This is a genomic window from Tamlana crocina, from assembly GCA_040429635.1.
Lineage (GTDB): Bacteria > Bacteroidota > Bacteroidia > Flavobacteriales > Flavobacteriaceae > Flavisericum > Flavisericum crocinum.
Genome location: CP158972.1, coordinates 3,684,213 through 3,741,883, shown reverse-complemented (window position 1 = coordinate 3,741,883; position 57,671 = coordinate 3,684,213). Strand labels below are relative to the sequence as shown.

40 protein-coding genes and 1 pseudogene (2 of these 41 cut by a window edge) are annotated in these 57,671 nt (G+C 40.0%); 23 read left to right on the top strand and 18 right to left on the bottom strand.

Going from position 1 to position 57,671, the window contains the following annotated elements:
• The 8 genes from ABI125_16260 to ABI125_16225 form a co-directional block, all read right to left on the bottom strand.
• Nucleotides 1-1,424, bottom strand: partial view of a G-D-S-L family lipolytic protein gene (locus tag ABI125_16260; GenBank protein ID XCF06258.1) — the 5' portion only. The gene continues 100 nt to the left of window position 1, outside the view; only the first 1,424 of its 1,524 coding nucleotides appear in the window; the start codon lies at nt 1,422-1,424; its stop codon lies beyond the left edge, outside the window.
• A 20-nt stretch (nt 1,425-1,444) separates the two neighbouring features.
• The gene (locus tag ABI125_16255; GenBank protein XCF06257.1) at nt 1,445-2,170 is read right to left on the bottom strand and encodes a TonB-dependent receptor; all 726 of its coding nucleotides are present in this window, start codon (nt 2,168-2,170) and stop codon (nt 1,445-1,447) included.
• On the bottom strand, nt 2,070-3,617 hold the full coding sequence (locus ABI125_16250; GenBank protein ID XCF06256.1) for a TonB-dependent receptor: 1,548 nt from the start codon (nt 3,615-3,617) through the stop codon (nt 2,070-2,072). The genes ABI125_16255 and ABI125_16250 overlap by 101 nt, the downstream gene beginning before the upstream one ends.
• Entirely contained in the window at nt 3,569-4,288 is a 720-nt protein-coding gene (locus ABI125_16245) for a carboxypeptidase-like regulatory domain-containing protein (GenBank protein ID XCF06255.1), read from the bottom strand. The genes ABI125_16250 and ABI125_16245 overlap by 49 nt, the downstream gene beginning before the upstream one ends.
• 210 nt (nt 4,289-4,498) lie before the next feature.
• On the bottom strand, nt 4,499-6,352 hold the full coding sequence (glmS, locus tag ABI125_16240) for a glutamine--fructose-6-phosphate transaminase (isomerizing) (GenBank protein ID XCF06254.1): 1,854 nt from the start codon (nt 6,350-6,352) through the stop codon (nt 4,499-4,501).
• A gap of 165 nt (nt 6,353-6,517) precedes the next feature.
• On the bottom strand, nt 6,518-7,150 hold the full coding sequence (locus ABI125_16235) for a DUF4270 family protein (GenBank protein XCF06253.1): 633 nt from the start codon (nt 7,148-7,150) through the stop codon (nt 6,518-6,520).
• A complete protein-coding gene (locus ABI125_16230) occupies nt 7,084-8,187 on the bottom strand; it encodes a DUF4270 family protein (GenBank protein ID XCF06252.1) in 1,104 nt (367 codons plus the stop codon). The genes ABI125_16235 and ABI125_16230 overlap by 67 nt, the downstream gene beginning before the upstream one ends.
• 21 nt (nt 8,188-8,208) lie before the next feature.
• Nucleotides 8,209-9,018: a glycogen/starch synthase gene (locus ABI125_16225; protein XCF06251.1), complete on the bottom strand. Its 810-nt coding sequence runs from the start codon at nt 9,016-9,018 to the stop codon at nt 8,209-8,211.
• A 201-nt stretch (nt 9,019-9,219) separates the two neighbouring features.
• Here ABI125_16225 and panC point away from each other — a divergent pair.
• From panC to ABI125_16155, 14 genes and pseudogenes are all read left to right on the top strand, one after another.
• Nucleotides 9,220-10,070 (top strand): annotated as a pseudogene (panC, locus tag ABI125_16220) (pantoate--beta-alanine ligase).
• A gap of 13 nt (nt 10,071-10,083) precedes the next feature.
• Nucleotides 10,084-10,434 carry an aspartate 1-decarboxylase gene (gene panD, locus ABI125_16215; protein ID XCF06250.1) on the top strand — a complete coding sequence of 117 codons (351 nt, stop codon included), beginning with the start codon at nt 10,084-10,086 and terminating at the stop codon, nt 10,432-10,434.
• A gap of 52 nt (nt 10,435-10,486) precedes the next feature.
• Nucleotides 10,487-11,404 (top strand): lysylphosphatidylglycerol synthase transmembrane domain-containing protein, encoded by a 918-nt coding sequence (locus tag ABI125_16210; GenBank protein XCF07920.1) that lies wholly within the window; start codon nt 10,487-10,489, stop codon nt 11,402-11,404.
• A gap of 49 nt (nt 11,405-11,453) precedes the next feature.
• Nucleotides 11,454-12,605: an alpha/beta hydrolase-fold protein gene (locus ABI125_16205; GenBank protein ID XCF06249.1), complete on the top strand. Its 1,152-nt coding sequence runs from the start codon at nt 11,454-11,456 to the stop codon at nt 12,603-12,605.
• 29 nt (nt 12,606-12,634) lie between these two features.
• Nucleotides 12,635-13,993: a DNA repair protein RadA gene (gene radA / locus ABI125_16200; GenBank protein ID XCF06248.1), complete on the top strand. Its 1,359-nt coding sequence runs from the start codon at nt 12,635-12,637 to the stop codon at nt 13,991-13,993.
• A 278-nt stretch (nt 13,994-14,271) separates the two neighbouring features.
• The gene (locus tag ABI125_16195) at nt 14,272-19,206 is read left to right on the top strand and encodes a LamG-like jellyroll fold domain-containing protein (protein ID XCF06247.1); all 4,935 of its coding nucleotides are present in this window, start codon (nt 14,272-14,274) and stop codon (nt 19,204-19,206) included.
• A 120-nt stretch (nt 19,207-19,326) separates the two neighbouring features.
• The gene (locus tag ABI125_16190) at nt 19,327-23,523 is read left to right on the top strand and encodes a LamG-like jellyroll fold domain-containing protein (protein XCF06246.1); all 4,197 of its coding nucleotides are present in this window, start codon (nt 19,327-19,329) and stop codon (nt 23,521-23,523) included.
• 167 nt (nt 23,524-23,690) lie between these two features.
• Complete coding sequence (locus ABI125_16185; protein ID XCF06245.1) at nt 23,691-29,582, top strand: LamG domain-containing protein; 5,892 nt, start codon at nt 23,691-23,693, stop codon at nt 29,580-29,582.
• A gap of 121 nt (nt 29,583-29,703) precedes the next feature.
• Complete coding sequence (locus ABI125_16180) at nt 29,704-33,882, top strand: LamG-like jellyroll fold domain-containing protein (protein XCF06244.1); 4,179 nt, start codon at nt 29,704-29,706, stop codon at nt 33,880-33,882.
• 102 nt (nt 33,883-33,984) lie between these two features.
• Nucleotides 33,985-35,757: a DNA mismatch repair protein MutS gene (locus tag ABI125_16175; GenBank protein ID XCF06243.1), complete on the top strand. Its 1,773-nt coding sequence runs from the start codon at nt 33,985-33,987 to the stop codon at nt 35,755-35,757.
• A gap of 221 nt (nt 35,758-35,978) precedes the next feature.
• Complete coding sequence (locus ABI125_16170) at nt 35,979-36,245, top strand: hypothetical protein (protein XCF06242.1); 267 nt, start codon at nt 35,979-35,981, stop codon at nt 36,243-36,245.
• A 76-nt stretch (nt 36,246-36,321) separates the two neighbouring features.
• The gene (locus ABI125_16165) at nt 36,322-37,467 is read left to right on the top strand and encodes a methionine aminotransferase (GenBank protein XCF06241.1); all 1,146 of its coding nucleotides are present in this window, start codon (nt 36,322-36,324) and stop codon (nt 37,465-37,467) included.
• A 56-nt stretch (nt 37,468-37,523) separates the two neighbouring features.
• A complete protein-coding gene (locus ABI125_16160; GenBank protein XCF06240.1) occupies nt 37,524-38,012 on the top strand; it encodes a hypothetical protein in 489 nt (162 codons plus the stop codon).
• A gap of 10 nt (nt 38,013-38,022) precedes the next feature.
• Complete coding sequence (locus ABI125_16155; protein XCF06239.1) at nt 38,023-38,802, top strand: amidohydrolase; 780 nt, start codon at nt 38,023-38,025, stop codon at nt 38,800-38,802.
• Here the strand turns inward: ABI125_16155 and ABI125_16150 are convergent.
• Nucleotides 38,795-40,399: an Ig-like domain-containing protein gene (locus ABI125_16150; protein ID XCF06238.1), complete on the bottom strand. Its 1,605-nt coding sequence runs from the start codon at nt 40,397-40,399 to the stop codon at nt 38,795-38,797. The genes ABI125_16155 and ABI125_16150 overlap by 8 nt on opposite strands.
• 193 nt (nt 40,400-40,592) lie before the next feature.
• On the bottom strand, nt 40,593-41,270 hold the full coding sequence (locus tag ABI125_16145; GenBank protein ID XCF06237.1) for a phosphoribosyltransferase family protein: 678 nt from the start codon (nt 41,268-41,270) through the stop codon (nt 40,593-40,595).
• Between the two features lie 220 nt (nt 41,271-41,490).
• Here ABI125_16145 and ABI125_16140 point away from each other — a divergent pair, with 220 nt between their 5' ends.
• Nucleotides 41,491-43,035 carry a glycine--tRNA ligase gene (locus tag ABI125_16140; protein XCF06236.1) on the top strand — a complete coding sequence of 515 codons (1,545 nt, stop codon included), beginning with the start codon at nt 41,491-41,493 and terminating at the stop codon, nt 43,033-43,035.
• A 332-nt stretch (nt 43,036-43,367) separates the two neighbouring features.
• Here ABI125_16140 and ABI125_16135 read toward each other — a convergent pair whose 3' ends face one another.
• A complete protein-coding gene (locus ABI125_16135; GenBank protein XCF06235.1) occupies nt 43,368-43,838 on the bottom strand; it encodes an Lrp/AsnC ligand binding domain-containing protein in 471 nt (156 codons plus the stop codon).
• A 150-nt stretch (nt 43,839-43,988) separates the two neighbouring features.
• Nucleotides 43,989-45,353 carry a saccharopine dehydrogenase C-terminal domain-containing protein gene (locus ABI125_16130; protein XCF06234.1) on the bottom strand — a complete coding sequence of 455 codons (1,365 nt, stop codon included), beginning with the start codon at nt 45,351-45,353 and terminating at the stop codon, nt 43,989-43,991.
• 110 nt (nt 45,354-45,463) lie between these two features.
• Here ABI125_16130 and ABI125_16125 point away from each other — a divergent pair, with 110 nt between their 5' ends.
• Nucleotides 45,464-45,856: a DUF423 domain-containing protein gene (locus ABI125_16125; protein ID XCF06233.1), complete on the top strand. Its 393-nt coding sequence runs from the start codon at nt 45,464-45,466 to the stop codon at nt 45,854-45,856.
• A 53-nt stretch (nt 45,857-45,909) separates the two neighbouring features.
• Nucleotides 45,910-47,526, top strand: coding sequence for a phosphoenolpyruvate carboxykinase (ATP) (pckA, locus tag ABI125_16120; protein ID XCF06232.1), 1,617 nt, complete (start codon nt 45,910-45,912; stop codon nt 47,524-47,526).
• 101 nt (nt 47,527-47,627) lie between these two features.
• Here the strand turns inward: pckA and ABI125_16115 are convergent, their stop codons facing one another.
• Nucleotides 47,628-48,377: a uroporphyrinogen-III synthase gene (locus tag ABI125_16115; GenBank protein ID XCF06231.1), complete on the bottom strand. Its 750-nt coding sequence runs from the start codon at nt 48,375-48,377 to the stop codon at nt 47,628-47,630.
• 20 nt (nt 48,378-48,397) lie between these two features.
• A complete protein-coding gene (locus tag ABI125_16110; GenBank protein ID XCF06230.1) occupies nt 48,398-49,045 on the bottom strand; it encodes a DUF4271 domain-containing protein in 648 nt (215 codons plus the stop codon).
• Between the two features lie 121 nt (nt 49,046-49,166).
• On the opposite strand from ABI125_16110, the gene ABI125_16105 reads away from it, so the two are divergent.
• Genes ABI125_16105 through ABI125_16095 form a run of 3 tightly spaced genes read left to right on the top strand, consistent with a single transcriptional unit; the run spans nt 49,167 to nt 51,795 of the window.
• Nucleotides 49,167-49,889, top strand: a complete 723-nt coding sequence (locus ABI125_16105; GenBank protein XCF06229.1) for a polyprenol monophosphomannose synthase — start codon at nt 49,167-49,169, stop codon at nt 49,887-49,889.
• Nucleotides 49,890-49,900: 11 nt separating this feature from the next.
• Nucleotides 49,901-51,244 (top strand): dihydroorotase, encoded by a 1,344-nt coding sequence (locus tag ABI125_16100; GenBank protein XCF06228.1) that lies wholly within the window; start codon nt 49,901-49,903, stop codon nt 51,242-51,244.
• Nucleotides 51,241-51,795 (top strand): DUF4296 domain-containing protein, encoded by a 555-nt coding sequence (locus ABI125_16095; GenBank protein ID XCF06227.1) that lies wholly within the window; start codon nt 51,241-51,243, stop codon nt 51,793-51,795. The genes ABI125_16100 and ABI125_16095 overlap by 4 nt, the downstream gene beginning before the upstream one ends.
• Here ABI125_16095 and ABI125_16090 read toward each other — a convergent pair.
• Nucleotides 51,764-52,765, bottom strand: coding sequence for an NAD-dependent epimerase/dehydratase family protein (locus tag ABI125_16090; GenBank protein ID XCF06226.1), 1,002 nt, complete (start codon nt 52,763-52,765; stop codon nt 51,764-51,766). The two genes, ABI125_16095 and ABI125_16090, sit on opposite strands and share 32 nt — an antisense overlap.
• An 85-nt stretch (nt 52,766-52,850) precedes the next feature.
• On the opposite strand from ABI125_16090, the gene tyrS reads away from it, so the two are divergent.
• A complete protein-coding gene (tyrS, locus tag ABI125_16085; protein XCF06225.1) occupies nt 52,851-54,146 on the top strand; it encodes a tyrosine--tRNA ligase in 1,296 nt (431 codons plus the stop codon).
• Between the two features lie 130 nt (nt 54,147-54,276).
• Here tyrS and ABI125_16080 read toward each other — a convergent pair whose 3' ends face one another.
• From ABI125_16080 to ABI125_16070, 3 genes are all read right to left on the bottom strand, one after another.
• The gene (locus ABI125_16080; GenBank protein XCF06224.1) at nt 54,277-55,257 is read right to left on the bottom strand and encodes an acyl transferase; all 981 of its coding nucleotides are present in this window, start codon (nt 55,255-55,257) and stop codon (nt 54,277-54,279) included.
• Nucleotides 55,258-55,367: 110 nt separating this feature from the next.
• Nucleotides 55,368-56,144 (bottom strand): T9SS type A sorting domain-containing protein, encoded by a 777-nt coding sequence (locus ABI125_16075; GenBank protein ID XCF06223.1) that lies wholly within the window; start codon nt 56,142-56,144, stop codon nt 55,368-55,370.
• Between the two features lie 105 nt (nt 56,145-56,249).
• Nucleotides 56,250-56,594: a T9SS type A sorting domain-containing protein gene (locus ABI125_16070; GenBank protein XCF06222.1), complete on the bottom strand. Its 345-nt coding sequence runs from the start codon at nt 56,592-56,594 to the stop codon at nt 56,250-56,252.
• A 227-nt stretch (nt 56,595-56,821) separates the two neighbouring features.
• Here ABI125_16070 and ABI125_16065 point away from each other — a divergent pair, with 227 nt between their 5' ends.
• Together ABI125_16065 and ABI125_16060 are read left to right on the top strand one after the other, a co-directional pair.
• Complete coding sequence (locus tag ABI125_16065; protein ID XCF06221.1) at nt 56,822-57,502, top strand: response regulator transcription factor; 681 nt, start codon at nt 56,822-56,824, stop codon at nt 57,500-57,502.
• A gap of 5 nt (nt 57,503-57,507) precedes the next feature.
• Nucleotides 57,508-57,671 carry the 5' portion of an ATP-binding protein gene (locus ABI125_16060; GenBank protein XCF06220.1) on the top strand. Its footprint extends 880 nt past the window's final position, so only the first 164 of its 1,044 coding nucleotides appear in the window; it begins with the start codon at nt 57,508-57,510; its stop codon lies off the right edge, out of view.

Below are 57,671 nucleotides of genomic sequence, written 5' to 3'. Positions count from 1 at the left end.
ATAAATTCGTTGGCTATTAAAGCATTGCCTCTCGCAGTGGGGTGAATACCATCTAAAGAAAACGCGCCAAACACCAAACTGGAATTTAAAGTGAAACTATTACTGGAAATGCCTCCGTTTGCTAATTGGTTAAGCAAGGCATTGGCATCAACAAAGGCCAAACCTGCTTGTGTTGCTGTGGCTTTAATGGTGGCATTAAAAGCATCGATGGCTGTTTTGATTTCAGCTTGCTCGCTAGGAATCAATACCCATTTGTCGGCCAAAGGAACAGCAACACCATTAACGGTTAAAGAGTTTCCGGGAACGGCTTCCGTACCAATAAACGATGATGCGGTAAGCACCAATAAATCATCGGCCGTAGCTTGACGGATTTTTGGAAGCGCCGCAAAGGCAGGGTTAATAGCACCAAGATCGGTTAAGCTTTCATCTTCAATAACAACAGCGTTGCCCGCACCCGCTGAAAAATTAATCATTCTTAAATTGGCTTCTTCTTCGGTAAATAAACCGGTGCCTGCAAGAGCAGCTAGTGCCGCTTGGATACCACCGTTATATTCGGCGTAAGCTTGATTCACGGCGGTGGCCGTTGATGCATCTAGCGGAATGGGGTTGTGTGGGACGGTTGTAAAATGCGGGATATCGGTTACATAAGGTATGTTTGCCACAACACCTTGCGCGCCTTGCGAGATTAATGTGGTTACCAGCGCCCCGTAAGTTTGGCTGAATCCAACGCCTGGAGGACCATCTACGGGAGTGATGGGGTTTGAACCATCTCCACCAGAAGTTGCATAACCCAGTACATCGTTATTGCCAATCCAAAGGGTGAAGAAGGTTGGCGATTGGGCCATGGCATCTCCCAGAATAGTGGCATTGGGAGCCGAAGCCATTCTTACAAAATAAGGGTTTGCAGTGGCTGGTGTAGTTTGTAAGCCAGCAGGATTTCCGTAGCCATCAAATAACAAATGGAAACTTTTTGCGCCTGGCACGCCCATATTATTGAAAGGACCAGTTGGGTTTGAAGTGAGATCGGTGGTCACCGTTACTGGTCCAACTACACTTTCTAACGGAACGGGGCCGGCACCACCAAAAACCAGTCTCGGGTTAAAACCGGGTAATCTGTTACCGCCAAAGGCAATGCCACCAAAATTATCTTCCATTAGCGGTAATGAAAAATCACCTCCACCTGCTAAAGCAAATTTTTGTGACAGTATATTAGGAGTAGCGTTTTCTTGTGCAGCCTTAAAAAGGGCATTGTCTGTAAACCCTGCAGTTAAAGAGTTTCCTACGGCTACGTAAGTTGAGAAATCTGCCGATCCGGCGGTGAGTTCCGGAAGCGGTTCTTCCATAACGGTATTGCTGTCATCGTCCTCACAGGAATAAAAAGCAATAAATAAAGTAGAAAGGAATATATATTTTAACGTTTTCATGTTTTGCAATGTTTTAATTTTTACAGGTTGTTGATGGTCCAAGACAAGTAGTAAATCGATCCGATGTTTCCGGTACCGAAAGCCGTGGCGTATTCATTGTTCAACAAGTTTGAAGCACCAATTTTAAAAGAAGATTTGATGCTGGGCACTGTATAATTCAATTGGGCGTCAACTACGTGATAGGAGTCAATCTCGCCGTCCCCAAAAGACGATTGCCACAAGTAGTTATCGCTCCATCTCCAAGCTAGGTTAAATCCGAAGTTTTTAAATAGTTCTGTATTTCCAAAGGAAGCTTTTACCTTGTGTTCAGGTGTGTTGAAGCTGGGGCGGAAATTAGGGTTGGCCTTTTTATCGAAATCGAAATTAGCGTAGGTATAGTTAGCACCAAGATCGAAATTGCCAAATACTTTTGTGTTTACTGCAACGGCACCACCGTATGAGTTTACTTCAGTGCTTGAATTGGTGTAGGTTTGGTATCTTACAAAATCATCGTTTTGGAGGGCGGCAAGAATGAACTGAGTATCTTGGTTTAAACCCGCCACTGAAGCCGGGTTGGCAGGGTCGTAACCTGTTAAATCGAAGTTTGCAACATTACCGTAGTATGGAGCGGCCACGGTTTCGTTCGCTATAAAATCTTGATAAGTGTTATAATACGCACTTAAATCGATGGTAACATTTTTTAATTTTCCGCGGTAACCCACTTCGAAAGAGGTTACTTGCTCCGGTTTTACAGCTTGAGTTTCCAATATATTCACTTCCGTTGCTAGATGGGTTGTGTGTTGCCAAACCTGCTGCCACGGTCGAGGATAGAGAGTTATTGTAGGCCGCAGTACCCGATTGAGAAATGGAAGATGGTTGCCCCAAATTGTTTTGGGCAAATTGACTCACCTCATATGGCCGTACAAAACGGTCGCCATTATCATTGGCGCCACCAATCAATACGCCCAATCCGGTAACTAACCCGATGTACAAATCTTGGGTGTTTGGATTTCTAAAACCAGTTTGGACCGAAGCCCTAACGTTATGGTTTTCGTCTTCGCCTAAAGTATAGCCTGCCGATAAACGCGGCGAAAAGAATCCGTCGAACAGTTCCGATTTATCGTAGCGAATCGAGCCTGTTAACTTTAAGCGTTCCATAACTGTTTTTTGAATTTGGGTATAAACGCCAACTTCCGAATAGTTAATGGGACCTTGAGCGTCGGTATATATGGTTCCGAAGGAGTTTAACTTGTATCTTCTGTACGAACCGCCTACCTGTATTTCGGCCCAATCGATTAAGTGGCTGAAGTTATAGTTGGCATCCGAATGGTAAATTTTGGAATTATCCTGAAATTTTGAACCCGTTAAAAAGTTGGTGTCGCTTATAACGGCATCAAACGCATTTTGATATTCGGGAGTACCTGGAATAAAGCGTCCCGTTTCGGCGGTTTGGCGGGCAATGGCATGAGCCTCTTCGTTAGTGGCACCGCCCAAAGTCGATTGAATGTAAGCGCCTGTGTATTCACCAAACCAAACATCGTGGGGTTTCCATTTGGCTAATAAATTAGGGCCTGCTACGTCCAGTACATAAGAGTCTCCAGCTTTATCAGAAGTGATGTAGCCACGTAGGAAGAAATTATCATTTCTAACTTCCAATTTGTGCTGCTGCATGGAAAAGTTGTCAATCATATAACGTTGAGCACCTTGGTAAATGGTAGATCCTCGGCCAACTTTCCCCACATATTGAATTTCGAAATCGTTGGCCCATGGGCGGTAATAAAGTCCCCAATCAGCTTTTACACTTTCGGCTTTATAATCGGTCATATATTGTTCTTCGTACCCCGTTCTACTTACATCTACCGAGGGAACTAGGTTTTCGGATCCAGCTGGTGCTCTTCCCAGCTCGACCAACCTTAAAGCCACATCGTGTATGTTGATGGAAAAATCATCACCATAAACATTTACACCGTTGTAGTTTATGTTTGTCTCTCTGGTGCCTCCCGCTAAATTTTTATCGTCCAAATCATTGGCCATCCAATCGGTTCCTCTTAAATATCCAAAATTCACTTTAGCAGCAAACTTGTCACTGAATTTATATGCGGCACGCATGCCTACATCGGTGTACGGATTGGTGCCTGCTGCCTCTTGGGAGGTAACACCTCGCTTTATGGAAACGCTGATTCCCGGAAAATCGAAAGGGTTTTTACTTTGCATGAATAAAATACCGTTAAAGGCATTTGCCCCGTATATGCCGAAGCTGCACCCGGAAGCAGTTCTATGTTTTGTACGTCGGTGTCAATCATCCCCACTAAGTTTCCTAACGGAAAGTTCAGGGCTGGTGCCGAGTTATCCATACCATCAACCAATTGCATAAAACGGTTGTTCCCGAAGGCGGCAAAGCCGCGGGTGTTAATTGATTTAAAGGTTAGACTGTTGGTGTTGATGTCAACCCCTTTTAAATTTTCTAGCCCGCCATAAAAGTCTGGAGAAGCCGTAGTTTTTAATGCTTTTAGTCCGAATCTTTCAACCGTAACGGGCGATTCAAAAATACGTTCAGGTGTTCGTGAAGCCGAAATAACCACTTCATCTAGGGAGGTACCTTCTTTAAGGGTAAAGGTTAAGTTTTGATTGTTGGCAGTAACTTCTTTAGTATCTGTTTCAAAACCTACGCTACTGGCCTGTACTTTGAAGGGTGGGGCCTGGCTATAGGTTAAAGTAAAGTTGCCATCAAAATCGGTAACCGTTCCGGTGGTAGTTCCAACAACAATAACATTGGCACCGGGAATAGGCTGGCCGCTATCGTCTACCACAGAACCCGAAAAGGTTGTTTGTGAGTATAAAAAGCCGCCAAAAAGGAACAATAAAAAGGGGAGAATTGTTTTCATTTAGTGTAATTTAGGTTAAGGATTTTCGTATAAAAATAAAGATAATAATATTTTTGTGCTTTTAAAAATATAAAAAATTATGCATGCATAATATATTTTTAACAAAAATCAGCTATGATTTTTATTAATTTGATTAAATAGAAGTGCTTAAAATGAAAAAGGCGCAGTTTAATTAAACTGCGCCTTAGCTACTTTTTTGTATTTGGAAAATTATTCCACAGTTACCGATTTTGCTAAATTTCGGGGTTGGTCAACATTTTTACCCAGCATCACAGCAATATGGTATGATAGTAATTGTAACGGAATGGTTGTTAAAAGCGGAGAAAGTGATTCAAGACTTTCTGGCACTTCAATAACGTGGTCTGCCAATTGTCTTACCTGCACATCACCTTCGGTTACAATACCAATAATTTTACCTTTTCTGGATTTTATTTCCTGGATATTGCTTACTACTTTTTCGTAATGCCCTTTTTTGGTAGCGATTACAATAACGGGCATGTTTTCGTCAATTAAGGCGATGGGCCCGTGTTTCATTTCGGCTGCAGGGTAACCTTCAGCATGTATATACGAAATTTCTTTTAGTTTTAACGCGCCTTCCAAAGCTACAGGGAAATTAAATCCACGACCTAAATAAAGCATGTTTTTGGCATCTTTATAAATATTGGCTATGTTTTTTATTAAATCGTCCGACTTCAAAGCTTGTTCTACTTTTCCAGGAATCATTTCCAATTCCAATAAATGCTGACGGAAATCGGAACTGCTAATAGTACCTTTTGCTCTTGAAAGTCTTAAGGCGATTAAAGTTAACACTGTAATTTGGGTAGTGAATGCTTTGGTTGAAGCCACCCCAATTTCTGGTCCGGCGTGGGTGTATGCACCTGCATGCGACTCACGAGCGATAGATGATCCCACAACGTTACAAACGCCAAATACAAACGCCCCTTTAGATTTGGCCAATTTGATCGCAGCCAAGGTGTCGGCTGTTTCTCCCGATTGGGAAATGGCTATAAGCACATCGTTTTCGGTAATTACAGGGTTTCTATATCTAAATTCAGAAGCATATTCTACTTCAACCGGTATTCTGGCTAAATCTTCAAAAATATATTCGGCTACCAAACCGGCGTGCCAAGAGGTACCACAGGCCACTATAATAATACGATTGGCATTAAGGAATTTTTTCATGTTGTCCTCGATGCCTGCCATTTTAATAATAGCCTCATTTCGCAACAATCGTCCACGGTAAGTATCCTGAATAGCTTTGGGCTGTTCATGGATTTCTTTAAGCATAAAATGTTCGTAACCGCCTTTTTCAATTTGCTCTAAATTGATTTGTAGTTCTTGAACATAGGTGTCAACTAAAGAATCGTCCTTTATTTTTCTAACTTTTATGCCTTTATGGAAACGGATAACAGCCATTTCTTCGTCTTCCAAATACACCGCGTTTTTAGTGTATTCAATGAAAGGTGATGCGTCACTGGCGATGAAAAATTCATCTTCGTCTTTGCCAATACCAATAGCTAGTGGGCTACCGAGCTTGGCAACAACCACTTCTTCGGGTTTGTTTTTGTCGAATACCGCGATGGCATAAGCGCCAATCACTTGGTTTAAGGCGATTTGAACGGCTTTACCAAGTTTAACCCCTTCTGTTTTTTTTACGTATTCAATGAGATTGATTAAAACTTCGGTATCGGTATCTGATTTAAAGGTGTAGCCGCGAGACGTTAACTCTTGTTTTAGCGAATCGTAATTTTCAATAATACCGTTGTGGATAATCACCAACTCTCCAGAGTTTGAAACGTGGGGGTGTGAATTCACATCGTTAGGTACACCATGTGTAGCCCATCGTGTATGGCCAATGCCCACACAACCGTGGGTAGTTATTTCAGCTTCAGATTTTTTTTCTAAATCGGCAACTTTACCTTTGGTTTTTGAAACTTTTAAGTCTGTACCGTCAAAAAGTGCAATTCCAGCACTGTCGTATCCTCTGTATTCCAGTCTTTTAAGGCCCTCAATAATGATTGGGTAAGCGTCCCTTGTGCCTAAGTATCCTACAATTCCACACATAGTTTTTTTGTTTTAGTTTTGGGGTTAATAAATTCAAAACAAATATGTTAAATAAAAACTTATAACAGTTATTTATTATGTGAATTTGCCGTTTTATACGACAAAATTCACTTTTGCATTCCGAAGAAAGACTTTTGCACTAAAAGCTTAGATAAACGGTGGAGGTTATTTAGGCTCTGTGTAAAATATTTTCAACTTTAAACGCTTCTTTTCGGTAGCTGATTGGTTGCCGTGTAATACGGTGCCTCTTGGACTTATTATTGCTGCCGCTGGCACATTGCTAACCTCATCCGTCGGGTTTAAAATTTTAGCATTGTTGATGTAGTTGACGTTGTTAGACAACACCAAACCTATTTTTGTACTGGTTGAATCGCGTATCAAAATATTCTTTAAATGCTCGGTAAGTCTTATTTTGAATTTCCCGGTTATGGTATCTCTTTGGCTTAAACTTATAATTTTTGAATTGAATGCACTTGCTGAAGATTCTACAGGGTCAAGATTATAATCCACTGTGGGCAAACTGTTTTTAATATCGTAAGCGTAAAGGCGGTCGTATTTGTGGTATTCAGTGCCATAAGGCCCTGTTACCGCATTAATGGAGTCTTCATAAACTTCTAAAAAGGCATCGTTAACTAATTTTTTAAGCGGATAATTGCCGTTTACTTTTTCGGCATAATCACCATTTTCATCAAGCTCTCTATAAGTTCTTTTAAAGCAATCGAATGCCGTTCTCATGGTAATGGTGCCATCTTCATCTTCGCATTCAACCATTCCACTGAACAGATCAACAACAGCCATAGAGCCTTCAGTACCTTTAAGGTAAAGTGCGGATCGCCTTCGGTAGCATTGCCATCTTCCAAAGGTTGGTCAAAGTTATTAATAAACGTATTTAAAATATTACCCGAAAAATTAAGGGTGTAAGTAGATTGTAATCGTGAATCTGCCGCACCATAAGTATAATGTATGGTGATATTGGCATTGGCTAAATTGAGTAATACCATTTGCCCATCGTTATTAATGGCTTCTGCTTTTAGGTAAAGGCCTCTAAAATAGTTTTTAAAGTCGCCAGGATTATCTAAAACAACATCACCTTCTTTATCAAGAATGGTGTTTTTCCAGAATAATTTAGCTTCATCTGATTCCAATTTAACATGGAAGGCAGGCGCAGAGCGTGTCGTATCGGTAGCTGTGCCAATAAAATTGGGCTTTGCACTTGGTAAAAAGTTGTTTGTTTGGTAGATGGTATCGACAACATGCTCATCAAAATTGATGGTGTTACCTTGGGGTGTTAGTATAGAATTTTCTGTGCTGCTACTGGCATTAGAGTAGTAATTCTGGGTTGAAGTTGAACCACCACTGGGGTCATATTCCAATAGAAAATAATTGTTTTGGTAAATAGACAGTTTTATTTTGGCTTCGGTATTTCCAAAAACAGAATCCAATCGGTAAATAGAGTTGCCATCTGTATCGGCATCAACAACTGTACTATAATACGGAATATTTATAGCAACAGAATCTATCACCGGGGTTTCTCCAAAATTAGGGCTGTAACTCGACGGTGTTACCTGTGCAACAATGCTTGCCGTGGTTGTGCCGTAAGCAGGATCGTAAAAAAAACCGAGCAAGTTTGATGCCAGTCTGTTAATGCGTAGCCCTTCCAGTTTTTTATTATAAGCTGCAATGGGCAGGGAATCCACTTTTGTATTGAAATTTGAATTTCCTTCACCCAACACATCACTCTCTAAAGTGCTAAAATCTTTATCGCAAGCAATAAAAGAGGTCACGGCAAAAATGATGAAAAAGGAAAATTTAAGGGCTTTAACAGATTTTTTCATATAGGTAAGTAAATGAATTAACTAGCTTAAAACGGCTTCGTTGAAAAAGCTGGTGTAGGCATCGCCAAATTCATCTTTGCTTTTGTATTCTAGAATAGGTTTTTCGGAAGCTTTGATGTATTCTTCCAAGTCGTCTGGGATATTTTCAGACCCAACAATCAACGCATCCGAATAATCAACGGCAACTTTCATTAAATTGTTGTATGATGGTTCTTCCAAAGTTTTAATGGCGCCTTCATCAATATTATCGAACTTAATTTTGTTGGCCATATCTTTATTCAACGTATTGTCAAAGCTTTGATTGTACACCGAAGTAACAATTTTGCTTTCGTTGAACAAAGGTTCATCTTTATAATATTCTTTAAGGTACAGCGGAAGCAACGAAGCCAACCAGCCGTGAACGTGAATAATATCGGGCGACCAGTTTAATTTTTTAACCGTTTCAATAACGCCTTTTGCGAAGAAAATAGCACGCTCGTCGTTATCGGGGAACAAATTGCCTTCTTCGTCGGTCAAAGTGGCCTTACGCTTGAAATATTCGTCGTTATCAATAAAATATACCTGAATGCGTTCTTTCGGGATCGAAGCTACCTTGATAATAAGTGGCATATCCAAATCGTTTACCACTAAATTGATTCCTGATAACCTAATCACCTCATGCAATTGGTGTCTGCGCTCGTTGATGTTGCCGTAACGTGGCATAAAAATTCTTATTTGTCCACCCTGTTGGTTAACCATACGAGGGGCTTCAAATGACATGGATGAAATTTCGGTTTCTGGTAAATAGGGTACAACTTCAGATGATACATATAATATCCTCTTATCTTTCATATGCTTTGTTTTGTATACTTTAATATAGCCTCAATAAAAAAAGCCGTTAATCTGTTTTTCGGTTGAAATTTTAAGAGCAATGCTTCAAGAAAAGCAGTGCTACTCGTTGTATTTCAAAATAAAAAACACGCAAAAGTACAAAAATTTATGCAAATTGCCTGTAAAATCTTAAGTTTGCACGCGTTAATTTTTTATTAAACCGTGGAGATTTATTCAAAAAGACAACAAATAGCAGAGGCTATTGAAGGACTAAAAGCCAAAAAGCAATCTGTTGGTTTGGTACCCACTATGGGCGCTTTGCACGAAGGGCATTTACAATTGGTTAAAAAGGCCCTGAATGATAACGATACAGTGGTGGTAAGTATTTTTGTAAACCCCACGCAGTTTAATAACCCCACCGATTTGGAGAAATATCCGCGAACCCTTGACAACGATGTAATGTTGTTGAAAGGTTTGAGTGATACCCGGATTTTGGTTTATGCGCCAACGGTTCAAGACATGTATGGCGATAACCCCGTTTCTGAACAGTTTGATTTTGATGGATTGGAATATGAAATGGAAGGGAAATTCCGCCAAGGGCATTTTGATGGTGTGGGTACTATTGTTAAACGTTTTTTTGAAATAGTAAAACCGCACAAGCCTATTTTGGTGAAAAGGATTTTCAGCAGCTTCAAATTATAAAAAAGCTGGTTGAAAAGCATGATATCCCTGTAAATATTGTGGGGTGTAAAATACAGCGCGAATCAGACGGATTGGCTATGAGCTCGCGCAATACACGACTAAAACCTGAGTATAGAAAAGTAGCATCTTTTATTTACGATACCATAAAAACTGCCAAAATGCACTTTGGCACAAAAAGTGCAAGAGAAATAACGGAATGGGTTGAAAATCAGTTTTCTGAACACGATTTATTGAAATTGGAATATTTCATTATTTCGGAAGTAGAAACCTTAAAACCGGTTAAACGAAAGATGGACAATAAAGACTATAGAGCATTTATTGCCGTATATGCTGACGATATTCGATTAATTGACAATATCGCATTAAATTAATTATCTTTGCCGCATGCAAATTCACGTAGTAAAATCTAAGATTCACAGAGTTAAGTGTACTGGCGCCGAGCTCAATTACATAGGAAGTATAACCATTGACGAAGACTTGATGGATGCCGCCAATATTATACAGGGCGAAAAAGTTCAGATTGTAAATAACGATAACGGCGAACGCTTGGAAACGTATTGTATTCCCGGCCCAAGAAATAGTGGTGAGATTACCTTAAATGGTGCTGCTTGCCGAAAGGTTTCGGTGGGCGATACCCTAATTTTAATCACTTATGCCGTAATGGATATCGAGGAGGCTAAAACATTTAAGCCTTCGCTGGTGTTTCCAGATGAAGCCACTAATTTATTAAAGTAAGCTTTTGGCTGCCAAAATAAAAAGATCATTAAAAATTTTACTCCCACTTTTGCTGGGAGTTTTTTTGGTCTGGTATTCACTGTCAAAAGTATCGTTAAGCGAGCTTTTAGTGTATGCCAAAAATGCCGATTACACTTATATTATTTTGGGCATGTTTTTGGGGTTTTTAAGCCATTTGTCTAGGGCTTACCGCTGGCGTTTTCAGTTAGAGCCTATGGGCTATAACATTAAGTTTGGTAATAGTGTTATGGCTGTTTTTGCTACTTATTTAATAAATTATACGATTCCCCGAGCGGGTGAAGTGGCTCGGGCATCCATCATTACAAATTATGAAGGCGTACCGTTCGAAAAAGGTTTCGGAACCATTGTGGCCGAGCGTATTGCCGATATGCTGGTGATGCTGGCCATTATGGCCATAACCTTGTTTTTACAGTTCGATTTTATTTATAGCTTTTTGGTAGAGCGATTCAATCCGGTAAAAATAGCCGTAGCCATGGGCGTTGGGGTTTTGCTCATGCTGTTCTTTTTTAAACTTCTGAAAAAAAGCAAGTCGAAACTGGCCGAAAAAATCAAAAACTTTGTAAACGGGTTGATTGAGGGGGCTTTGAGTATTTTCAAAATGAAAAAGAAATGGCCTTTTATTTTCCATACGTTATTTATTTGGGGCATGTATGTGCTCATGTTTTATGTTACTTCTTTTGCTATGGAAGAGTTGCACGGCATCAGTTTTGGGGCTATTTTAATCGGTTTTATTTCAGCCAGTTTTAGTATAGCTGCGACCAATGGTGGAATTGGCTCGTACCCCTTGGCCATTTATGCGGCGTTTTCGCTGTTTTCAATTCCTGAGCAACCCAGCATTGCTTTCGGTTGGATTATGTGGGCCTCACAAACCCTGATGATTATTATTTTCGGGGGGCTGTCACTGCTGTATTTGCCCATTTTTAACCGAAAAAAGCAAGTTGATAGCTAGGCTTTATTTTATTACCTTGCCTCGATAAAACTCAAATCTGTTCAAAAAAATGAAAAAATCGGTCATTTTTATATTGTTGCTGTGCGCTTCTTTTAGCATCAATGCCCAAGTGAAATACGAAACGTTTCAGTCTTCAAAATTAGGAGAAGAACGCCAAATAAAAATACAATTGCCGCGTGGCTATAATTCCAACGATGATAAAGCCTATCCCATATTTGTAGTGCTGGATGGCGATTATATGTTTGAAGCCGTGGCTGGAAACGTTGATTATTTTTCGTATTGGGAAGACATGCCCGAAGCCATTGTGGTTGGTGTAAATCAATACGGCAAGCGCTTCGACGATACTTTGTATTCCGAACAAAATTCGTTGCCCATTGAAACCGGTGCTTTTTTTTTTTTTGAATTTATTGGCATGGAATTGATGCCGTATCTGGAAAAGAATTTTAGGGTGGGCAATTTTAAAATCGCTGTAGGGCATGGGGAAACGGCCAATTTCATCAATTATTATTTGTTGAAGCCCAATGCGCTGTTTCAGGCTTATGTGGTGGTGAGTCCGCAATTGGCACCCAATATGCTGGATTATATCCCCGATGTGTTGGGCAAAACGCCAACAAAAACTTTTTATTATTTGGCGAATACCAAAAATAATTCCGAATCCATTCTACAAATGACGCAGGCTTTGGATTCCGATATTTCAGCTTTGGAAAATGAAAATTTGGTGTACCGTTTCGACAGTTTTGAAAATCCATCGCACTATTCGGTGCCAACGCATGCTATACCTAGCGCCATTGAAGGCATCTTTAAAGTGTTTCAACCCATTTCCAAAAAGGAATACAAAGAAGTGATTTTAGAGTTGGAAGATTCCCCCGTGCTTTATCTTCAGAACAAATACCAAACGATTAAAGAATTGTTCGGAATTGAAAAGCCTATTTTAATCAACGATTTTAAGGCTGTCGCTGCGGCTATTGAAAAAAACGAGCGTTTCGAGTATTATGAAGAATTGGGTAAAATGGCCAGAAAAGCGTACCCAGAAACCTTGTTGGGCGGTTATTATTTAGGTCGTTTTTACGAAGAAGGTGGCGAGCCCAAAAAGGCGATGCGCACCTATCAATCGGCTTACACTTTAGAAGAAATAGGCGGAATTACCAAAGATGAGGTGTTGGAGCGCGCCGATTTAATAAAACAAGATTTCGGCTTTTAAAATATCTGTATTCAATTTCAATAAAAACTATGGCCAAGGTAAAAACGACTTTCTTTTGTCAAAACTGCGGTACGCAATATTCTAAATGGCAGGGGCAATGCAATGCCTGTAAAGAGTGGAATACCATTGTGGAAGAACTGGTTGAAAAACCGAGTCAATCGGATTGGAAGTCGCCAACATCAAGCGTAAAACGAAAAGCCGTTCCGTTAAAAATTAATGAAATTGATGTGTCGAGCGAACCCAGGCTAAATACGTTCGATGCCGAATTTAACCGTGTGCTTGGTGGTGGTATTGTGCCCGGTTCCTTAACGCTTTTGGGCGGTGAACCCGGAATTGGTAAAAGTACACTGCTGCTTCAGGTGTCGTTAAAACTACCTTATAAAACCCTTTATGTTTCGGGCGAGGAAAGCCAAAAGCAAATTAAAATGCGTGCCGAACGCATCAACCCAGATAACAACAATTGTTACATTTTAACCGAAACGAAAACACAAAACATATTCAAGCAAATTGAAGCTTTAGAGCCCGAAATTGTTATTGTTGATTCCATTCAAACACTTCATAGCGATTATATCGAATCGTCTTCAGGAAGCATCTCTCAAATTAAGGAATGCACCACCGAGTTGATAAAATTTGCCAAAGAAACCGCTACGCCTGTGTTGTTAATTGGGCATATTACCAAAGATGGCCATATTGCCGGACCTAAAATTTTAGAGCACATGGTCGATACCGTTTTGCAATTCGAAGGGGACCGTAATCATGTGTTCCGAATTTTAAGAGCCCATAAAAACCGATTTGGATCTACCAACGAATTGGGCATTTACGAAATGCAGGGTTCGGGCTTGCGTGAGGTAAGTAATCCTTCAGAAATATTGATTTCAAAAAAAGAAGAAGAACTTTCGGGTAATGCCATTGCTGCGACTTTAGAAGGCATGCGTCCACTCATGATTGAGGTGCAGGCTTTGGTTAGTACTGCCGTTTACGGAACGCCACAGCGTAGTGCTACGGGATTTAACGCCAAACGATTGAATATGCTTTTGGCCGTTTTGGAAAAGCGTGCCGGGTTCCGATTGGGGGCCAAGGACGTATTTTTAAACATTACCGGAGGAATTACGGTTGATGATCCCGCTATCGATTTGGCGGTGGTGGCCTCTATACTTTCCTCAAATGAGGATGTATCTCTTCCAAGCGACTTTTGTTTTGCGGCCGAAGTAGGGCTATCGGGAGAAATTCGTCCTGTTCAACGTGTAGAACAGCGCATTTTAGAAGCCCAAAAACTGGGGTTCTCAACCATTTTCGTGTCCAAATACAATAAAATTTCTCTTAAAAATACCAACATAAAAATCCAATTAATTTCAAAAATTGAAGACTTGGTAGACTTTATTGTTTAATTAAGTTTGGGTTAAAGTATTGTTTATCAGTGTTTTAAATGTTGGTTTTTAGATTGTTTTATGTTGATTATTTTGCATTTCAACGAATTAATTAAACACTTTATCGAAAAAAAGTTGTATTTTTTCTAGATTATTCACGCTTTTATTGGTAATATTGTATCGATTATTGCATTGAAAACTAAAATATTGGTTTAATGTGGCGATTGCTTTCCCTCGAGTTGTCCCAAATTAATTAATTTTTTTTGCGCCCCAACGCAAACTAACTTAATACTTAACCTATGAGGATTCTTCGTGACCACTTACGCTATATTGTATTTGCGTTTATTGCTATTTGTTTTTCAGCAAAACAAGTGTCTGCTCAGTATTGTGAGCCTTCTAATATTGGTGGTTATAACAATTTCTATATTTCGAATGTTAGCCTAGGAAGTATTAATAATTCCAGTTCGGGTTCAACAGGGGGGTATACGTATTATTCTGAAATCGCGGCTGCCGATATTGCCGTAGGTGAAACGATTGAAGGCACGGTAACCGTAACGCTAGATGGTTGGAATAAAAATAAGCATACTTTGATTGTTTGGATGAATTTCAATAATTCTGACGATGATTTTGAAGATAGTGGTGAGCAATTCACATTTACTTTTCAAGATAAATCAAAACCTAGTGGCTTAAAAACTATTGAAGTTCCTATTTCAATAGCGGTGCCCAGTACAGCAAAATCTGGTAGCTCGGTGATGCGAATTGCTTTTAGGGAGAAGCAAAGTAGTAATTTTACATCTTGTGATTTTAATTATAAGGCTGGAGAGGTTGAAGATTATAATATTAATTTCACTTCTGATGCAGCAGAAGAAGAGGTTGTTGAAGACCCCGAGTACCCAGAGCCAAACAATATAGGCGATTGGAACCATTACTATATTTCTAAGGTGTCTATTGGCGACATGAATAAAAAAACCTCCGGAAAAACGGGGCAGTATAAAGATTACTCTCTATCAAAAGAGACAGAGATTGAAGCAGGTGAAACTTTAGAAGGGGTTGTTCAAGTAACTTTAGACGATTGGAATACTGCAACCAATGCAGTGGTGGTATGGTTAAATTTCAACGAAGAAAGCGATGATGATTTTGAGGATAAAGGCGAGCGATTTATTTTTCAATTTAACGCTTCCAGCGACGACGTTGATGACGATGACGATGATGATGATGACGATGACGATGGTGACGAAGACGACAAGAAAAAGAAAAAGAAAATAGACGTTCCAATAAGTATTCCAATTCCAGAAAATGTAGTGGCTGGAAATTCCATAATTCGAATTGGAGTTAGAGAAGGTACGGGTACTAATTTTTCTTCAAGCAATTTTAACTACAAGGCAGGAGAGGTTGAAGATTACAAGTTGGTTTATAAAACAAGTTCAAGTGCTCAGTCTGGGGGTGGTTCATCTTCAGGAGGTTCTGCATCAACCTTAGATTCCGATGGTGATGGTATTGTTGATACCATTGATGTAGATGACGATAACGATGGCATTTTAGATGCTGTAGAATGTGGTATTGCCTACTGCGCCGAGAGTATCATTAATGAAAGTTTTGAAGAAATAGTAATTGGAAGTTCTACCTATCGTATTACGCATGAAGATAATATTCCGGGTTGGAAAACTACAGCGCCCGATAATCAAATAGAACTTTGGAGCGATGGGTTTTATGGCGTTCCAGCGGTTGATGGCAACCAGTTTGCAGAACTCAATGCCAACCAAACCGCAGCGCTTTATCAAGAGTTGTGTGTTTCTGGAGGGGCAAAGGTACAGTGGTCTGTTAAACACAGAGGAAGAAGCGGTACCGATGTGGCGGTCGTAAAAATTGGTGCAGATTTGGCATCGGCAACCACTGTAGAAACCATGTCTGACGGAACCAGTGCTTGGGGAAGCTATTCGGGCGTTTACGATGTTCCCGAGGGGCAAGATACCACCTTCTTCATATTCGAGGCGATTAGCACCGCTTCGGGTTCAAATTCAGTTGGAAATTTTATTGATGATGTAGAAATCATCATTTTAGAAGAGGCTTCCTGCGCCGATGCCGACGGCGAGGGGTCTGAAAATAAAGTAGATATTGATAGTGATAACGATGGTATTCCAGATAATGTTGAGGCCCAGTTAACTCGAGGCTACATACCGCCAAGCGGAACAGTAAATACCTCGGGAGATTATCCTGGTTTATGGGACAATTATGGCACAGGTTTAACTCCTGTTGATACCGATGGTGATGGCACTCCGGATTATTTAGACAGCGATTCCGATAACGACGGTACCCCAGATATTCAAGAAAATGGTATGGCCAATACATCAACCGCGGCCGATGCAGATAATGATGGGTTAAACAATGCTTTTGAAACCAACGGGGTAAACGATGCCGTTTGGGATGTGAATGAAGATATTGAAGATCCGACAGATTTATCCATTTTACCAGATGGCGATGGCGATTTATTGCTCGGTGGAGATTTGGATTACAGAGATGTGTTCGAGGTTAACCCACCATCATTAGCGCTCATCGATTTTGACGGTGTAGACGATTACTTGTCGAGAGACGCCTTTATTAATGGTTTGGGTAACCTTACCCTAATGGCTTGGATAAAATCAGATACAGGAAATTCAACCGATATGGTTGTGGCCGGTGAAGATACAGGCAGTAAATTATGGCTTAAAAATGGCAAGAAACCCAATTTCACCATAAAAGTAGCTGGTGCTTCAGAAGAAACCGTTGGTTGCTCCTGCAGTATCAATCTCGGCAAATGGCATCATTTAGCGGCTAGTTATAACGGTACCACAGGAGAGGTAGTGCTTTATGTAGACGGTGAAGTAGTCGATTCGGCTAATATTGGGGTTGGAAAAATCATTGAGAATACCGGAAATTCCAACGGTAATTTTGAGGTAGGCAGATTGTCAAGCAATGTGGCCGACAAAAAATACTTTAAAGGCGATATTGATGAAGTAAGGGTTTTTAATGTGGCTTTAACCCAAAGTCAATTACAAAAAATGATTTACCAAGAAATTGAAAACAATTCAGGATATGTTAAAGGAACTATTGTACCCAAAAATATTGATGACGATTCCTCTGGAAATACCGTCTCTTGGAGCAATTTGATAGCCTATTACCCTATGACGGATATTCTTTCAGGAATAACCTTAGATTATTCAGATTTCGGAAACACCTTGCTTTTAAATAATATTACAACTGTACAAGAGCAAACAGCTCCCATGCCGTATGTAACTAAACAAGAAGGGAATTTATTGGATGCTAGTACCTGGGAGCATGGCGAGGTTTGGAACACCTATTTTCAAACTAGTGGAGGTGTGAATAACGACGATGATGATGATGATGATGATGATGATGATGATGATGATGATGATGATGATGGCGATGGTAGCAATAATGGCGCTGTGTCGTCACAGTCTACTATCATTCAAATTAAGCACGATATTTCAATAAACGAAAATTTAGAAAACTTAGCGCTAATAATAGATTCGGGTAAAACGGTTACTGTTGGAACTGATGGAGAAGACTATTTGGTGAAGAATACCTGGTGCTTAGAGTTAAACGGTACTTTAGATTTAATGGGCGATTCGCAGCTTGTGCAATCGGTAAATAGCGATTTGGTAACTTCTGCCCAAGGGAAAATACTTCGAAGACAAGAAGGTGTGTCAAGCCCTTATTGGTACAACTATTGGGGGTCGCCAGTAGGCCAAAAGGGAGCAACTCCGCTCACTGATAATAATGCAGCAACCAATAACGCTAATAACACAACGTTTAAACTTAACTTATTAAAGGATGAGTCTGGGTTTAATGTGCCGTTTACTTCAAGCTACTCTGGCAATGGGAGTATTAGCACTACCTGGTTGTACACATTTATAAACGGACTTACATATTGGGATTGGGCACATATTTCGCCCAACAAAGCCATTAATCCGGGGGTAGGCTATACCCAAAAAGGAACAGGGGCTGCGGGTACCGAGCAGCAGTATATTTTTGAAGGTAAGCCCAATAACGGCACCATTCTAATCGATGTAACCGATAAAGGTGGTCCAGGTTCCGTGCCTAACAAGACTAAAACCGAGTATTTATTGGCCAACCCTTATGCCTCGGCTATCGATATTCATAAATTTATCGACGACAATGCTGGGGTTATAGACGGAACGCTTCAGCTATGGCAACAGTGGGCGGGTAATTCGCATAACTTAAACGAGTACCACGGGGGCTATGCCCAAGTGAATAAACTGGGAGCGTGCCGTGCATATCAATTCGTTGGATTTTATGGTGCCCACAATGGTTCTCAAGATGGAACGGTAGTACCTACACGCTACCTGCCCGTGGGGCAAGGTTTTATGGCTGAGATTATTGCCGATGGGCAAGTAGAATTCAACAACAGTCAGCGTGTATTTATAAAAGAATCTGACGCCAACGGCAGTTACGAACAGGGTTCTACGTTCTCAAAATCAACCAAAGCCAGTAAATCCTCAAAAGAGAAAGTGGCTAAAAGCGCCATGCAAAAAATACGCTTGGAATTCAATTCAGTAGTTGGTCCTAAAACTAGAAGGGAGCTTTTGCTTGGGTTTAGCAATTACACCAAAGACGATTTTGATTATGGTTACGACGCCAAGTGTACAGAATCAAACAACAACGACCTTAATTTAGCTCTTGAAGGAAAAGGTATGATCATGCAGGCTTATAGTCCAATTACGGACGAAAAAGTCATTCCGCTTAATTTTAAATCGTCTGGTAAAAACACCTTTGAAATCAAAATTTCTGAAAAAATAAATATCCCAGAAAATCAAGCTATTTACATAAAAGATAATTTAACCGGTGAATATTTCGACCTTTCGCAAGATGGAACTTATCAGTTTAGCTCAGAACCAGGAGTTTTTAATAGTCGATTTGAAATTGTTTTCCAAGATGAACAACAATCCTTAAGTACAGAAGTGGCTATGACGCCAGAGAGTTTTATTTATTATCAAAACAGCAGTAAAACCTTTTATGCTAAAAAATTGAACAGTAAGGTTAAGCATTTTGCTCTGGTAAATATGCGCGGGCAAAATGTGTTGGAAATGAGTAATGTAAGCACGGCGCAGCTAGATCAAGGTATTCGTTTTAACAATATGGCCACTGGAGCTTATGTCGTGTGTTTAAGAACGGAGAACAATGAAGTGCTTACTAAAAAGATTGTAATCAATTAACGAAAGAAAATAACCTTTCATCTAAAAAAATGAATTTAGTAAGAAAACTTTACTCTTTAACGAATAAATAGTATAACGAATTGAATATTAGTTATTTTTGAAGTCCCAAATCGATTAACTATGAAATTAAAGTACTTCTTGTACCTGTTTTTAGTATGCCTCATGTTTGGTAGCATCAATGCTCAAACCAATGCACCGAGCATTCAAGCTGGTGTTACTTTTCAATGGAGCGATGTTCAAACTAATAGAACGCAGCCGGCAACTATTGAGAGTGTTACTGTAAATGGTATTGTATACCTCAATTTTGGACTGCCAACCGCATACGAACTCACCCAGCTAGGGCCAGATGGCCATGGACAGAACAAAATTCTGAGAAATGGAGCGAATGTAGAAACAACTAGTGCAAGTGCTTCTTGGAATGCCTCTGCATTAACGGCTTTTCAGGATTTAAACCTCAATCATTATTTTGGCTCTAGCAACAATGGACAAAATATTTGCGATAATTATTCCTCCGAATCCACGACAACAGCACAACGCCAAACATTGTCGTATGGCACTGGTATATTGGCAACCTCAAGTGGGGTAATTGCAGTTACAGAGCGTAATGCTAATAATTGTCTTCATATAGAACTTTTTGGTATTCCAGCGGGTGGCGGAGCAGAACAGTCTTTGGGTGAAACTTTTGTCAACAAAACATCCACCAAATGGGGTTTCGGAGGTACAGGAACTAGTGGTAATTTAGGGACTAACGGTGCAATTAATCCACCTCCTGCTGGGGCCGATTATTGGTTGAGCGATAGAGTGGTAGAAAATGGTGGTACCATTGGTATTGCATTGTTTTATTTAGATGATATTGCACCAAACGGGTCACTCATTACCAAAGCGCAATTAACAGCTTCAACGCGAGATCATGCCGATGGTAAAATGTTTATTTTTACTTTGGCAGATGATGATGAGGATGGGCTGAGTGATGTCGATGATTTAGACGATGACAATGACGGTATAAAAGATACTTCTGAATCTGGAGGAATTGATCCTTCCGCCGATCATGATACAGACGGTATTCCTAATTACAAAGATGCCGATTTCTGTACACTTAATGCTCATGGGATTTGTGAAAATATCGATTTCGATTCAGACGGTGTTCCCAATCATTTTGATTTAGATAGTGATAATGATGGTATTCCAGATGTTTTGGAGTCGGGAGGTGTAGATGGCAATGCAGACGGAATGGCAGATGGTTCAATTGGTACTACAGTGGCAACTTACGGAATACCAAGTTCTGCCGGTTCGGGAACCACCCCCGTAAATACCGATAATAGAGAAGATTTCGATTTCTTGGATATTGATAGTGATAATGACGGTATTCCTGATAACGTTGAAGCACAAACTACCTTAGGGTATGTTGCGCCATCTGGAATTGTAGCCGTTACCGGGGTAGATGTGGCCTATGTATTAGGTATTGTGCCTGTAGATACCGATTTTGACGGTATTTGGGATTTTGTGGATTCTGATTCAGATAATGATGGGCTCGATGACATCAAGGAAAACGGTATGGCCGATACACTAACGGCTGCCGATGTAGATGGCGATGGTTTAACGAATGCATTTGAAACCAACGGAGTCAATGATTCTAATTTGGATGTTAATGAAGATATTGAAAACCCATCTAATTTGGCAATCTTACCCGATGCGGACGGTGATTTGTTCACTGGAGGGGATTTGGACTACCGCGACCTTTTCGATGTAAACCCGCCGTCGTCTGCGACGATCGATTTCGACGGTGTTGACGATTACCTGGACAGCGACCTCGACCTTGGTGGCTATACTGCGGCCACGGTAATGGCCTGGATAAAATTGGACGAGAATTTTCTAAATTCATCTTATGTGCTAAATTTTGGCAACCTGCACATCCAAACGCACAGTTCAAGGCAGGTTTGGTTTAAAGTTAACGATGTGGCAATAACCCCAGCATCAAAAATCGATAAAGATGTTTGGACGCATGTAGCGTTGATATTTGATAGTACGTCACCCTCGGCAAGGCTAAAGGCTTACATTAATGGGGAGCTTCATGGCTCGAGCAACGATGCTTCTTTATCTGGTGCGATTTACACTTCCCCAGATTATTTTACCATTGGGGCCAGGGCACTTGACCATAATATGCTCTTTAATGGAAGTATTGATGAAGTGCGCGTGTTCGACGAGGCATTAACCGAAGATCAAATGCGAAAGATTATTTACCAAGAAATAAATAATAGTTCGGGAAATGTGTACGGAAGTGTAATTCCTAAGTCCATATCCGATTCGGCCACATCAGCGGTAATCCCATGGTCAAATTTAAAGGCCTATTACCCGATGACGGATATCGTGAACCTAACGACCACCGATTTTTCGGGCAACGGCCTGTCTGCTCGTCTGCACAACATCACCACGGTACAGCCACAAACGGCGCCTATGCCCTATAAAACGGTAGCTGATGGGTGTTGGTGCACCGAATCCACTTGGTTGCACGGCGATGTATGGGATATCGAAAATGCTTCAGATAATAAAGATTGGAGCATTATCCAAATCTCTAATAATGTTAGTACTACTAATTCGCATAACCATTTGGGCTTGATAATAGATTCGAACAAAACCTTAACGGTAAACGGAGATAATTTGATTGAAAACAGTTGGTATTTTGAACTGAACGGTACTTTGGATTTAATGGACGATTCCCAACTGCTGCAGACAGAAAACAGTGATTTGGTAACATCGGCCGAAGGCAAGATTTTAAGAAGGCAAGAAGGCCAATCCAATCCGTATAGGTACAACTATTGGGGCTCTCCGGTTGGTTTTACGAGTGTTTCAACCCTATCAGACAATAATACGGGTAACAATGCCAACAATACAACTTTTAGTTTAAATATGCTTAAAGATGAAGCTGGTTCAAACTGTTTGTTTACTTCAGGGCAAACGGGCAACGGTAAGATCAGTACCCAATGGATCTACACATTTATAAACGGATTGACTTATTGGGACTGGGCGCAAATTTCGCCATCCACATCATTAAGCCCGGGCGTGGGCTATACCCAAAAAGGGACCGGGAATGCCGGAGCGGAACAACAATATATTTTTGAGGGAAAACCAAATAACGGCACCATTTTGTTGGATGTAACGGACAAGGGCGGAGCGGGCTCCGTGCCCAACCAGTCCAAGACGGAATACCTTTTGGGCAACCCCTACGCCTCGGCAATCGACATCCATAAGTTCATCGACGACAATGCGGGCGTGATAGACGGCACGCTACAGCTTTGGCAACATTGGGCTGGCAATTCGCATTACCTAAACGAATACCAAGGTGGTTATGCCCAAGTGAACAAGTTGGGGTCTTGCCGTGCCTATCAATTTGTTGGGTTTTACGGAGACCATAACGGCTCTCAGGATGGTACTATCGTGCCTTCGCGCTACCTTTCTGTCGGTCAGGGCTTCTTGGCCGAAATTGTGGCCGATGGGCAAGTGGAATTCAACAACGGGCAGCGTGTTTTCATTAAGGAAGCCGATGCCGATGGTACTTACGATAATGGTTCTACGTTCTCAAAGTCTTCCAACGGAAAAAATCCAAAAGAAAAGGCTTCAAGAGATACAATGCAGAAAATCCGTTTGGAATTCAATTCGGTAACAGGTCCCAAAACGAGAAGGGAACTGTTGATGGGCTTCAGCGATTATACCACTGATGGCTTCGACTATGGCTACGATGCCAAGAGTACGGAGACCAACAACAACGACCTGAATTTATCATTGGAAGGAAAAAATATGATTATGCAGGCCTATGGCGAAATTACCGATGAAAAAGTAGTGCCTTTAAACTTGAAATCGTCGGGCGATAACACTTTCGAAATTATGATTTCCGAGAAGGAAAATATTAAAGAAAGTCAAAGAATTTATCTGCACGACAACCTAACCGGCGAGTATTTCAATCTTACAAAAGGCGAGGCGTGTCAGTTCGGTTCAGAAGCCGGGGTGTTCAAAAACAGGCTGTCAATCGTTTTCCGGAGCGAACAGCAAATGTTAAGTGCAGAAGAGGCCGATGGAACAAAAAACCGTACTTATTACCAAAACCCAGCCAAAACGTTTTATGCGAAAAATATGGATAGCGAGGTTACCCATTTTACCGTGGTGAACATGCGTGGCCAAAGCGTACAAGATTTGAGTGGTGTATCCAATGCCCAATTGGAAATGGGCGTTCGATTGAATAGTTTAGCTGCTGGTGCTTATGTGGTTTGTTTAAGAACGGCCAATAACGAGGTGCTGACCAAAAAAATAGTAGTGAATTAAATCCCTAATTTTTACAATACCAAAAGAGCCCTGAGTTTTTCAGGGCTTTTTTATTCATTTTTAAATCCAAGTAAATGTATTTTGTCGAAGAAATTTGCATTTTGTGGATTTTTTTTCTACGTTTGTTACTAATAATGCCCCCAAGCTATTATAATACTTAATTAACTATGAAGGTTTTCTCTCATTTTTTGAGTGTGTTGTGTTTTATTGGTTTCAATGCGTTCGCCCAAACACCTGCTAACGACGATTTTGTAAATGCAGAGGTTATACCGCACACTACAAATTGGTGTTCCTCCAATTCACCTTTCACTACAATTAATGCCACCCCCGATGGAACAAAGGGTTCAGCATGGCGAAATGGTCCAAATTACAACGTTTGGTATAAATTCCAGGCTACCACAACGCAGGTGAATGCCGAAATTAGCACCGGAGGGTCATCAGGGAGTTTACGCTATCCTTATTTGGGGCTTTGGGACGATAACGGCACAGAAATAACTAGTATGACATATTACAGTTCAACAGGAAGTATCAACGTTCAGTCCGACAATTTAACCGTCGGAAATTGGTATTATATTTCTGTGGATAACCATTCATCAACTAGCTATCGAGGTTCCTTTACGTTATGCGTGGAGGATGAAGTGGATTTTGATTATATGGAAAAAGCCCATGAGGTACCGCACACCTCAAATTGGTGTTCGGCAGATGGTGAATTCAGTACAATAAATGCTACCCCTGATGGTGTAAAAGGCTCAACTTGGCGAAATGACCCAAATTATAACGTTTGGTTTAAATTTCAGGCGACCACAACAGAAGTTAATGCGTCTATAAATACAGGAGGGTCTACGGGAAGTTTACGTTACCCTTTTCTCGCACTTTGGGACGCTGTCGGAACGGAGATTACAAGTTCGACGTATTACAGTTCAACCGGTACCATTAACGTTCAGTCTGATAATTTAACCATTGGAAATTGGTATTATATATCGGTTGATAATCATTCTAGTTCAAATTACAGGGGTTCATTTACACTTTGCGTTGACGATACTGTAAATAACGATTTTAAAGATAAAGCCATTGAGTTGCCACATACTTCAGACTGGTGCTCGGCTGATGCCGAATATACCACGATAAATGCTTCGGCAGATCAAGCTAAGGGAAGTACATGGAATAATGGCCCCAATTATAATGTTTGGTACAAATTTCAAGCCACGACAACCGAGGTCAATGCTCAAATAAATATTGGGGGCAGTTCTGGCAGTCTGCGTTATCCTTTTCTAGCCCTTTGGGAGGACAGCGGTGCAGAAATAGCCAGCTCGAGATATTATAGTTCAACAGGAACGATAAATGTGCAATCGGATAATTTAACCGTTGGCAATTGGTATTATATATCGGTTGACAATCATTCTAACTCAAACTACAGAGGCTCGTTTACGCTTTGTGTTGATGACGAGGTTAACAACGATTTTAAAGACAAGGCCATTGAATTGCCGCATACATCAAGTTGGTGTTCGGCCGATGCTGAATACACCACGATAAATGCTTCGGCAGATGAGACTAAAGCAAGCACATGGAATAATGGGCCTAATTACAATTTATGGTATAAATTCCAGGCTACCTCAACCGAGGTGAAAGCCGAAATATATATTGGTGGTTCGTCTGGAAGCCTACGCTATCCATTTATGGCGCTGTGGGATGACAGCGGTACAGAACTTATGAGTTCGGCTTATTATAGTTCAACAGGAAACATAAATGTACAATCCAGTAGTTTAACGGTTGGAGAGTGGTATTATGTTTCGGTCGATAACCATTCCAGTTCGAGTTATCGAGGAAGCTTTGCATTGTGTTTGTACGACGAAGTAGATTATGATTTTTATGAAGGCGCTATAGACGTTACGAGTATTATTAATAGTTGCTCGCAAGATCAGCAATACACTACCATAGGAGCATCGGCTGACCGCAACAAGGGCTCTAACTGGAATAACAACGGGCCGAAAACAAACCGTTGGTTTAAGTTTACAGCACCTGCTTCTGGCGAGATTAATGTTACCGTAGATATAGGAGGCGGTAAGGGCACTCAAAAAACGACGCAAATGGCACTATGGGCCGCTGATGGAACTACCGAGATTGCCACTAAAAGATATGCTTACAATACCGAAGATGTGGTTATGGGAGCCAATGGGTTAACTCCAGGAGATACTTATTATATTTCTGTTGATGCTTATCATTCAGGGTACAGTGGTACGTTTACCTTATGCCTGCAAGACCAATTGGATTACGATTTTTATGAAGGAGCCATAGATGTTACGAGCATTATCAATAATTGCTCACAGAACGAAGAATACACTACCATAGGCGCATCGGCCGACCGCGACAAAGGGTCTAACTGGAACAACAATGGGCCGAAGACTAACCGTTGGTTTCAGTTTACGGCACCTGCTACCGGCGAGATTAGTATTACTGTGGATATAGGAGGAGATAAAGGTACTCAAAAAACGACACAAGTAGCTTTATGGGCTTCCGATGGCATCACCGAAATTAATAGTAAAAGATATGCTTACAATACCGAAGATGTGGTGATGGGAGCCAATGGGCTAACTCCGGGAGATATTTATTATTTTTCCGTTGATGCTTATCATTCGGGGTACAGCGGATCCTTTACTTTATGCATCCAAGACCAATTGAATTATGATTTTTATGAAGGGGCCAGAGATATTACAAGTATTATAAACAGTTGTTCGGCAGATGCAGAATTTTCAACTGTGGGAGCCTCACCAGACCGAAATAAGGGTTATAATTGGAACAATAATGGCCCAAAAAACAATAGATGGTTTAAGTTTACCGCACCAGCAACTGGTCAAATTGAAGTAACCGTTGATGTGGGCGCAGAAAAAGGTACCCAGAAAACCACCCAAATAGCCCTTTGGGAAACCGACGGACTCACCGAACTGAGTAGTAATAGGTATGTTTCTAATACTGATGATGTTATTTTGGGTTATACATCACTAACGCCCGGTGAGGTATACTACGTTTCGGTTGATGTTTATAACTCCAGTTACGATGGGTCGTTCACCCTATGCGTAAAAGATAGGATAAGCTATGATTTTTACGAAGGTGCCATCGACATCACAAACCTTATAAACTCTTGTTCGGACGATGCTATTTACGACACCACAGGAGCGACACCCGATAAGGTGGCGGGCTCCAGTTGGAACAATAATGGGCCGAAATATAACCGTTGGTTTAAGTTTACGGCGCCAGAAACAGGACAAATTAGCATTACCGTTGATGTTGATGGAACCAAAGGAACCCAACGAAGAACCCAAGTGGCCATGTGGGAAGATGGCGGAACGGTTGAAGTGGATAGTAAAAGGTATGCATCCAACAATGATGATGTGGTAGTTTCTGGTTTTAATTTAACTCCAGGAGCAACTTATTATGTTTCTGTAGATGCTTATCCGGGTAATACGGGTACGTTCTCACTATGTGTTGAGAACACTTTTGTTGATTTCAATGGAACAGACTATTATGTTGATTTTGGTGATAATCACGATTTATCTCGTAGTTTTTCCCTAGAAGCTTGGGTGCTACAAAAGTCTACAAGTGCCAAGGCAACAATTATGTCTAAAGGTGATGTTGCATTGGGGGCGCTTAGGGGCTATCATTTCACATTGGAAAATGGGTATCCTAGTTTGATATGGTATAATAATTCAGGCATACCGGTATTAACTATTACCTCGACAAACCAAATTGAGAATAATAAATGGTACCACGTAGCAGCAACATACACAAGAAATACGGTGTCTCTATACGTTGATGGCGTGTTGGTGGCTACAAGTGTAAGTGCCTCAGCGCCTTCAAATAATAGTTACAGTTTTTTATTAGGAGCTAGTTATGATAGCAGTACACCAAATACACCCAAGTATTGTTTTGATGGGTATATAGATGAAGTCCGTATTTGGAATGTGGCTCTTAGCAAACAACAGATAAGGCAAATGATGAACCAGGAAATTGTTCAAAGCGGAACAGGGATTCGTGGAAAATTAATCGCTTCAAATATTTCAGATAATTTGCTTTGGGCGAACTTAAAGGGATACTACCCGATGGCTAACAATGCCGCTGCCGATTTTTCAAGTAATAATATCAACGGGTATTCAAAAAATAATAGTGCTTCAGTTCAAGAACAAACAGCACCACTGCCTTATGTAACAAGCGCTGATGGACCATGGGCCTCAAGCTCTACTTGGCTTCATGGCGATGTTTGGAATATTTCAAATTTAGGAGATGATAATGAATGGGGAATTGTTCAAATAAAAAACAACATTGCCATTGATCACGATATCAATACCATGGGGCTTTTCATTGATTCCGGTAAAACCTTAACGGTAAACGGAACACGGCAGGTAAAGAACGAATGGTATTTTGAGCTCAACGGAACTTTAGATTTAATGGAAGATTCGCAGCTTATCCAAACCATAAATAGCAACTTGGTAACATCGGCAACGGGTAAATTGCTTAGGAGGCAAGAGGGTGCTTCAAGTCCGTTTTGGTACAATTACTGGTCTGCACCAATTGGTGCAATGGCCGCTACCTCACTTACAGATGATAATGCCTCTATTAATAACCTCAATAACACATCCTATAAATTGAATATGCTAAAGGACGAATCAGGTTTCAACTTGCCTTTTACTTCAGGACATTCAGGTAATGGAAGTATAAGTACGGCTTGGTTATATACTTTTAAAAATGGTGTGACCTATTGGGACTGGAAAGCTGTATCTCCCACTTCGCCATTAAGCCCAGGAGTGGGTTATACCCAAAAAGGAACAGGTAGTCCCGGCAACGAGCAACAATATATTTTTGAAGGTAAACCCAATAATGGTACTGTTTTGATTGATGTTGTAGATAAGGGCGGTGCCGGTTCTGTGCCCAACAAAACAAAAACCGAATATTTGGTAGGGAATCCTTATGCTTCGGCTTTAGATCTTCATCAGTTTATAGATGATAACGCGGGTGTAATAGATGGAACCATTTATTTGTGGCAACAGTGGGCAGGAAACTCACATTATTTAAATGAGTACCAAGGCGGATATGCTCAAGTCAATAAGCTTGGCGGTTGTAGGGCTTACCAATTTGTTGGCATAGAAGGTGGTGTAGATAATTCCAAATTCGGAGCCATTGTGCCTACCCGTTACATTGCTGTAGGGCAGGGGTTTGTTGTTGAAGTCGTTGCAGATGGCCAAGTAGAGTTCAATAACGGTCAGCGGGTATTTATAAAAGAAGTAGATGCGAACGGAACTTACAATCAAGGGTCTATCTTTTCGAAGTCTACCAAAGCCAGCAAATCTTCAAAAGAAAAAATTGAGAAAAGTGAGATGCAGAAAATCCGTTTGGAATTCAATTCAGCAACAGGTCCAAAAACCAGAAGAGAGCTTTTGCTTGGATTTAGCAATTATACCAAAGATGATTTTGATTATGGTTACGACGCCAAGTGTACAGAATCAAACAACAACGACCTTAATTTAGCTCTTGAAGGAAAAGGTATGATCATGCAGGCTTATAGCCCAATTACGGACGACAAAGTCATTCCGCTTAATTTTAAATCGTCGGGTAAAAACAGTTTCGAAATTAAAATATCCGAAAAAATAAATATCCCAGAAAATCAAGCTATTTACATAAAAGATAATTTAACCGGTGAGTATTTCGACCTTTCGCAAGATGGAACTTATCAGTTTAGCTCAGAACCAGGAAGATTTAACAGTAGGTTTGATATTGTGTTCCAAGATGAGCAGCAATCATTAAGTACCGAAGAGGCTATGACACCAGAAAGTTTTATTTATTATCAAAACAGCAGTAAAACCTTTTATGCTAAAAAGTTGAATGGTACGGTGAAACATTTTGCATTGATAAATATGCGCGGGCAAAATGTGCTTGAAATGAGTAATGTAAGCACAGCAGAGCTAGATCGAGGCATTAGCTTCAGCAATATGACTACAGGGGCTTATGTGGTGTGTTTAAGAACGGAAACCAATGAGGTGCTCACTAAAAAAATTGTAATTAATTAACGGTAAAAATAACGTTTCATCTATTTTGAGTTGACGAAAAAAGAGAATATAATGCTTTTAGCGAATAAATAGTGTAACGGATTGAATATTAGTTGTTTTTAGGTTCCCAAATCTATTAATTATGAAAACAAAATTATTTTTTCACCTACTCGTGGTATGCCTTGTTTTTAATTTAGGCAGTGCCCAACATTCACCGATAAAGGTGAGGGTTAAATGGCCTAAACAGTCTTACGAACATAAAGTTGAAATTTATAATACGGCTAACGATTTATTACTTACCCTTTGCGACGATTCGCAGTGTTACACTTCAAGTCAAGTTACTTCTACAGATCGGTATAGCGTAAAGTACGATTTAGGATGTGTTCCTAATGGTACAAATTATTACGTTAAATTATACGATGTCGCCAACAACGGTTGGGACGGCGGAAGCGTAAAAGTAGAGGTAGATGGTGTGCAAGTGGTCAACGACAATGGGGCTGGAGCAACAACTTCTGGCCAAATCATTTACTTCGATGTGTCGGGAGGAGATTCCACCTGTAACAACATTCCTGATTTAGATCAGGATGGTGTTGGAGATTACTTGGATTACGATGACGATGGTGATGGCATACCCGATGCCATTGAAAACTTAGGGGAAAATAGATTTGAATGCACACTCCCACCTTTAAATTTTGAAAACGGATACTATGATAGTTCTGTAAGTACAGGAGCAGAAGGGGCTGTTGGTGCCGTGTATAGGTTTGGAAACACTATTACAGGGTATGATGTTCTTATGGAAATTACAGAACTTACCAATACAACCATTGCTAATATTGATGATGATACTACGGGTAATGTGCCCTATTTACAAACTACACTGACTTTCGCCGGAACGGGAACTCCAGGGGCTACTTTTAAATTTACCATAGTAGATTCAGGTACCGCAACGCCTTCTACAAATATTTTTAGGGTGAATGGTATTACTTGGGATTGCGACGGTACTTCAAGTTTGTTGGAGTCGGTTATTTATTATAATCCCGCGGCTTATGGTATTGATAACCCTTCAGATTTAACCGTTACGGATTTAGGTTCGAATAATATTGAAATGACTTCTGGAGATACCACGGTAAACGGGTTTTCTACATTGTCTTGGTTAAGAGCGTATTACCAGTTTATAGGAAATTCGTTTACCATGAGAATGCAAGCTATAAAAACATCTTCTGGTTCTTCAACAAGGCAGTATGCTATGTCGTTCACACAATGTGAATTTTTAGATTTCAACGCCAATTCTTTAACCATAGTAACGGGTGAAGATTTTGACAATGACGGGGTTTATAATCATTTAGATATTGATAGTGATAATGACGGTATTCCTGATAACGTTGAAGGGCAAACTACCTTAGGGTATATTGCGCCATCTGGAGTTGTAGCTTCTACAGGAATAGATGTTGTTTATGGTAGTGGGATAGATGTTGTCTTTACAGATTGGGATTTAATGCCGGATTTTCTTGATTTAGATAGCGATGATGATGGTTTATTAGATATCGAAGAAAATGGTATGGCAGATGAAATCATAGTGTTTTCAGACACCGATAACGATGGTTTGGATATTCTTTTTGAGGGCTCGACCCCTTATGATCCAAATGACCCAAATGATGAGATTGATAACCCCAGCGACCTATCGATCTTACCCGATGCGGACGGTGATTTGTTCGCTGGCGGTGATTTGGACTACCGAGACCTATTCGACGTGAACCCGCCATCGTCCGCGACGATCGATTTCGACGGTGTGGACGACTACCTGGACAGCGACCTGGACCTTGGCGGGCTTACCGCAGCGACGGTAATGGCGTGGATAAAGCTGGACGCTGGCTTTTCGAGCTCGGGCTATGTGGTTAACTTCGGGAACCTGCACATCCAGGCGCACAGCTCTAGGCAGCTTTGGTTCAAGTTGAACGATGCGGCGATCACGCCAACGGCTAAGTTCGACCGTGACGTCTGGGTGCACGTGGCCCTGGTTTACGACAGCGCCTCGGCCTCGGCGAAGCTCAGGGCCTACGTGAACGGCGCGCTCCACGGTTCGAGCAACGACGGTTCGCTCTCGGGTGGGATCTATGCCTCGGGCGATAGCTTTACCATAGGGTCCAGGGCACTGGACCACGCCCTGCCGTTCCACGGAGCGATAGACGAGGTGCGCGTATTTGACGTGGCGTTGACCGAGGACCAGTTGCGCAAGACGGTCTACCAAGAGATAAACAATAATTCGGGCACGGTGCAGGGCAGTACCATTCCCAAACCGGTATCCGATTCGGCCACATCGGCGGTAATCCCATGGTCAAATTTAAAGGCCTATTACCCGATGACGGATATCGTGAACCTAACGACCACCGATTTTTCGGGCAACGGCCTGTCTGCTCGTCTGCACAACATCACCACGGTACAGCCACAAACGGCGCCTATGCCCTATAAAACGGTAGCTGATGGGTGTTGGTGCACCGAATCCACTTGGTTGCACGGCGATGTATGGGATATCGAAAATGCTTCAGATAATAAAGATTGGAGCATTATCCAAATCTCTAATAATGTTAGTACTACTAATTCGCATAACCATTTGGGCTTGATAATAGATTCGAACAAAACCTTAACGGTAAACGGAGATAATTTGATTGAAAACAGTTGGTATTTTGAACTGAACGGTACTTTGGATTTAATGGACGATTCCCAACTGCTGCAGACAGAAAACAGTGATTTGGTAACATCGGCCGAAGGCAAGATTTTAAGAAGGCAAGAAGGCCAATCCAATCCGTATAGGTACAACTATTGGGGCTCTCCGGTTGGTTTTACGAGTGTTTCAACCCTATCAGACAATAATACGGGTAACAATGCCAACAATACAACTTTTAGTTTAAATATGCTTAAAGATGAAGCTGGTTCAAACTGTTTGTTTACTTCAGGGCAAACGGGCAACGGTAAGATCAGTACCCAATGGATCTACACATTTATAAACGGATTGACTTATTGGGACTGGGCGCAAATTTCGCCATCCACATCATTAAGCCCGGGCGTGGGCTATACCCAAAAAGGGACCGGGAATGCCGGAGCGGAACAACAATATATTTTTGAGGGAAAACCAAATAACGGCACCATTTTGTTGGATGTAACGGACAAGGGCGGAGCGGGCTCCGTGCCCAACCAGTCCAAGACGGAATACCTTTTGGGCAACCCCTACGCCTCGGCAATCGACATCCATAAGTTCATCGACGACAATGCGGGCGTGATAGACGGCACGCTACAGCTTTGGCAACATTGGGCTGGCAATTCGCATTACCTAAACGAATACCAAGGTGGTTATGCCCAAGTGAACAAGTTGGGGTCTTGCCGTGCCTATCAATTTGTTGGGTTTTACGGAGACCATAACGGCTCTCAGGATGGTACTATCGTGCCTTCGCGCTACCTTTCTGTCGGTCAGGGCTTCTTGGCCGAAATTGTGGCCGATGGGCAAGTGGAATTCAACAACGGGCAGCGTGTTTTCATTAAGGAAGCCGATGCCGATGGTACTTACGATAATGGTTCTACGTTCTCAAAGTCTTCCAACGGAAAAAATCCAAAAGAAAAGGCTTCAAGAGATACAATGCAGAAAATCCGTTTGGAATTCAATTCGGTAACAGGTCCCAAAACGAGAAGGGAACTGTTGATGGGCTTCAGCGATTATACCACTGATGGCTTCGACTATGGCTACGATGCCAAGAGTACGGAGACCAACAACAACGACCTGAATTTATCATTGGAAGGAAAAAATATGATTATGCAGGCCTATGGCGAAATTACCGATGAAAAAGTAGTGCCTTTAAACTTGAAATCTTCGGGCGATAACACTTTCGAAATTATGATTTCCGAGAAGGAAAATATCAAAGAAAGTCAAAGAATTTATCTGCACGACAACCTAACCGGCGAGTATTTCAATCTTACAAAAGGCGAGGCGTGTCAGTTCGGTTCAGAAGCCGGGGTGTTCAAAAACAGGCTGTCAATCGTTTTCCGGAGCGAACAGCAAATGTTAAGTGCAGAAGAGGCCGATGGAACAAAAAACCGTACTTATTACCAAAACCCAGCCAAAACGTTTTATGCGAAAAATATGGATAGCGAGGTTACCCATTTTACCGTGGTGAACATGCGTGGCCAAAGCGTACAAGATTTGAGTGGTGTATCCAATGCCCAATTGGAAATGGGCGTTCGATTGAATAGTTTAGCTGCTGGTGCTTATGTGGTTTGTTTAAGAACGGCCAATAACGAGGTGCTGACCAAAAAAATAGTAGTGAATTAAATCCCTAATTTTTACAATACCAAAAGAGCCCTGAGTTTTTCAGGGCTTTTTTCGTTTATTTGGAAAATGAAACACTTCTGGTTCAAAAAATAGAAAACTAAAATGAATAATCCTTCAGAATATTATAAAACCCATTCGCAAACCTATCAATTGCAAGTAAAAAAATACCAGAAAAAGATGGTGCTGTTGAGTACTTTGCGTTTGTTGGTTTTTGTTCTAACCGCGGTGGGCATTTATGGGTTTTTCAATACTTGGCAAGTAGCTTTGGCTATTGCTGTTTTAGGTGGTGCCGGTTTTGTTTTTCTTCTTTCAAAACACACCGACGTTAAAAGACTAAGGGCGCTCAACAAAGCTTTGGTAGATATTAACGAAACGGAACTAAACATTGCATCGGGGCATTTTTACGATAGGGAGCAAGGTTTACAGTTCCAGGATACCAACCATTTTTACAGTTTGGATATCGATTTATTTGGGCGCGGCTCGTTCTTTCAATATATAAACCGCACAACAAGTGCCGAAGGAGCTAAAAGATTAGCCGATGAATTAAAAGCCAACAATACCAACGAAATTGTAGCAAGACAAGAGGCTATAAAAGAATTAAGCACAAATCCGGAATGGCGACAAAAGTATGCGGCCACCTCTAGTTTGGTTCGAGTGGAAACCCCTGCCAGCCAGATTACTACTTGGTTTAAAAAACATCAATCGTTTTTGCCAAAAGTTATGCGATGGTTGCCCCTGGCGTTCGGCTTGGGTACAGTGCTGCTATTCGGTTTGGCTGTTTTCGGAGTTTTGAATAACCTCGGTATTATAGGTTATTGGTTGGTTTTGGGCTTGGCCATTACTGGGACATATTTAAAAAAGATTAATGTTTTAGCATCAAATACCGATAAAATTCGGGATACCTTTCGTCAATATGCTTCATTGTTATATTTAATTGAAAATGCTTCTTTTTCTTCGGCATTATTGAAAGAAAAGCAGCAGCAAATCCAATTGAAAGATGAAAAAGCTTCGCTTATTTTTAAACGTTTTTCAAGGGCTTTAGATGCGTTAGATAACAGAAACAATTTTATTGGAGCCATTTTTGGTAATGGTTGGTTTTTAACCGATTTGAAAAATAGTTATCGTATCGAAAAATGGATAACTCGGTATGGTGACAAGTTGGGCGATTGGTTTGAAGTGGTCGCTTTTTTTGATGCTTACAATTCGTTGGGCAATTTTGCTTTTAATCATCCCGAATTCGTATTTCCTGAAATAACCAATAATGCAACCACTATGGATGCCAAAGGTTTGGGGCATCCACTATTGAAAAAAGAAAAGCGAATCGATAGCGATTTAACCATTAATAATGAGCAGTTTTTTATAGTAACCGGAGCCAATATGGCTGGAAAAAGTACCTTCTTGCGCACGGTGTCGTTGCATATTGTAATGGGTAACGTTGGTTTGCCTGTTTGTGCCGAGTCCAGTCGATATTCGCCAGTAAAATTGATTACCAGCATGCGGACCACCGATTCGCTTACCGATGAAAGTTCATATTTCTTTTCAGAACTTACCCGATTAAAATATATTGTTGATGCATTGAAGAATGAGTCCTACTTTATAGTATTGGATGAAATTTTAAAGGGAACGAACAGCACCGATAAAGCTATTGGGTCGCGAAAGTTTGTTGAAAAACTGGTGGCTTCAAAAGCGACGGGAATCATTGCCACACACGATTTAAGTTTATGTGAAATTGAAGAGGAATTGCAAGCGGTGAAAAACTATTATTTTGATGCCGAAATCATCAACGACGAACTTCATTTCGATTACGTTCTAAAAAAGGGCGTTTGCAAAAACATGAATGCGTCATTTTTATTACAGAAAATGAAAATTGTATGAATTAGCTTATCTTAAGTTTGTTTCCATTCGTCTACAGATAATACTTACTAATCGAAGGAAAAGCCTGTTTTTATAGGTTTAGTATTATTTTTGAATCATAAATCATTTAATGTCAGGGGTCTATGGTTTGGTTGTGGTGTTTTTTTATTGGTCTTGTGATGATGTATGTTATAAAAGTCTTCAAATCTGACTCAGACTTTAGAAGGTTTGAAAAGGAATCGATGGAACTGTATGATGAAGATTTTCAGCAAGAAGTCGTCGAAGAAAAAACAGTGTTCAATGATGCGGAAACCAAGGAAAAGGCCGACTTTTCAAAAAGTGTTAAGGCTTTGGCGTATATCCAAACCATGGAAAACCGTTATAACAATTCAAAAAATTCCATTGAAAATGCGCTTCAAGACAATATAGAAAACTTCCAAAAGGCAAAACGTTTAAGTCAGCAAAAAATAGAACAGACCTTAAATGACAAAAACGATTCAGAAAATTAATTCGTAACCAGTAAAGTTTAGATTTTCTGAGTTACCTTTTTTATTGCATAAAGATGAAAATTGTGTAGTTTTAAGCATGCAACATTCATCTAAACTTCCCCATGTTGGCACCACCATTTTTTCGGTGATGAGTGCCTTGGCGGCAAAACACAATGCCATTAATTTGTCGCAGGGCTTCCCTAATTTTAAAAGCGACCAAAAACTAATTGATTTAGTCGGCAAGGCTATGAATTCGGGCTACAATCAATATGCGCCCATGCGTGGCCATTTGGAACTCCGAAATGCTATTTCAAAAAAATATGAATTGGTTTATGGAGAAAGCTATCATCCAGAAACCGAAATTGTTGTGACTGCTGGGGCCACACAGGCTATTTTTACTATCATTTCAACTTTTATAAAACCCAATGATGAGGTGGTTGTTTTTAAACCAGCTTATGATAGTTATGAACCTAACGTTCAATTAAATGGAGGTATTCCTGTCCCTGTTCAGCTCAAAGCTTCAAATGGATATAAAGTAGGTTGGGAAACGGTAAAAGCTAAAATTAGCAGCCGCACCAAAATGATTATTGTTAATACGCCTCACAACCCCTCCGGTAGCGTTTTTTCGAAGCAAGATATGCTTCAACTGCAGGAAATCACTAAAAACACGAATATTATAGTTTTGAGTGATGAGGTTTACGAACACATGATTTACGATGGCGGAAAACACCAAAGTGCTTGTTTGTTTTCCGATTTAAAAGCAAGGAGTTTTGTGGTGTCGTCGTTTTGTAAAACTTTCCACAATACGGGGTGGCGTGTGGGCTATTGCTGTGCGCCAAAATCACTGATGGACGAGTTTTTAAAAGTACATCAATTTGCGGTGTTCTGCATCCACCACCCCACGCAAAAAGGTATTGCCGATTATATGCGAACCCCCGAGCATTACCTGAAATTGCCCGAGTTTTACCAAAAAAAGCGTGATTTATTCTTAAATTTAATGAAGGATTCAAGGTTTAGGTTTACCCCAGCCAAAGGTTCGTATTTTCAAGTTTTGGATTACTCCCAAATCACCCAAGAAAACGATGTGGATTTCGCAAAGCGATTAACGGTTGAAAATGGTGTGGCTTCAATACCTATGTCGGTATTCAATATCGATAATATAGACCATAAAGTGCTGCGTTTTTGTTTTGCTAAAACCGAAGATACCCTAAAACAAGCTGCCGAAATATTGTGCAGGCTATAATGTTAAAAGCGCGTTAATGGCGTGACAAACCTTAAATTGTGGGTCTAAATAGTAAGTTGAATTTTAAAAAGAAGATTATGAGATTTTTAGTTGTTACTCTGTTTTTTTGTTTGGGTTTGATGCTTCAAGCTCAAGAAGTTACCTTAAACGGCGTAATCTATACCGTGAAAGGCGAAGCCGTTTTAAAAGATGGTGTTGATGTAACGAATAAATTAAGTTTAGAAGAACGGTTGGAAGTAAAAAAGGCTTTGAATAAAAAGGTAGAAGCAATTGAAGCAGCCAATGAAAAAGAAAAGGCGTTAAAAAAAGCAGAGAAAAAACAAAAAGCTGCTGAAAAGAAACAAAAGAAGGCTGAAAAAGCGTTAAAGCAAAAAGAGAAGGCGCACTCCAATTATGAAAAATTAACGGGGAAATACGAAAGTGCCCAGCAAAAGTATGAAAAGTTAAAAAAGAAAGGTAAATTGTCACCTCAAGACGAACAAAAATGGCTTTCGAAAATAGAAAAGTTGAAAGAACAAACCGCCAAAGCCAAAAGAAAACTATAAATTAAAAGTTTTGCAAAATCAGCTTAATATCGCATTAGTGCAGTCCGATTTGGTTTGGGAAAACCCCGAAGCAAACCGGAAGAACTTCACCAAAAAAATAGAGGATATTTCCAGTCCTGTAGATGTGGTAGTGTTGCCCGAAATGTTCGCCACAGGTTTTACCATGAATGCCGAAAAAGTAGCCGAGACGATGCAGGGCGAAACGGTTAATTGGATGAAACAAATGGCGACTAAGAAGAACGCTGCCATCTCGGGAAGCCTTGTGATTATAGAGAATGATAAGTTTTATAACCGTTTTTTGTTTGTCGAGCCCTCTGGAAATATTTCAAGCTACAACAAACGCCACACCTTTACTTTGGCGAACGAACACAAAACCTACACTGCCGGAACAGAAAAAGTGATTATTGATTGCAAAGGCTGGAAAATTTGCCCGCAGGTATGTTACGATTTGCGTTTTCCCGTTTGGGCCAGAAATGTTGAAGATTACGATGTGTTGATTTATGTAGCGAATTGGCCAAAACCTAGAATTTCAGCTTGGGATATCCTATTAAAAGCCCGTGCCATTGAAAATATGAGTTACTGCATTGGTGTAAACCGAGTGGGCGTTGATGGCATAAATATAGAGTATGTGGGGCATTCGGGCGCTTATGATGTGTTGGGGAATTCCATCGCTAATTTTCAATCTGGTAAGGAACAAATAGAAATAGTTACCTTAGAAAAAAGGCATGTTGAAGCCTATCGCAATAAATTCAAATTCTTAAACGACCGCGATACGTTCAGTATCAGTTAAAAGTCAAGGTTTCCTGAATTCCCCAATCGGCGCGAATTTCAATATCCTGAAAATGACTCACTTTTTCTGGTTGAATTTTATTTAGGAAACTTCCCGTATCGAAAAGCTGATTGCCATTAACATCGTGCACCACCCTTATGGAATAGGTGCCTGGTTCTAAATTTAAAAAATCGACCATATCTTGCTCTTGTGTGTATCCTTCTACTTTTACCTTGCCTTGGTTGTCGGTCAATTGGATGATAAGCGGGTATGTCGGGGCGTTGGCCAAGGTGAACCGCACGTACCCAAACGATGAAGCCTTTTTGGTGTTTAAGGAGACGTTGATGGTGTCGTTTTTGTTTCCGAAGAATCCAGTAAAGGCTTCCGGAAGAATTTGCATTTTATAACTGTTGTCTTCGGTTTTGTTAAACTGGAAGGTATAAGTATTGTTGATGGTGTCGAAACGCGTTTCGAAATTTACCGCTGTTGAATCTTTGTCTAAAAGCGTGATTTTTGAAGCGTTAAATTCAACAAAAGGCGTTGTGCCGATTATTTTTAAATCTTCTTCAATACTGATGGAACCAAAGGGCAGGGCTTTAATGGTTAACGAATCCCGTTTTTGTTCGCTAATGCGTACAGTGAATTCTTTTTCAAGAGCGGGGTGCGACACTAAAAAATTAAGTGAATCGACTTCCAAACGAGGTTTGTACCAGTACATCAATGAATCTGTTTTTTCATCTTTGGTAATGCGGTATTCAAACTCTGGTGGCGTTTCCGAAAGGATATCAATATGCATGTTTTCATAACTGCCTTCGAAACCGAAAGCAATTTTTTCACCCGAAATCAATCTAGGGCGTGTCGCCCTAAAATCTAAATTTTCCTTGAATAATTTTAGGGTGTACGAAGTGTCGGTAGGTACTTCAATAAATCCTTCATGAAATGCAATTTGATCCACCTTTTGTTGGAATTTGTTATCGCCGTTGTTGTCTTTCAGTGCGATAAGTTTATATTTTCCGGGTTTTATGTTTTCAATGGTGAACGTTGTTAAACTGTCAAGCGTGTTGGTAATGTACTTAGGTTTTTCTTTGTAAACAATGGAATCGGAATACGTAGAATCGACCTCGTAAAGCGCCACATTAACAAAGGTTTCGGGCTGTTTTAAAAGGGCATCGACAATGTTGCCTTTTACGGTTAGCGAATCGATATAATCGCCGGTTGAAAACACATAGCGGTAGTACGGATACGGGTTGCCCTCGTTGTTGTCAGTAATGCTGTTCCCGAAGTTAAACGCATAAGTAGTGTTGGGCTGCAGTGTATCGTAAATTTTTATGGTGATATACTTGCTCGCACCGCCCAAAGGGGTCACATTGGGTTGGGTGTTCATTGGTGGTGAAATAATGAGCTGTTTTTGCAGATCTTTTATTTTGATAAATTCATCGAAATAAATTTCAATTTCATCGCCTTTAAAATTGGTGGAGTAGTTTTCTGGAATCGACTTTATTATTTTAGGTGGCGTAATGTCTTTTGGTCCGCCTTCGGGGCGGCCTCGATTGGCGCAATTGGCTAAAATAAGACCAATGAAAATGGCCAAAACAAAGTTTAAAAACGACTTGCTCATCAACAGTTTAAAAATTTTTAACAAAAGTACATGAATTTTTTCGTTCTGAAATTCACAAAAAAAAACAGAATGAAATAATTTATGTGCTAGCGAAGCGGTTACTAAAGAGAAATGAAATTTTGCATTTTTTTGAACAAAATTTCGTTCTTACAGAAGAAACCTAAACATTTTTCAACATATAACGTGAGTTCGTTTACGCTATTGCCATGGTGGCGATGCTAATTTTTACGTTTTCAGATTGGTTTAAAACATTAATGCAAGCCTCGAGCGTTGCTCCGGTTGTAATGAGGTCGTCAACCAAAAGAATGTGCATGCCTTTAATGCTGTTAGGATTATTAATTGCAAATAATTCGTTGCTGCTGTCCCAGCGCGAAAAACGGCTTTTTATGGTTTGCGATTGGGTGTTGGTGATTTTAACCAAAACATCGTCTTTGTATTCGGCATTTAGGGCTTCGGCAATTTGTTGTCCAAATTTGGTCACTTGGTTGTAGCCTCGCTTTTTTTGTTTTTTAGGGTGCATGGGTACGGGGATTACGGCATCAATCTGCTGGTATGCTTCAACCGTTTTTAGTTCGCCGCCCAACCAATTTCCCAAGAAATAGCCGATGTTTTCATGGCCACGATATTTTAAATTATGAATAAGTTGCTGTACTTTGCCTTTCTTTTCAAATCGAAATAATGCTGTACCGTTTTCAATATTCGCACGGCCGTACAGTACTTTTTTAACTACATCGCTATCATCAAAATGAAAGTTGGTTACAGGCAAATCATGCCGGCAATCCATACAAATAGTATGTTCGTTGTCGCCCAATAAATTATTGCATGCCACACATACTTTTGGGAAGAATAAATTGATGATGGGGTTTAGCATGTGCAATGACGTTGGGTAAATCTTAAATTAGCCACGAATCCACGAATTGTTTTCAATGCTTAATTTACTGAATTTATTTGATTTTGGAATATTTGCTTTTGGCTAATCTATAAATATGCCATGTGCAGAATAGCATTCGTGCATTTGTGGCTAAAATAATCCTCCACTAATTTTTCATTAAAAATGCATTAGTTTAAAGCGGTTTATTATTTTTGCAGCTATGGCAAATCAAGACGATCAATTTAAAAAAGTAATCTCTCACGCAAAGGAGTATGGTTACGTATTCCAGAGTAGCGAAATCTACGACGGATTAAGTGCAGTTTACGACTACGCACAAAACGGTGCAGAATTAAAGAAAAACATCCGCGATTACTGGTGGCGCGCCATGGTGCAGATGAATGAAAATATAGTGGGCATTGATGCTGCTATTTTTATGCATCCCACTACATGGAAAGCTTCTGGGCACGTTGATGCCTTTAACGATCCGTTAATTGATAATAAAGATTCCAAAAAGCGCTACCGTGCCGATGTATTGATTGAAGATTATTGTGCTAAAATTGAAGCCAAAATCGACAAGGAAGTCGCTAAGGCCGAAAAGCGTTTTGGAGACGCTTTTAATAAAGAAGAATTTGTTAGCACGAACCAACGGGTGTTGGGCTATCAGGAAAAAATAAATACCACGCTTTCGCGGATGGCAAAATCGTTGGAAAACGAAGATTTGGCTGATGTAAAATCATTGATTGAAGAATTGGAAATTGCCGATCCACTAACAGGAAGTAAAAATTGGACAGATGTTAAGCAGTTCAATTTAATGTTCGGTACCAAATTGGGGGCTTCAGCAGAAAATGCCATGGATTTGTACTTGCGCCCAGAAACGGCACAGGGCATTTTTGTGAACTTTTTGAATGTTCAAAAAACCAGCCGATTAAAGATTCCGTTCGGAATTGCACAAACCGGAAAGGCATTTAGGAACGAGATTGTGGCGCGTCAGTTTATTTTCCGTATGCGTGAGTTCGAACAGATGGAAATGCAGTTTTTCATCAAGCCGGGCACACAACAGGAATGGTACGAGCATTGGAAGGAAACCCGATTAAAATGGCACTTGAGTTTGGGAATGGGTGAGGATAATTACCGATTCCATGACCACGAAAAATTAGCACATTATGCTGATGCCGCTGCCGATATCGAGTTTAAGTTCCCATTCGGATTTAAAGAATTGGAAGGTATCCACTCGCGAACCGATTTCGATTTGAGTCAGCACGAAAAATACTCCGGTAAAAAATTACAATATTTCGACCCTGAGGAAAATAAAAGCTATGTACCGTACGTATTGGAAACGTCTATTGGTTTAGACAGAATGTTCTTGGCGGTATTCTCTAATTCGTTACAAGAAGAAGAATTAGAAAATGGTACAACCCGAACCGTATTAAAATTGCCAAGTGTTCTAGCACCGGTAAAAGCGGCTGTTTTACCATTGGTAAAAAAGGACGGATTGCCAGAAGTGGCTCGACAAATTGTGGAAGACCTAAAATGGGATTTCAACATCATTTACGATGAAAAAGATGCCGTTGGAAGACGTTACAGAAGGCAAGATGCCAACGGAACACCGTTCTGTATCACGGTTGACCATGATACTTTGGAAGATAATAGCGTGACTATCCGCCACAGGGATACCATGGAACAAGAACGAGTAAAGATTGACGATTTACGCGATATCATTAAAAAAGAAGTGGATGTACGTAACTGGTTATTGAAGATGAAGTAACGTCCAAAATATTTTGCTGAATTGTCAGGCTGAGCACAGCCGAGGTCGCTGAGCGTAGTCGAAGCGAAGCCTTGATTCAGCATCTCATAAATAAAAGAAACCCGAGTAGCAATGCTCGGGTTTTCTGTTTTAATAAGGTAAATAATGAACCGTTGATTTTCGTCAGTTCGAGTGAATTTCACGATTGGAAATGAGTGGAATTTGTATCGAAAACAAGAAAATTTATGACCAAAAAATGTACTTCTCGATAGCCCTGTCGAACGTAGCCGAAGTACAAAATTCTAGCAGAATTTTACTCGAAGTAATGCATAGAAAGTTAAACACTGATTAAGTTAAATATGTATCTGCCTATCAATCACCTGGCCTAAAGAAATAAGCGATTCGGTGCGTTGCACTCCAGAAATACTTTGAATTTTTTCGTGCAGTAAATGCATCAAATGGGTGTTGTTTAAGCTGAGTAGCTTTATAAACAGACTGTAATGCCCTGTGGTGTAGTGGCATTCCAAAACTTCAGGAATGCGTTTTAAGGCACGGACAACATCTGTGGTATTGGCTGTTTTATCCAAATAAACACCGATAAAAGCCATGGTAGAGTACCCTAAAACTTCGGGATTGATAATAAATTTTGAACCCGAAATCAGTTTCGCCTTTTCCAGTTTTCGTAAGCGTTGGTGAATGGCCGCTCCCGATATGCCCACATTGCGGGCAATTTCCAAAATAGGGGTTCGGGCGTCTTGCATCAGGGCGCGGAGTATTTTTTTGTCGATACCATCAATAGTGATGGTTTTTTGTTTTTTGGGCATAGCTGCTGTTTCAATTTAAAACATAAAAATAGTCATTTGGTTTTAATTTGAAATCAAATATTGCGTTAGGGATAGTAGTGGAAAGCCCAGAGCGAAGTATGAGCGAGGACTTGAAGCGGATAGCCCGACCCTTGGGTAACGCCATAAAACTTATTGATGCAACGGATTATACCCAAAATAAGGCACTTCTTTTTCGTTAAAAACAATCCCGTGGTTTTGTAGTTCTACTAAAATGGGCTGGTAAACTTCTTTGTTGATGGGGCGCTGAACACCGGTCGACTTTATTTTGCCGTTTAAAATAGCAAGGGTGGCCATGGCAACGGGAAGCCCAACAGTTTTTGCCATGGCGGTATAGGTTTGGTTTTCGCCCAGAACGACCATATTGGCATCTATTTGGTGGTTTTTGCCATTCAATTCATAGCCAAATTTATGGTACATCACAATCATGTCTTTGTCGTTAGGAGAAAGCGTCCATTTGTCTTCCAATATTTTTTGAAGGATTTGTGCCGGGGTGGCGTTTTTCAAGTCCACGCGTTTGTTGGGGTTGAAGATGTCGAGTTCCAAAAGTTTGTCCCAAACCATATCGTCTTGGTCTATTTTTAATTGGTGTCGTAGTTTCAGTTCCACGGAATCGGAAGGGCTGTAGGGCAAAAAGGCATTAACGAAGTCGCGGTAGCTCATGTGCTCGCTGTCTTCAATGGTGTAGCTGTCGTCGGTCATGCCCAAAGCCACAAAAATGTTCCAAGCCCTACTAAAACCTACACGGCGCATGGTACCACGATACAAAGTTTTTATATTTTCCAACCCGTAAACCGTTTGGTATTTTAAGGAATCGCGGTTGGCATAGGCTTCAAATCGGCCAAAACCTTCAATATCCAAAAACTCGGTACGACGGAAGAGTCGGTGATACGGAATGTATTTATAGGTGCCCTCCTGTAAAAATTTGGCAACCCCACCTTGCCCAGCGGTAACCACGTTTCTGGGGTTCCAGGTGAATTTGTAGTTCCAGAGGTTGTTGTCGCTTTCGGGAGCAATCAGTCCGCCGGTAAACGATTCAAATAGAATCATTTTTCCGCCTTTATTTCGAATGCGGTCAATAACCTGCATGGCGCTCATGTGATCAATGCCCGGATCTACGCCAATTTCATTTATAAAAAAGAGTCCTTTGCTTTTAGCTTCATCATCCAAAGCCTGCATTTCTGGGCTGATGTACGATGCGGTGACCATATGCTTTCCAAAGCGGATGCAATCTTTGGCCACTTCAATATGAAATTGCGCCGGAAGCATTGAAATCACAATATCGGCCTGACTTATGGCCTTAGCTCGGTCTGTAGCGTTAAAAACATCCAAAACTTGGGTGGTAGCTCGCCTACGATTCGCGATGAGCGTTTCGGCATGCTTCAGGCTTATATCGGCAACGGTAATAAAAAGTTGCTCCATTTCGGCGTTGTCCATTAAATATTTTAACAGATAAGACGTCGATTTTCCCGAACCAATTACCAAAACTTGACGCATAGCAAACGTTTTAATAAAATTCAATTTATTTTAGTTATCTGCTAAAATAATATTTATTTTTACGAAATTAATAATCAATAAAAGGAATTGTTGAGAATTATTTATGTACAATGAGTAAAAAAGTTTTAATTACGGCCTCTGCTTTGGGGGGATTAAGTATCGTTTTAGGGGCTTTTGGCGCCCATGCTTTAAAGGCGTTGATTTCTGTGGAGTCGCAAAACAGTTTTGAAATTGGCGTAAGGTATCAAATGTACCACGCTTTGTTTTTGCTGTTTGTTGCTGTGGTTCCGAATATTTCTGAAAAAACTAAAAATATAATGGCGAATTTGGTGCTACTGGGCGTGATTTTATTTTCGGGCTCCATTTATTTGCTATCAACAAACGTTTTAACCGCATTCAATTTTAAAACTATTGGCTTTGTAACACCCATTGGCGGACTCCTTTTAATAGCGGCGTGGATAGTGTTATTGGTGAACGTTATCAAAATCAGAAAAAGCGAATAAACCCCAATAATTAAAACATTATATTAACTTAACGGAAAATAATCTGGAATACTATGGAAAAAAAAGCCAAGGTAAAGCGAACGGTTTCATTAGAAAATTACGGTATTAAAAATGCAACGGTAAGATATCAACTGTCGCCCGATGAGTTGCACAAAATTACTATAGAAAAGGGGCAAGGTGTTGAGGCTTCTTCTGGGGCGTTGGCCGTGAATACAGGAGAGTTTACGGGGCGGTCACCGCAAGATCGGTTTATTGTAAAGGATAAAATAACCGAAGATAAAATTTGGTGGGGCAACATTAATATTCCGTTTGATGGGGATGCCTTCGATGCGCTTTACAGAGAAGTAACAGATTATTTGTCCAACAAAGAGATTTTTGTGCGCGATTGTTACGCTTGCGCCGATGAAAATTATAAAATGAATATTCGTGTTATTAACGAATATCCTTGGAGCAACCTGTTTGCATACAATATGTTTTTGCGTCCCGTTGAGGAAGATATAAAACGTTTTGAGCCCGAGTGGACGGTTGTGAATGCGCCAGGTTTTAGAGCCAATCCGGATGAAGATGGCACACGCCAGCATAATTTTGCGATTTTGAACTTTACAAAAAAAATAGCCCTTATTGGCGGAACGGGTTACACGGGCGAAATTAAAAAAGGTATCTTTTCGGCGTTGAATTTTATCCTTCCGGTAGAAAAAAACACATTGCCCATGCACTGTAGTGCGAATGTTGGAAAAAAAGGGGATACCGCAATTTTCTTTGGGCTTTCGGGTACTGGGAAAACGACGCTTTCAACTGATCCGAACCGCAGTTTAATCGGTGATGATGAACACGGGTGGACTTCTGAAAATTCGGTGTTTAATTTTGAAGGCGGATGCTATGCCAAAGTCATCAATCTGTCGAGAGATAACGAACCTGAAATTTACGCTGCCATTAAAAAAGGGGCTATTCTCGAAAATGTGATTTTAGATAAGGACGGGAATGTAGATTTTGCGGATACCTCCATTACCCAAAATACGAGAGTTAGTTACCCCATCCATCATATCGAAAACATTAAAATTCCTTCCATCGGTAAAAATCCAAAGAATATATTCTTTTTAACGGCCGATGCTTTTGGTGTTATTCCGCCCATTTCAAAATTAACACCTAGCCAAGCGGCCTATCATTTTATTTCGGGCTATACGGCTAAGGTAGCAGGAACCGAAGCAGGCGTGGTGGAGCCTGTGCCTTCATTTTCGGCCTGTTTTGGAGCGCCTTTTATGCCATTGCACCCCTCGAAGTATGCCGAAATGTTGAGCAAAAAAATGATTGATGCCGGTGTAAATGTTTGGTTGGTCAATACCGGTTGGACTGGCGGACCTTATGGCGTTGGCAAACGCATGGAACTCAAATACACCCGAGCTATGATAAACGCAGTTTTAAATGGCGATTTAGGACTTTACAATTACGACGATTACCATATACATTCGGTTTTTGGAGTGGCACAGCCTCGCAGTTGTCCGGGGGTACCAACCAGCGTACTAAGTCCAAGGGCTACTTGGAACGACGATGAAGCTTACTACACAACGGCATTTAAATTAACCAATGCTTTTAGAAACAACTTTAAAAAGTTTGAAGCCCATTGTAGTGAGGAAATTAGGCGTGGCGGCCCACAGCGCTATGCGTTTTAAAACGGGGAAGAAATACAGTGCGAATTACACACAGCGCCAAATGAAAATAGGGATGACTTAAACTTAAGTCATCCCTATTTTTTTATAAAAGTTTGGTTTGTTTATTTTCCTTTGTTAACCTTTTCAATGTACTTTTCCAAAGCCATGGTCATTGATGGTGTTTCGGGGGTTGGGGCAGCGATATCTACTCGAAGTCCTTTTTCCTCAACAGCCTTTATGGTCGTGTTTCCAAATACAGCAATCCGGGTGTTGTTTTGCTTAAAATCTGGGAAGTTTTGAAATAACGATTCAATTCCAGATGGGCTAAAGAACACTAAAACATCGTAGGTCACATTCTCCAAATCAGACAAATCACTAACCACCGTTTTGTAAAAAGTAGCTTGTTTCCAATCTACACCAAGTGCATCTAAAGTGTTAGGTACTTCGGGCTTCACCTTATCGGTATTTGGTAGCAGAAACTTTTCGTCTTTATACTTTTTGATTAACGGCGAAAGCTCGGCAAATGTACGTTTGCCCACATAAATTTTACGTTTTCTGTATACCACGTATTTTTGAAGGTAGTATGCAACAGCTTCCGATTGGCAAAAGTACTTTAAGGTATCTGGTACTTTAAAGCGCATCTCTTTAGCAACTCTAAAAAAATGGTCTACGGCATTTCTACTGGTAAGTATAATTGCCGTGTATTTGCTCAAATCTACTTTTTGTTGCCTTACTTCTTTAGCGGGTACGCCTTCAACGTGGATAAATGGTCTGAAATCAATTTTTACGCGTTGTTTTTCCTGTAAATCGAAATATGGCGAATTCTCAACTTTTGGTTCTGGTTGAGACACTAAAATTGTTTTCACTTTCATAAGCGCGGGCAGTTTTTCTTTTATTTATCGATAAACACCTTATATAAAATTACATAAGGCGCAATTTCGAGAGCGCAAAGATATAAAATAAAATAAAATATGTTGTGTTTTATTAAACTTTGATGCTCTTTAAAAGAACTTGTTAATCCTACAATATTTAAAATTAACAGTAAGATAATAATGCCGTAAATTAATGATGTATTTGGTGTGAAACTAAAAAGCAATAAAGCATTTATGGGCAATAAAATAAGACCTAGGTAATTTTTAAAGCTTATTTTGTGAAAAATGTATTGGTCAATTAATTTATCAATTTCAAAAAGGCTCCCAATAAGGCGTTCGGCAAGTACTTTTATTAAAATAAAAACCGCGATACCTACTAGTAATTTAAACATGTCGTCCATTGAAAGTTGGTAGTGTTCTTTAATATGGCGCATGCCTATAAAGCAGAACACCAATACCGAAAGCACCAAATTGGTAAAGAGCAGGGCATCAAACTTATCGAAGAATTTTTGCTCGCGAGAGTAAATTTTAAGGTATTTATCGTTGCCCAAAACCAAAACAAAGTCGTCAAAACGCTTTGGAGCGGTTAGTTTTGCGGCCGCAACTACCACCAACCCAATAACCATAAGAATGGTAAATAATTCGTTTGAAACTATATGGCGTAACATGGCGTAAAATTATTATATTTTTTAAAATCGGTATGTATAATTAGGTAATATTTAAAAAAAATAAACACTGATTAACGTACATTTGCGGAAAACCTTTTAAAGCTTTTTTTAAAACCAACTTATGGCCAAAATTGTTGTAATTATCCCAACATATAATGAGATTGATAATATTGAAGCTATTATCAGGGCTGTACTTTCGCAGGCGGAAAACATTGATGTGTTGATAGTTGACGATAATTCGCCAGATTTAACGGGGTTAAAAGTAAAAGAACTACAAAAAGAATTTTACAGCCGTTTGTTTTTGGAAACGCGAAAGGAAAAAGCAGGTTTGGGTACGGCTTACATACATGGTTTTAAGTGGAGTTTAGAGCGGGCGTACGATTACATTTTTGAAATGGATGCCGACTTTTCGCACAACCCCAACGATATTTTAAGACTATACGAAGCCTGTAAAGAACAAAACGCCCATATGGCCATTGGTTCCAGATATGTTAAGGGTGTTAATGTGGTAAACTGGCCCATGGCACGTGTGCTCATGTCCTACTTCGCATCAAAATATGTGCGCCTCATTACTGGGATGAAAATCCATGATGCCACAGCCGGTTTTGTGTGTTACAAAAGGCACGTTTTGGAAAGTATTGATCTTAATAAAGTGAAATTTATTGGTTATGCTTTTCAAATTGAAATGAAATTTAAAGCGTATATTAAAAACTTTAAAATTGCTGAAGTGCCTGTTATTTTTACCGATAGAACCAAAGGCGAATCGAAGTTGAGTTCAGGAATTATTTCAGAAGCCATTTTTGGAGTGATTTCTATGAAATTGAAAAGTTTGTTTAAAAAATAGAATCTTTTTTTATGAAAAAAACTACTTTAATAAAGAATGCCAATATTGTAAATGAAGGCACTGTTTTTAGTGGCGATATTTTAATTGAGGGCGAATTTATAAAGCGTATAGCCGATTCCATTAGTCCGAAATCGGCAGATGTAAATGTGGTGGATGCCGAAGGTAAATACATTTTACCCGGAGCTATAGACGATCAAGTGCACTTTAGGGAACCGGGGCTAACGCAAAAGGCAAATATCGAGACGGAAAGTAAGGCGGCGATTGCCGGAGGTATAACCTCGTTTATTGAAATGCCCAATACCAACCCGCAAACCACCACCATTGAAAAGCTTGAAGAAAAATTTAAAATAGCCGAAAAAACATCTTCGGCCAACTATTCGTTTATGTTTGGTGGCACCAACGATAATTTAGACGAAATTTTAAAACTGGAATCTGGACAAGTAGCGGGACTAAAATTGTTTTTGGGCTCTTCAACGGGCAATATGTTAGTTGATGATCCGGAAGTGTTGGAAAAGATTTTCAAAAGTACCGATATGGTTATTTCGGTGCATTGCGAGGATGAAGGCACTATAAAAAGCAATTTTAAAAAATACCACGATAAGTATGGTGATGATATTCCTATTAAATATCACCCTGAAATAAGAAGCGAAGAGGCTTGTTATCTGTCGTCTTCAACAGCTATTGAATTGGCCAAAAAAACAGGGGCGCGTCTGCATATTTTTCACCTTTCAACCGGGAAGGAAACAGAATTGTTTAGCAATAAAATTCCTTTAAAAGATAAAAAAATAACTGCCGAAGTTTGTATTCACCACCTGTGGTTTTCAGATGAAGATTACGAGAAAAAAGGTACACTTATTAAGTGGAACCCCGCCGTAAAGAAGGCTTTAGACCGTGAGCAATTATGGGAAGCCCTTTTAGATGATAGGATTGATGTGATAGCTACAGACCATGCGCCACATACTATAAAGGAGAAAAATAACGTTTATACCAGTGCGCCGTCGGGTGGACCATTAGTACAACATGCTTTACCAGCCATGCTGGAAATGTATCACCGTGGAAAAATAACTTTGGAAAAAGTGGTTGAAAAAATGTGCCACAATCCAGCCATTTTATTCCAAGTAGAAAAGCGTGGTTACATTCGTGAGGGCTATTATGCCGATTTGGTAATGGTTGATTTGAACAACCCATGGACGGTAAATAAAGACAATATTTTATACAAGTGCGGATGGTCGCCATTTGAGGGCACAACCTTTAAATCGAGAATTACACATACCTTTTTAAATGGTAGTTTGGTGTATCAAAATTCAAAGTTTAGCAAAGAAAAAGCGGCTAAACGATTAACGTTCGATAGATGATTTTTAGAAAATTAATAGGTGTTATTGGCTTGCTTTTTTTTGTTGTGGCATGCAACAGATTGAAAGCCCCCGATAAACCCAAAAATCTCCTTTCAAAAAAGGAAATGGTCAACATCATAATTGACGCCAAAATAATTTCTTCGGCTAGTTCCATTAACAAAAGAACGATGCAGGACAGCGGAGTGGTGGTTAATGATTATGTGTTTAAGCGCCATAATATTGATAGTTTGCAGTTTGCTGAAAGCAATAACTATTACGCCTTTCACGTGAAGGAATATGATGCTATTTACACCATGGTTTCCGATAGTTTGGAAAAACTGAAGGAAAAGCTAAAAGAGCAGGAGGCTGAAGAGTGGAAAACACAAACCAAGCGAGAGGAAGACTCTTTGAAAGCGATTAAAAAAGATACGATAGAGGAGGTTGTGAAAGTTGTAGATTCTTTAAAGTTGAAGCAAAGGGATTCGTTGACCGAAAAATTGCTTCAAAAAAGGGTAAAGGAAGGCAAAGGTTTAATTGCCCCTATTTTAGATACTGTTTCCCTACAGAATTAATAGTGTTTTCCATGTCTTGAAACTCAAAATCTAAAGCATCTTTTATTTTTTGGCTGCTGTAATCGTGTTTTGTGGTTAACGATTTGGCCAATTGTTTGGTGAGCTGTCGGCGTTTCCCTGTTATTTTATGAGTTAGCCAATCGAGTCGCCAAGCGATATTCAGCAGGGTTTTATTGATTTCTTTTTTAGGTGGTTTGGCATTTACCGATTTTGCCAAAGTTTGAAGAAATTTTTTGTAGCTCCAATCTTCGGCCACTAAAATATATCGTTCGTTGCTGATGGTGCTGTCCATTAATTCCACCATCACCGAAACAACATCCTCAACAGCAACAAGCCCGACTGAACCTGCGGTGTAAAAACTTAAACCTTTTGCGGCTCTTTTAAATAAACTGCCCGAGCCGTAACGCCAAATTCCAGAGCCAATAATAACACCGGGATTTACAATAACAGCGTTGAGCCCTTCTTGTGTGCCGCGCCAAACTTCCATTTCAGCACCATATTTAGTAATGGCATAAACGCTGTTGTCGGTTTCAGGATTCCAAAAGGTGTTTTCGGTAATGGGGTCGTTGTTTAAAGTACTTCCTAAAGTAGCCACCGAACTGGCGTAGCACAATTTTTGGATGTTTTTCGCCAACGAAATATTAACAATATTTGCAGTGCCTTCAATATTGGTTTTTCGTAAAAGTTGGTATTTATCCGGCTCGAACGATACAAAAGCAGCACAATGGTACACCTGTGTAATACCGTTAAAAGCTTCGGTTAAAGCGGGAATGTCTAAAATATCAGCTTCAAACCATTCGATTTTATTAAAAATAGTTTCGTAGTCGTCCGTGTAGCAGGAAAAAACATTTCTGGTGTTGTCGATTTTGCGTTCGTTTCTAAAAATGGCCCGAACGGCTTTACCTTCACTTGCCAGTTTATAAAGCAAATGGGCGCCGACCAAACCCGTTCCTCCTGTTACTAAAATCATAAAAACGAAATTAAAGAAATATTCAATAACGCCCGGTAATTATACCCGTATTTTTATCTTTGCATAGTTTTTTAAAAAGTAAACCATGATAAAGAATTTTGTTGAAGAATTAACTTGGCGCGGCATGATACAGGATAGCATGCCCGGAACAGAAGAACACTTAATGGAAGCCATGCGCCAGGCGTATGTGGGGATTGATCCCACGGCCGATTCTTTACACATTGGGCACTTGGTGGGCGTTATGGGGCTGAAGCATTTTCAGTTGGCCGGCCACAAACCCGTAGCTTTGGTAGGTGGTGCTACAGGAATGATTGGAGATCCTTCTGGGAAATCTGCCGAAAGAAATCTGTTGGATGAAGAAACCTTAAGGCACAACCAAAACGCTATTAAAGAACAGTTATCGCGATTTTTGGATTTCGATAGCGACGCCGAAAATGCAGCTATTATCGTGAACAATTACGATTGGATGAAGAACTTTTCGTTTTTAGAGTTCATTCGCGATGTGGGTAAGCATATCACTGTTAATTATATGATGGCGAAAGATTCTGTGAAGAAACGTTTGTCGTCTGATGCCTCGGTGGGGATGAGTTTTACCGAGTTCACCTATCAATTGGTGCAAGGTTACGATTTTTTGCATTTGTACCGCGATAAAAACTGTACACTGCAAATGGGCGGAAGTGACCAATGGGGGAATATTACCACGGGAACGGAACTCATAAGAAGAATAGATTCCGGAAAAGGATATGCCTTAACTTGGCCATTGATTACAAAAGCTGATGGTACTAAATTCGGAAAAACCGAAGGCGGCAATATTTGGTTGGATGCCAACCGAACATCACCTTATAAATTTTTTCAATATTGGTTAAATACCAGCGATGTAGATGCCGAAAAGTACATTAAAATATTCACGTTTTTAAGTCGTGAAGAGATAGAGGCTTTGGTGAAAGAACACAACGAAGCGCCTCACATGCGTGCTTTACAGAAACGTTTGGCTGAAGAGATTACGACGATGGTACACTCTAAAGAGGATTTGGAGAATGCTATAAAAGCGAGCAATATTCTTTTTGGAAAATCGACTGCGGAGGACTTAAAACAACTTAACGAGCAAACCTTTTTGGATGTGTTTGATGGTGTGCCACAAATGCAGTTGCCAAAATCTGAAATTGAAAACGGCTTGGACGTTATAGCGGCATTGGCTGAAAAAGGAGGTTTTTTAAAATCGAACGGGGAAGCAAGACGCGCCTTAAAGGAAAACTCCATTTCGGTGAATAAAGAAAAAGTAAATGAAGACTATAGCATTACAGCAGAAGATTTGATAAACAATAAATTTGTTTTGCTTCAGCGGGGCAAGAAGAATTATTTTGTGTTACAATTCAATTAAAATAAACGCGGCTCGAATTTAAATTCGGGCCGCGTTGTTAACAAACCAAACTAATAACTAAATTTTTCTTTTTATTAGCTGGTTTTTAAGTCGTTAGTTTGCTTTAAACCTTACAATTTATAATATTTTTTTAAAGCGCTAACAGGTTGCAACCTCGAATATCTGAATGGTCGAAACGGCCAATCACCTCAAAAGTGCCATTGGCGTGTACACGACCTAAATCTTGTGTGGCAATAAAAGCACAGGAGTTGATGTTGGTCAAATCGATAACATTGATGCCGCCTGCTTTTTGTTGGGTATTTATTGTCAGTGGATCTTCGGTATCTCGGGTTAAAGTTTTCATCCACGGTGGGCATTCAAAAACACCTTTCCCTTTGGAGTAGCCCTGACTTAAAAGTTCGGTCATTCCGTATTCGCTATGGATGTGTTCAACTCCAAATCCACGTTTTAATTCCTGGTGAAGCTCGGCACGAATCATTTCTTTCCGTCGCCCTTTCATACCGCCCGTTTCCATAACTATGGTGTTTTTAAGTTCGAATTGGTGGGTTTCAACCAAATCTAACAACGCAAAAGAAACCCCAATGAGCAATATTTTTTTTCCTTCAGCATCCAATTTTGTGAGTCGCTTTTGTAATTCCGAAAGGTTGTTGAGGTAAAAGCCACTTTCGGGTTGTTCGGAGGCTTTAATTAAAGTATCGACCATGTAAATAAGTGATGAACCTTCGCGCTCCAAATACGATGGGAGCAAAGCTAAAACCACATAATCTTTTATGTTTCCGTAAAAATGTTCGAAGCCTTTACTGAAACTTTCTTTGTAAATATTTAAATCAGTCACAAGATGTCTGCTGGTGGCACTTCCAGTAGTGCCCGAGCTGGTAAATGTGGTTTCAATCGGTGCTGTGCTGCTCAAAACATCCCGGGTTTTAAAAAACTGAATGGGTAAAAACGGAATATCGACTATCGTTTTTACGTCGCTGGGATGTTTGTACAATAAATCGCAAAATGAACGGTACACTCTATTATTTTCAAATTGAAATTTGAAAACCTCTAATGCTTTTTTTTCAAATTCATTAGTGTTTTTTATGTTGAAAATAGAGTTTGGGTCTATCATAAAAACGGATGTAAATTATAGATTCGGTTTAGCTAGTGACAAAAATATATAAAATAAAAAAGCGTTACCAGTATGGATAACGCTTTAGGGTATAAAAGAGTAAAGTATGTTTATTTTACGACTAGTTTTTTAGTCGATAGTTTTCCGTTTTGGAAGGCCTTAATAAGGTACACCCCGGCCTGTAAACTCGATATGTCTATTTTGTTATTTATAACGGATGGCTTTAAAACTTGTTTCCCGATGAGATTGTAAATGGTCACGTCCATTTTTTCGGTGCTGTTGCTGCTTATATTAACATGTCCTAATGATGTAGGGTTAGGAAAAATGTTAAAATTAGTTATTTCGGTTGTTTTGTTAGAAAGTGTGTTGGTGTCAACAAAAGACAAGTCATCCCAATATACAGTGGCGTTGTTGTATGATCTTACCTCAAATCTAAATCCGTCTACGCCAGAACTAGGTGCGGTTACAGTAGCCGTATATTGTTGCCAAGTAGGGCTACTTGTAAAATAATCATTGTTTGGTCCGCGTAGTGCATCATCAGTGCTCGCATCAGCAACTGTTGAAGTTCCATTAAGCCAATAGCTCCAAATCCTAGCATCACTGCCGTCGCCAGTCTCAACATAATACCAAAGGGAAATTTGATAAGTTTCTCCAGGTTGAATGGATACCGATTGAGTTAAGTCTCTGGTGCTGGTAGCAATTACTTTTAAAGCGTTAGACCCTGCATGAATGGTTGATGTTTCCTGTGCGACACTTTCGTATTTGTCCCATCCAGAAGGAGTGTTGGGGTCGTCCCAATTCTCAAAGTTACCATTGGTCAATAGTTCTTGGCCAAAACAGAATGAAGTCATTGAAAGAGTAAGTAAAAAAACATAAAGATTTTTCATAGTTGATGTGTGTTTAATTAAAGACTAAAAGTAATGGTTGCTCTTTAATTAAATTTATGAAAAACCTGAATTTGTTGGTTTTTTTACATTGAAGTAACGATTTCTTTACTTTATCACTAATTTTCGGGCTTCGCTTATCCCATTTTCAGTAATCTTCAAAATATAAACACCGGGGTTTAATTGCGAAATGTTTAACTGCTTCCCTCTTAAAACCGTTGCAAAAAGGCGTTTGCCCAAAACATCGAAAAATTCAATGTTTTTGTCAGAATTCAAATTTGATTGAATGGTTAAAAAAGATTGTGTTGCACTGCTTAAAGGGTTGGGGTAAACGGTTAGCCCTTCAATATTTTTTTCAATTGAACGCGTTCGTGCCATGCTTTGTGCCGTAATATCTTGGGCGAGAAACAAGGAGAAAAAGAGGAATAAAAAAGCCAAGTAGTTTTTTTTCATTTATTTGAAATTTATACCAATCTTGTTCAAAGGATTAATTACAAAGTTAATAGGAGTAATCAAAATTGATGCCAAAACCTTGTTAAAAATGCTGTTAATCTGATGAAAATTCGATGAAAGTTAACTTTGTGTAAGTAGTTTGTTATCTTAATGTTATTTATAAACGCTATTTTAAGGAATTGTGTTTTAAGTTTTATCTTTACTTCGATAAAAACAGTAGTTGACAAATGAAAAAAAAGGACATCAAAATATTATTGGTTGATGACGAACCAGATATTTTAGAAATTGTTGGTTATAATCTTAGCAACGAAGGCTATCAAGTAATTACTGCCGAAAACGGATTGGAAGGCGTTAAAAAGGCAAAAAAAGAATTACCGCATCTAATTATTTTGGATGTGATGATGCCCGAAATGGATGGCATTGAAGCTTGTGAGCAAATCCGAAAAAATCCCGATTTAAAAAATACCATGGTTACCTTTTTAACGGCACGAGGCGAAGACTATTCGCAGGTGGCTGGTTTTGATGCGGGAGCCGACGATTATATAACAAAACCCATAAAACCCAAAGTGCTTATCAGTAAAGTGAAAGCGCTTTTAAGACGCTTTAAAGAAGAAGACGTTGACGATACGGTAAAGGTAGGTAGTTTGGTGATAAATCGCGACGAATACAAGATTACTTCAAAAGGAAAAGAAATAATATTGCCTCGAAAAGAATTTGAATTGTTATCTTTATTGGCATCTAAGCCCGGTAAGGTTTTCAAAAGAGACGAAATTCTGGATACCGTTTGGGGTAACGAAGTGGTTGTGGGAGGCCGTACCATCGATGTCCACATCAGGAAACTTCGTGAAAAACTGGGCGACGAAAGTTTTAAAACCATAAAAGGCGTAGGCTATAAGTTTGTAGATTAATATTAATGCAGACAAAATTTAAGAGGTCGTATAAGTTTGCGATAAAAACATCGCTATACATCACTATTTACATAACACTCCTTATGAGTGTTTTTTTGTATTATTTCTACGAGTTTAAGTGGTACCAGGTTTTGGGTATTTCCGTTAGTTTGTTCGTGTTTTGTTTTTT

What these genes read in the sequence shown, in the direction of transcription:
- ABI125_16250 (XCF06256.1), bottom strand. Translation starts at nt 3,617, where the DNA reads ATGCAAAGTAAAAACCCTTTCGATTTTCCGGGAATCAGCGTTTCCATA.
- ABI125_16245 (XCF06255.1), bottom strand. Translation starts at nt 4,288, where the DNA reads ATGAAAACAATTCTCCCCTTTTTATTGTTCCTTTTTGGCGGCTTTTTA.
- glmS (XCF06254.1), bottom strand. Translation starts at nt 6,352, where the DNA reads ATGTGTGGAATTGTAGGATACTTAGGCACAAGGGACGCTTACCCAATC.
- ABI125_16235 (XCF06253.1), bottom strand. Translation starts at nt 7,150, where the DNA reads ATGGCTGTTGTTGATCTGTTCAGTGGAATGGTTGAATGCGAAGATGAA.
- ABI125_16230 (XCF06252.1), bottom strand. Translation starts at nt 8,187, where the DNA reads ATGAAAAAATCTGTTAAAGCCCTTAAATTTTCCTTTTTCATCATTTTT.
- ABI125_16225 (XCF06251.1), bottom strand. Translation starts at nt 9,018, where the DNA reads ATGAAAGATAAGAGGATATTATATGTATCATCTGAAGTTGTACCCTAT.
- panD (XCF06250.1), top strand. Translation starts at nt 10,084, where the DNA reads ATGCAAATTCACGTAGTAAAATCTAAGATTCACAGAGTTAAGTGTACT.
- ABI125_16205 (XCF06249.1), top strand. Translation starts at nt 11,454, where the DNA reads ATGAAAAAATCGGTCATTTTTATATTGTTGCTGTGCGCTTCTTTTAGC.
- radA (XCF06248.1), top strand. Translation starts at nt 12,635, where the DNA reads ATGGCCAAGGTAAAAACGACTTTCTTTTGTCAAAACTGCGGTACGCAA.
- ABI125_16195 (XCF06247.1), top strand. Translation starts at nt 14,272, where the DNA reads ATGAGGATTCTTCGTGACCACTTACGCTATATTGTATTTGCGTTTATT.
- ABI125_16190 (XCF06246.1), top strand. Translation starts at nt 19,327, where the DNA reads ATGAAATTAAAGTACTTCTTGTACCTGTTTTTAGTATGCCTCATGTTT.
- ABI125_16185 (XCF06245.1), top strand. Translation starts at nt 23,691, where the DNA reads ATGAAGGTTTTCTCTCATTTTTTGAGTGTGTTGTGTTTTATTGGTTTC.
- ABI125_16180 (XCF06244.1), top strand. Translation starts at nt 29,704, where the DNA reads ATGAAAACAAAATTATTTTTTCACCTACTCGTGGTATGCCTTGTTTTT.
- ABI125_16175 (XCF06243.1), top strand. Translation starts at nt 33,985, where the DNA reads ATGAATAATCCTTCAGAATATTATAAAACCCATTCGCAAACCTATCAA.
- ABI125_16170 (XCF06242.1), top strand. Translation starts at nt 35,979, where the DNA reads ATGGAACTGTATGATGAAGATTTTCAGCAAGAAGTCGTCGAAGAAAAA.
- ABI125_16165 (XCF06241.1), top strand. Translation starts at nt 36,322, where the DNA reads ATGCAACATTCATCTAAACTTCCCCATGTTGGCACCACCATTTTTTCG.
- ABI125_16150 (XCF06238.1), bottom strand. Translation starts at nt 40,399, where the DNA reads ATGAGCAAGTCGTTTTTAAACTTTGTTTTGGCCATTTTCATTGGTCTT.
- ABI125_16145 (XCF06237.1), bottom strand. Translation starts at nt 41,270, where the DNA reads ATGCTAAACCCCATCATCAATTTATTCTTCCCAAAAGTATGTGTGGCA.
- ABI125_16140 (XCF06236.1), top strand. Translation starts at nt 41,491, where the DNA reads ATGGCAAATCAAGACGATCAATTTAAAAAAGTAATCTCTCACGCAAAG.
- ABI125_16135 (XCF06235.1), bottom strand. Translation starts at nt 43,838, where the DNA reads ATGCCCAAAAAACAAAAAACCATCACTATTGATGGTATCGACAAAAAA.
- ABI125_16130 (XCF06234.1), bottom strand. Translation starts at nt 45,353, where the DNA reads ATGCGTCAAGTTTTGGTAATTGGTTCGGGAAAATCGACGTCTTATCTG.
- ABI125_16125 (XCF06233.1), top strand. Translation starts at nt 45,464, where the DNA reads ATGAGTAAAAAAGTTTTAATTACGGCCTCTGCTTTGGGGGGATTAAGT.
- pckA (XCF06232.1), top strand. Translation starts at nt 45,910, where the DNA reads ATGGAAAAAAAAGCCAAGGTAAAGCGAACGGTTTCATTAGAAAATTAC.
- ABI125_16115 (XCF06231.1), bottom strand. Translation starts at nt 48,377, where the DNA reads ATGAAAGTGAAAACAATTTTAGTGTCTCAACCAGAACCAAAAGTTGAG.
- ABI125_16110 (XCF06230.1), bottom strand. Translation starts at nt 49,045, where the DNA reads ATGTTACGCCATATAGTTTCAAACGAATTATTTACCATTCTTATGGTT.
- ABI125_16105 (XCF06229.1), top strand. Translation starts at nt 49,167, where the DNA reads ATGGCCAAAATTGTTGTAATTATCCCAACATATAATGAGATTGATAAT.
- ABI125_16100 (XCF06228.1), top strand. Translation starts at nt 49,901, where the DNA reads ATGAAAAAAACTACTTTAATAAAGAATGCCAATATTGTAAATGAAGGC.
- ABI125_16095 (XCF06227.1), top strand. Translation starts at nt 51,241, where the DNA reads ATGATTTTTAGAAAATTAATAGGTGTTATTGGCTTGCTTTTTTTTGTT.
- ABI125_16090 (XCF06226.1), bottom strand. Translation starts at nt 52,765, where the DNA reads ATGATTTTAGTAACAGGAGGAACGGGTTTGGTCGGCGCCCATTTGCTT.
- tyrS (XCF06225.1), top strand. Translation starts at nt 52,851, where the DNA reads ATGATAAAGAATTTTGTTGAAGAATTAACTTGGCGCGGCATGATACAG.
- ABI125_16080 (XCF06224.1), bottom strand. Translation starts at nt 55,257, where the DNA reads ATGATAGACCCAAACTCTATTTTCAACATAAAAAACACTAATGAATTT.
- ABI125_16075 (XCF06223.1), bottom strand. Translation starts at nt 56,144, where the DNA reads ATGAAAAATCTTTATGTTTTTTTACTTACTCTTTCAATGACTTCATTC.
- ABI125_16070 (XCF06222.1), bottom strand. Translation starts at nt 56,594, where the DNA reads ATGAAAAAAAACTACTTGGCTTTTTTATTCCTCTTTTTCTCCTTGTTT.
- ABI125_16065 (XCF06221.1), top strand. Translation starts at nt 56,822, where the DNA reads ATGAAAAAAAAGGACATCAAAATATTATTGGTTGATGACGAACCAGAT.